This is a genomic window from Staphylococcus sp. McC-251-APC-3A2 (assembly GCF_009695665.1).
In the GTDB taxonomy this organism is placed as follows: Bacteria; Bacillota; Bacilli; order Staphylococcales; family Staphylococcaceae; genus Staphylococcus; species Staphylococcus cohnii.
The window spans coordinates 461,372-519,042 of record NZ_VUNO01000002.1 but is presented as its reverse complement, the minus strand read 5'-3'; the positions used below and the strand labels follow the sequence as shown (position 1 = coordinate 519,042).

The 57,671-nt window shown below is 31.7% G+C and carries 50 protein-coding genes, 1 pseudogene and 1 riboswitch (2 of these 52 running past the window's edge); of the genes and pseudogenes, 35 read left to right on the top strand and 16 right to left on the bottom strand.

Annotated elements, in window-relative coordinates; all coding sequences use genetic code 11:
* The 7 genes and pseudogenes from FYJ81_RS07330 to argB all read left to right on the top strand — a co-directional run.
* A protein-coding gene (locus FYJ81_RS07330; protein ID WP_119517843.1) for an ABC transporter permease crosses the window boundary here: on the top strand, positions 1-440 show its 3' portion. It extends 484 nt beyond the left edge of the window; the window shows 440 of its 924 coding nt (coding positions 485-924); the start codon falls outside the window, past its left edge; it ends in the stop codon at positions 438-440.
* A gap of 10 nt (positions 441-450) precedes the next feature.
* Positions 451-1,116 carry an ABC transporter ATP-binding protein gene (locus FYJ81_RS07325; protein WP_107504469.1) on the top strand — a complete coding sequence of 222 codons (666 nt, stop codon included), beginning with the start codon at positions 451-453 and terminating at the stop codon, positions 1,114-1,116.
* A gap of 201 nt (positions 1,117-1,317) precedes the next feature.
* The gene (locus tag FYJ81_RS07320; protein ID WP_119517842.1) at positions 1,318-2,655 is read left to right on the top strand and encodes a gluconate:H+ symporter; all 1,338 of its coding nucleotides are present in this window, start codon (positions 1,318-1,320) and stop codon (positions 2,653-2,655) included.
* 374 nt (positions 2,656-3,029) lie between these two features.
* The gene (gene rocD, locus FYJ81_RS07315; RefSeq protein WP_119517900.1) at positions 3,030-4,229 is read left to right on the top strand and encodes an ornithine--oxo-acid transaminase; all 1,200 of its coding nucleotides are present in this window, start codon (positions 3,030-3,032) and stop codon (positions 4,227-4,229) included.
* A gap of 32 nt (positions 4,230-4,261) precedes the next feature.
* On the top strand, positions 4,262-5,293 hold the full coding sequence (argC, locus tag FYJ81_RS07310; RefSeq protein ID WP_119517901.1) for an N-acetyl-gamma-glutamyl-phosphate reductase: 1,032 nt from the start codon (positions 4,262-4,264) through the stop codon (positions 5,291-5,293).
* A 23-nt stretch (positions 5,294-5,316) separates the two neighbouring features.
* Positions 5,317-6,555, top strand: a pseudogene (gene argJ / locus FYJ81_RS07305) (bifunctional glutamate N-acetyltransferase/amino-acid acetyltransferase ArgJ).
* A 12-nt stretch (positions 6,556-6,567) separates the two neighbouring features.
* Positions 6,568-7,329, top strand: coding sequence for an acetylglutamate kinase (argB, locus tag FYJ81_RS07300; RefSeq protein WP_119517903.1), 762 nt, complete (start codon positions 6,568-6,570; stop codon positions 7,327-7,329).
* A 186-nt stretch (positions 7,330-7,515) separates the two neighbouring features.
* On the opposite strand, the gene FYJ81_RS07295 is transcribed toward argB, so the two are convergent.
* The gene (locus FYJ81_RS07295) at positions 7,516-8,748 is read right to left on the bottom strand and encodes an ArgE/DapE family deacylase (protein ID WP_107386034.1); all 1,233 of its coding nucleotides are present in this window, start codon (positions 8,746-8,748) and stop codon (positions 7,516-7,518) included.
* A gap of 593 nt (positions 8,749-9,341) precedes the next feature.
* Between FYJ81_RS07295 and ssuE the strand changes: the two genes are divergently transcribed.
* Complete coding sequence (gene ssuE / locus FYJ81_RS07290) at positions 9,342-9,881, top strand: NADPH-dependent FMN reductase (protein ID WP_019469028.1); 540 nt, start codon at positions 9,342-9,344, stop codon at positions 9,879-9,881.
* Between the two features lie 127 nt (positions 9,882-10,008).
* Here the strand turns inward: ssuE and FYJ81_RS07285 are convergent, their stop codons facing one another.
* The gene (locus tag FYJ81_RS07285) at positions 10,009-10,668 is read right to left on the bottom strand and encodes a hypothetical protein (protein WP_154409509.1); all 660 of its coding nucleotides are present in this window, start codon (positions 10,666-10,668) and stop codon (positions 10,009-10,011) included.
* Positions 10,669-11,163: 495 nt separating this feature from the next.
* Entirely contained in the window at positions 11,164-12,753 is a 1,590-nt protein-coding gene (locus tag FYJ81_RS07280; protein WP_119517899.1) for an L-lactate permease, read from the bottom strand.
* 360 nt (positions 12,754-13,113) lie between these two features.
* Between FYJ81_RS07280 and FYJ81_RS07275 the strand changes: the two genes are divergently transcribed.
* From FYJ81_RS07275 to FYJ81_RS07255, 5 genes are all read left to right on the top strand, one after another.
* The gene (locus FYJ81_RS07275) at positions 13,114-14,370 is read left to right on the top strand and encodes an MFS transporter (RefSeq protein WP_119517898.1); all 1,257 of its coding nucleotides are present in this window, start codon (positions 13,114-13,116) and stop codon (positions 14,368-14,370) included.
* 583 nt (positions 14,371-14,953) lie between these two features.
* Entirely contained in the window at positions 14,954-15,985 is a 1,032-nt protein-coding gene (gene argF, locus FYJ81_RS07270; protein WP_182474481.1) for an ornithine carbamoyltransferase, read from the top strand.
* 178 nt (positions 15,986-16,163) lie between these two features.
* Positions 16,164-17,702 carry a PTS transporter subunit EIIC gene (locus FYJ81_RS07265; RefSeq protein ID WP_119517896.1) on the top strand — a complete coding sequence of 513 codons (1,539 nt, stop codon included), beginning with the start codon at positions 16,164-16,166 and terminating at the stop codon, positions 17,700-17,702.
* A gap of 62 nt (positions 17,703-17,764) precedes the next feature.
* Positions 17,765-18,532: a glucosamine-6-phosphate deaminase gene (nagB, locus tag FYJ81_RS07260; RefSeq protein ID WP_107386028.1), complete on the top strand. Its 768-nt coding sequence runs from the start codon at positions 17,765-17,767 to the stop codon at positions 18,530-18,532.
* Between the two features lie 401 nt (positions 18,533-18,933).
* The gene (locus tag FYJ81_RS07255; protein ID WP_019469020.1) at positions 18,934-19,065 is read left to right on the top strand and encodes a beta-class phenol-soluble modulin; all 132 of its coding nucleotides are present in this window, start codon (positions 18,934-18,936) and stop codon (positions 19,063-19,065) included.
* Between the two features lie 121 nt (positions 19,066-19,186).
* Here FYJ81_RS07255 and FYJ81_RS07250 read toward each other — a convergent pair whose 3' ends face one another.
* The 6 genes from FYJ81_RS07250 to FYJ81_RS07225 all read right to left on the bottom strand — a co-directional run bounded on the left by FYJ81_RS07250 (position 19,187) and on the right by FYJ81_RS07225 (position 26,227).
* Positions 19,187-20,401 (bottom strand): NupC/NupG family nucleoside CNT transporter, encoded by a 1,215-nt coding sequence (locus FYJ81_RS07250; RefSeq protein WP_119517768.1) that lies wholly within the window; start codon positions 20,399-20,401, stop codon positions 19,187-19,189.
* 9 nt (positions 20,402-20,410) lie between these two features.
* Positions 20,411-21,322, bottom strand: coding sequence for a pseudouridine-5'-phosphate glycosidase (locus tag FYJ81_RS07245; RefSeq protein WP_119517769.1), 912 nt, complete (start codon positions 21,320-21,322; stop codon positions 20,411-20,413).
* Positions 21,306-22,415, bottom strand: coding sequence for a carbohydrate kinase (locus FYJ81_RS07240; RefSeq protein WP_119517770.1), 1,110 nt, complete (start codon positions 22,413-22,415; stop codon positions 21,306-21,308). Before FYJ81_RS07240 ends, FYJ81_RS07245 begins: the two co-directional genes overlap by 17 nt.
* A gap of 538 nt (positions 22,416-22,953) precedes the next feature.
* Positions 22,954-23,772 carry a hypothetical protein gene (locus FYJ81_RS07235; protein ID WP_154409508.1) on the bottom strand — a complete coding sequence of 273 codons (819 nt, stop codon included), beginning with the start codon at positions 23,770-23,772 and terminating at the stop codon, positions 22,954-22,956.
* Positions 23,773-24,092: 320 nt separating this feature from the next.
* Entirely contained in the window at positions 24,093-25,388 is a 1,296-nt protein-coding gene (locus FYJ81_RS07230) for a TcaA second domain-containing protein (protein WP_119517771.1), read from the bottom strand.
* 14 nt (positions 25,389-25,402) lie between these two features.
* The gene (locus FYJ81_RS07225) at positions 25,403-26,227 is read right to left on the bottom strand and encodes a zinc ribbon domain-containing protein (protein WP_119517772.1); all 825 of its coding nucleotides are present in this window, start codon (positions 26,225-26,227) and stop codon (positions 25,403-25,405) included.
* Positions 26,228-26,510: 283 nt separating this feature from the next.
* On the opposite strand from FYJ81_RS07225, the gene FYJ81_RS07220 reads away from it, so the two are divergent.
* From FYJ81_RS07220 to FYJ81_RS07200, 5 genes are all read left to right on the top strand, one after another.
* On the top strand, positions 26,511-27,407 hold the full coding sequence (locus FYJ81_RS07220) for a DUF7916 family protein (RefSeq protein ID WP_107504513.1): 897 nt from the start codon (positions 26,511-26,513) through the stop codon (positions 27,405-27,407).
* A gap of 373 nt (positions 27,408-27,780) precedes the next feature.
* Positions 27,781-29,721 (top strand): BglG family transcription antiterminator, encoded by a 1,941-nt coding sequence (locus FYJ81_RS07215; RefSeq protein ID WP_119517773.1) that lies wholly within the window; start codon positions 27,781-27,783, stop codon positions 29,719-29,721.
* Positions 29,722-29,732: 11 nt separating this feature from the next.
* Positions 29,733-30,173, top strand: a complete 441-nt coding sequence (locus FYJ81_RS07210; protein ID WP_119517774.1) for a PTS sugar transporter subunit IIA — start codon at positions 29,733-29,735, stop codon at positions 30,171-30,173.
* A gap of 5 nt (positions 30,174-30,178) precedes the next feature.
* Positions 30,179-30,463, top strand: a complete 285-nt coding sequence (locus FYJ81_RS07205) for a PTS sugar transporter subunit IIB (RefSeq protein WP_019469010.1) — start codon at positions 30,179-30,181, stop codon at positions 30,461-30,463.
* A gap of 22 nt (positions 30,464-30,485) precedes the next feature.
* Positions 30,486-31,844, top strand: a complete 1,359-nt coding sequence (locus tag FYJ81_RS07200) for a PTS ascorbate transporter subunit IIC (RefSeq protein ID WP_119517775.1) — start codon at positions 30,486-30,488, stop codon at positions 31,842-31,844.
* Between the two features lie 54 nt (positions 31,845-31,898).
* Here the strand turns inward: FYJ81_RS07200 and FYJ81_RS07195 are convergent, their stop codons facing one another.
* Together FYJ81_RS07195 and panE are read right to left on the bottom strand one after the other, a co-directional pair.
* Positions 31,899-32,717: an acyl-CoA thioesterase gene (locus FYJ81_RS07195; RefSeq protein WP_119517776.1), complete on the bottom strand. Its 819-nt coding sequence runs from the start codon at positions 32,715-32,717 to the stop codon at positions 31,899-31,901.
* 40 nt (positions 32,718-32,757) lie between these two features.
* The gene (panE, locus tag FYJ81_RS07190; protein ID WP_119517777.1) at positions 32,758-33,675 is read right to left on the bottom strand and encodes a 2-dehydropantoate 2-reductase; all 918 of its coding nucleotides are present in this window, start codon (positions 33,673-33,675) and stop codon (positions 32,758-32,760) included.
* A 527-nt stretch (positions 33,676-34,202) separates the two neighbouring features.
* Between panE and FYJ81_RS07185 the strand changes: the two genes are divergently transcribed.
* Positions 34,203-35,054: an NAD-dependent epimerase/dehydratase family protein gene (locus FYJ81_RS07185; protein WP_119517778.1), complete on the top strand. Its 852-nt coding sequence runs from the start codon at positions 34,203-34,205 to the stop codon at positions 35,052-35,054.
* Positions 35,055-35,518: 464 nt separating this feature from the next.
* On the opposite strand, the gene FYJ81_RS07180 is transcribed toward FYJ81_RS07185, so the two are convergent.
* Both FYJ81_RS07180 and FYJ81_RS07175 read right to left on the bottom strand, forming a co-directional pair.
* Positions 35,519-37,975: a glycoside hydrolase family 2 TIM barrel-domain containing protein gene (locus FYJ81_RS07180; protein ID WP_119517787.1), complete on the bottom strand. Its 2,457-nt coding sequence runs from the start codon at positions 37,973-37,975 to the stop codon at positions 35,519-35,521.
* 44 nt (positions 37,976-38,019) lie between these two features.
* Complete coding sequence (locus tag FYJ81_RS07175; protein ID WP_181187325.1) at positions 38,020-38,949, bottom strand: alpha/beta hydrolase; 930 nt, start codon at positions 38,947-38,949, stop codon at positions 38,020-38,022.
* A gap of 254 nt (positions 38,950-39,203) precedes the next feature.
* Between FYJ81_RS07175 and FYJ81_RS07170 the strand changes: the two genes are divergently transcribed.
* The 4 genes from FYJ81_RS07170 (at position 39,204) to msr(A) (ending at position 43,090) form a co-directional block, all read left to right on the top strand.
* Positions 39,204-39,761 carry a TetR/AcrR family transcriptional regulator gene (locus tag FYJ81_RS07170; protein WP_182474475.1) on the top strand — a complete coding sequence of 186 codons (558 nt, stop codon included), beginning with the start codon at positions 39,204-39,206 and terminating at the stop codon, positions 39,759-39,761.
* A 256-nt stretch (positions 39,762-40,017) separates the two neighbouring features.
* Complete coding sequence (locus tag FYJ81_RS07165; RefSeq protein ID WP_154409506.1) at positions 40,018-40,599, top strand: TetR/AcrR family transcriptional regulator; 582 nt, start codon at positions 40,018-40,020, stop codon at positions 40,597-40,599.
* 13 nt (positions 40,600-40,612) lie between these two features.
* Positions 40,613-41,164, top strand: coding sequence for a hypothetical protein (locus FYJ81_RS07160; protein ID WP_107383537.1), 552 nt, complete (start codon positions 40,613-40,615; stop codon positions 41,162-41,164).
* Between the two features lie 459 nt (positions 41,165-41,623).
* Positions 41,624-43,090, top strand: a complete 1,467-nt coding sequence (gene msr(A) / locus FYJ81_RS07155) for an ABC-F type ribosomal protection protein Msr(A) (RefSeq protein ID WP_119517790.1) — start codon at positions 41,624-41,626, stop codon at positions 43,088-43,090.
* Between the two features lie 543 nt (positions 43,091-43,633).
* On the opposite strand, the gene FYJ81_RS13235 is transcribed toward msr(A), so the two are convergent.
* Both FYJ81_RS13235 and FYJ81_RS07150 read right to left on the bottom strand, forming a co-directional pair.
* On the bottom strand, positions 43,634-43,759 hold the full coding sequence (locus tag FYJ81_RS13235; RefSeq protein WP_268233628.1) for a hypothetical protein: 126 nt from the start codon (positions 43,757-43,759) through the stop codon (positions 43,634-43,636).
* Complete coding sequence (locus FYJ81_RS07150) at positions 43,756-44,451, bottom strand: aspartate/glutamate racemase family protein (protein WP_119517791.1); 696 nt, start codon at positions 44,449-44,451, stop codon at positions 43,756-43,758. The genes FYJ81_RS13235 and FYJ81_RS07150 overlap by 4 nt, the downstream gene beginning before the upstream one ends.
* 226 nt (positions 44,452-44,677) lie before the next feature.
* Between FYJ81_RS07150 and folE the strand changes: the two genes are divergently transcribed.
* The 6 genes from folE (at position 44,678) to FYJ81_RS07120 (ending at position 48,693) form a co-directional block, all read left to right on the top strand.
* Positions 44,678-45,310 (top strand): GTP cyclohydrolase I FolE, encoded by a 633-nt coding sequence (folE, locus tag FYJ81_RS07145; RefSeq protein WP_107383540.1) that lies wholly within the window; start codon positions 44,678-44,680, stop codon positions 45,308-45,310.
* A gap of 20 nt (positions 45,311-45,330) precedes the next feature.
* Positions 45,331-46,101, top strand: a complete 771-nt coding sequence (locus FYJ81_RS07140) for an SDR family oxidoreductase (protein ID WP_119517792.1) — start codon at positions 45,331-45,333, stop codon at positions 46,099-46,101.
* Positions 46,102-46,482: 381 nt separating this feature from the next.
* Positions 46,483-46,995, top strand: coding sequence for a GAF domain-containing protein (locus FYJ81_RS07135; RefSeq protein ID WP_107504503.1), 513 nt, complete (start codon positions 46,483-46,485; stop codon positions 46,993-46,995).
* Between the two features lie 12 nt (positions 46,996-47,007).
* Positions 47,008-47,448: a carboxymuconolactone decarboxylase family protein gene (locus tag FYJ81_RS07130; RefSeq protein WP_107504502.1), complete on the top strand. Its 441-nt coding sequence runs from the start codon at positions 47,008-47,010 to the stop codon at positions 47,446-47,448.
* Between the two features lie 77 nt (positions 47,449-47,525).
* Positions 47,526-48,212: an SDR family NAD(P)-dependent oxidoreductase gene (locus tag FYJ81_RS07125; protein ID WP_119517793.1), complete on the top strand. Its 687-nt coding sequence runs from the start codon at positions 47,526-47,528 to the stop codon at positions 48,210-48,212.
* 121 nt (positions 48,213-48,333) lie between these two features.
* Complete coding sequence (locus FYJ81_RS07120) at positions 48,334-48,693, top strand: 4-fold beta flower protein (protein ID WP_107383545.1); 360 nt, start codon at positions 48,334-48,336, stop codon at positions 48,691-48,693.
* Positions 48,694-48,789: 96 nt separating this feature from the next.
* On the opposite strand, the gene FYJ81_RS07115 is transcribed toward FYJ81_RS07120, so the two are convergent.
* Entirely contained in the window at positions 48,790-48,966 is a 177-nt protein-coding gene (locus tag FYJ81_RS07115) for a hypothetical protein (protein ID WP_154409504.1), read from the bottom strand.
* A gap of 175 nt (positions 48,967-49,141) precedes the next feature.
* Here FYJ81_RS07115 and FYJ81_RS07110 point away from each other — a divergent pair, with 175 nt between their 5' ends.
* The 6 genes from FYJ81_RS07110 to manA form a co-directional block, all read left to right on the top strand.
* Positions 49,142-50,287 carry a globin domain-containing protein gene (locus FYJ81_RS07110; RefSeq protein ID WP_107504500.1) on the top strand — a complete coding sequence of 382 codons (1,146 nt, stop codon included), beginning with the start codon at positions 49,142-49,144 and terminating at the stop codon, positions 50,285-50,287.
* Between the two features lie 308 nt (positions 50,288-50,595).
* Positions 50,596-50,705, top strand: a riboswitch (SAM riboswitch).
* 93 nt (positions 50,706-50,798) lie between these two features.
* The gene (locus FYJ81_RS07105; protein WP_119517762.1) at positions 50,799-51,614 is read left to right on the top strand and encodes a MetQ/NlpA family ABC transporter substrate-binding protein; all 816 of its coding nucleotides are present in this window, start codon (positions 50,799-50,801) and stop codon (positions 51,612-51,614) included.
* Positions 51,615-51,667: 53 nt separating this feature from the next.
* Positions 51,668-52,600, top strand: coding sequence for a lactate/malate family dehydrogenase (locus FYJ81_RS07100; protein ID WP_119517761.1), 933 nt, complete (start codon positions 51,668-51,670; stop codon positions 52,598-52,600).
* 434 nt (positions 52,601-53,034) lie between these two features.
* Positions 53,035-54,897 (top strand): BglG family transcription antiterminator, encoded by a 1,863-nt coding sequence (locus FYJ81_RS07095; RefSeq protein ID WP_154409503.1) that lies wholly within the window; start codon positions 53,035-53,037, stop codon positions 54,895-54,897.
* A gap of 77 nt (positions 54,898-54,974) precedes the next feature.
* Complete coding sequence (locus FYJ81_RS07090) at positions 54,975-56,924, top strand: fructose-specific PTS transporter subunit EIIC (RefSeq protein WP_119517833.1); 1,950 nt, start codon at positions 54,975-54,977, stop codon at positions 56,922-56,924.
* A gap of 16 nt (positions 56,925-56,940) precedes the next feature.
* Positions 56,941-57,671, top strand: partial view of a mannose-6-phosphate isomerase, class I gene (gene manA, locus FYJ81_RS07085; protein WP_119517834.1) — the 5' portion only. 205 nt of this gene lie beyond the right edge of the window; the window shows 731 of its 936 coding nt (coding positions 1-731); its start codon is at positions 56,941-56,943; its stop codon lies off the right edge, out of view.

Genomic DNA, 57,671 nt, shown 5'->3' with positions numbered 1-57,671 from the left:
AAATATTGGATGACAAGACACCTCAATCGCAAATTGCACATTATTTTGTGAAGTCACATTCAGAAACTTCTATATCATTGAGTGTTATTTTTGCGATATTGTTGTGTATCAGTAGTGTGCAAATTATTTTGCACCAAAGATTAAAACAGAACGGTCCGTTGATTAGAATTTTTTTAGTACAATTTAGTCAGTTAAGATTGTATGTTACATACATACTTATACATGCAATTTTGTTGCTAATGACATTAATTATAAGCGCATTATTGTTTCATCAGTCACTATCATGGATATTTTATTTAAAATCACTTTTCATCATTGTATTATTTGAAGCAGGTGTTGCGTATCTATTATTTAAAATTAACACACTGAGTCATAGGTTATTTATGACGTTTATATATGCGCTTGTCATGAGTGTGATTTATGTCTTTATACAAATTTAGGAGTGATGGGATGATAGCATTAAAACATGTGCAGAAGAAATATCATAATAAAACAATTTTTCAATCTCTAAATATGAAGTTAGAAAATCAACAATTAACTGTGCTATTAGGTGAAAATGGTGCTGGCAAATCGACATTATTAAGAATGCTTTCGGGGTTAGAAAAACCCGATCAAGGTGAAATTACGTACTTTGGGAAAAAGTTATCTAAAAAACAATTACAAGCAATGATTGGATATGTACCACAAGATATTGCGTTATTTGAGCATATGACTGTCGCAGAAAACATCAATTGTTTTAAAGCTTTATGTAAAAACGCAATATCGGACGCGCTAATTACAAAATATATGGAACAATTAAATATTGATGATTTGGACATTACTGTTTCTCGTCTATCTGGAGGAACGAAACGTAAAGTAAATGTATTAATTGGTTTATTGAACAACCCACAAGTTCTCATATTAGACGAACCTACGGTAGGTATAGATTTGAAATCAAGGTTTGATATTCATAATTTACTCAATCAAATGAAGCGAAATTGTTTGATTATATTAACAACACATCATTTAGATGAGGTAGAGGCACTGGCTGATTGTATTAAAGTCATAGGTGTCGATCCTTTTTATAAAAAAGTATTATCAGATAAACAATGGCAATTTGAAAGTTATCAGAATTAACTTTAGTTTCAAGATAATTTGACCATTCACTCCTAAAAAGCACGCGCAAGGTAAAATTCAACCATTTGCTTTGCAAGTGCTTCTTAATTTTTATGAAGCTTAAACCCTCAAAATAACAACGTTGTTATTTTAAAATAAAAGGTGTATAATATATGTTTATGAATACGTTTTCATAAAATTGGTTTGACTGGGGGACTTAAATTGTCATTTGTGAGTGAGCATTTACCGATAATATCACTTATTATTGGCGTAGCGTTATTATTATTCTTAAATATTAAATTAAAGGTTAACAGTATTTTTTCTTTGATTTTTGCAGCTATTGCTGTTGGCTTATTGAACGGTATGAAGCCGATGGTAATATTAGATACAATTAAAGAAGGATTAGGTTCAACGTTAGGTAGTCTCGCGCTTATTATTGGATTTGGTGCAATTTTAGGTAAGTTAATGGTCGACTCAGGCGCGGCTCAGCGAATAGCTACTACGTTAATTAATAAATTTGGTGCAAAGCATGTACATTGGGCATTGATTATTATTGGCGCTGTCTTTGGTATTTCTGTATTTTATGAAGTAGCCTTTATGATTTTAGCCCCTTTAGTGATCAGTATTGCGGTTGAAGCTAAAATACCATTTATGAAATTAGCTATTACTATGGTTGCCGCAACGACACTTTCTCATAGTTTATTTCCACCTCAAGCAGGTCCAACTGCATTGGTAGATGCTTATCATGCTGATATGGGAATGGTATACATTTTAGGAATGATTGTCTTTATTCCTGGCGTGATAATTGCAGGTATTCTTTTGCCAAAAATGATGAAAAATTTAAATTATCCTGTGCCACCATTGTTACAGAAAAATAAAGAATTTAGTGAAAGTGAAATGCCTAGTTTTGGAATGAGTTTATTAATACCATTAATTCCTGCTATTTTAATTTCACTTTCAACAATATTAAGTATGTTTATAACTAAAGACACTTTATGGCATGAAATTGTATCATTTTTTGGGAGTGCAGAAATTAGTCTTATAATCGCAATTCTTACATCAATTGTTGTCTTTGGATTAAGAAAAGGTAAAAAGATGGATGAATTGATGAAATCTTTTGAAAGTGGGTTGAAAGGTGTAGCAACGATTATATTTATTGTTGGTGCTGGTGGTGCATTTAAAGAAATCATTTTAAAAGCAAATGTAGGTGATTATATTGCGGGAATAATGCAAAATACAAATATTTCACCACTTATCATGGCGTGGTTAATTACAGCACTTATTCGTATTGCTACAGGACAAGGCGTGGTGTCGGCAATAACTGCAGCTGGAATTGTAGGGCCATTAATTCCTACATTTAATGTTAATCCAGTATTGATGGTTTTAGCAACTGCTGCTGGTAGTAACACGATTACGCATGTGAATGATGCATCATTTTGGTTATTTAAAGAATATTTTAATATAACGATTAAAGATACATTTAAAACTTGGGGGCTTTTATTATTTACATCTTCTATTGTTGGTTTGGTCATTGTATTAATCATGGATTTGTTTATGTAAAGTAACAATAGTATGAGCGGAATAAAAAATGGTGATTTTTCCGCTCTATACCCCTTTGTTAGTTATTTAATGTGGCATTTCACTTAAATATATCCTTTACCGCAATTGTTAAAACGACTAAATGTATAATTTGAATGATAGGTACGAATATTATCTTAAATATTAAATGATGATATGCAAATTGTATACAATGATTTATGTGCATCTATTGAATTTTTATAATTTTGATAGATGCTTTTTTGGTTGTTTTAAAGCCTTTAAATATATTTTTATAAAAAATTATTTAAATAAACCTTTGACTTATTATATTTAAAAGTGTAATATTCATGAATATTAATACAAATATTAGAATAATAATAAGGTTGGTGTATTTAATGAATGAGTTATTCGAATTAACAGATCAATATAGTTCAAATAATTATAGTCCTTTGAAATTAGCATTAGCCAAAGGTAAAGGTGCGCAAGTATGGGATGTTGAAGGTAAGCGATATATTGATTGTATAGCAGGATTTTCAGTAGTGAATCAAGGACATTGTCATCCGAAAATTATAGAAGCATTTCAAGCACAAAGCGAGCAAATAACTATGGTATCACGTGCCTTATATAGTAATAACTTAGGACAATGGGAAGAAAAAATTTGTAAGTTAGCAAATAAAGACAAAGTACTACCTATGAATACTGGGACTGAAGCTGTGGAAACAGCAATTAAAATTGCACGAAAATGGGGCTCAGATGTCAAAGGTATTAAAGAAAATGAAAGTGAAATCATTGCTATGAAAGGTAACTTTCATGGTCGTACATTAGGGTCTTTATCTTTATCTGCCCAAGATAATTACAAAGAAGGGTTTGGCCCATTGCTAGATAATATTAATTATATAGAATTTGGAGATATTGAACATTTGAAAGTATTGATTAATGATAATACATCGGCCATTATTTTAGAACCGATTCAAGGTGAAGGCGGCGTGAATATTCCTCCAAACTATTTTATTCAAGAAGTGCGTAATTTATGTAATCAACATAATATTTTATTCATTGCCGATGAAATACAGGTTGGACTAGGTAGGACAGGCAAGATGTTTGCTATGGAATGGGAAGGTGTAGAGCCCGATATTTATTTACTCGGTAAATCATTGGGCGGCGGACTTTACCCTATTTCAGCTATCTTAGCAAATGAAACAATCATGAATGTCTTAACACCCGGCACACATGGTTCTACATTTGGCGGTAATCCACTTGCATGTGCAGTATCGATGGCAGCCATAGATGTTTTGCTAGACGAAAACTTAATTGAACGTTCCGCTGAATTAGGCCAAACATTGCTGAACCATTTACAACTTATTGATAGTCCAATCATTGATGATGTCAGAGGGAGAGGGTTATTTATCGGTATTGAATTAACAGAACAAGCGCAGCCCTATTGCTTGGAAATGATAGAAAAAGGTGTGTTGTGTAAAGAAACACAAGGCAATGTAATTAGAATTGCACCACCGTTAGTTATTAATGAAGATGAGATTAACCAAATTGCTGAAGTGATTAAAGAAGTGCTTGAAAAAAATAAAATAGCACATTAAAAATTCCGAATATTCAGAAAGGTATGAATCAGATGATAACAGTTGGAATAGTAGGCGGAAGCGGTTATGGTGCGGTAGAACTTATACGTTTATTACAACATCATCCTAACGTCGTAATTAAATATGTATTTTCACATTCTAAGATTGATGAACCAATCAGTAAAACATTTCCGCATTTAAACCATATCGCACTTAATTATACTGAATTAAATGAACAAGCGACGTCTTGTGATGTTATATTTTTTGCAACACCTTCCAATGTCAGCAAACATTTAGCACCAAATTTAATTAATAAAGGTATTAAAGTGATTGATTTGTCAGGGGATTTTAGGTTGACGGATAGAAATCTATATCAAACATTTTATGGTGAAGCAGCTGCAGAACAAGCACTTTTAGATAAGGCGCTTTATAGTATTGCAGAGTGGAGTGAAATAGATCCACAACGCACAAATTTGATAGCAAATCCTGGTTGTTTTCCTACTTCTATTTTATTAGCTTTACATCCTCTGATTGCTCAAAATGTAATCGATATTCAATCAATTATTATTGATTCAAAAACGGGTGTTTCAGGAGCAGGCCGTTCATTAGCACAACATGTGCATTACGCTGAAATGAATGAAAATTTTAGTGCTTATGCAATTGGAAACCACAAACATAAACCAGAGATAGAACAGTATATATCTAAAATTGCAGGAACAAAGTGTAATGTGATGTTTACGCCGCATTTAGTACCGATGACAAGAGGTATTTTATCTACAATTTATGTGAAGTTAAACGAATATACGACAGCTGAGCATTTACATGCTATTTATAAAAATGATTATGGACAGAAACCATTTATAAGAATTAGAGACTTAGGAGAATACCCTAAAACAAAAGAAGTGTATGGTAGTAATTTTTGCGATATAGGTCTATATGTAGATGAAAAAAATCAAAGAGCTGTCATCGTATCAGTGATAGATAATTTAGTTAAAGGTGCTAGTGGTCAAGCAATCCAAAATTTAAATTTACTTTATGGTTTAGATGAGGCAACTGGTTTGAATCAGTTACCAATTTATCCTTAATAAGATCCGAAAGGAGAGATGAGATGAAAGATATTGAAACAATAGATACACTCAATCAAATTACTGTAGATATTAATGGTGATGTAGGATCACCATTGGGCTTTATAGCTGGTGGTTTTCATGCTGGTTTAAGAAGAAAGAAAAAAGATTTTGGTTGGATTTATTCTACGACAGAAGCAACTGCAGCAGGTGTATATACCCTTAATCGTTTCAAAGCGGCACCTCTTAAAGTAACTGAAGATAGTATCAGCATCAATCAAACATTGCAGGCAGTTGTAGTTAATTCAGCAAATGCGAATTCATGCACTGGAGATAGAGGTATACAAGATGCGAAAGATACGCAAAGTTGGGTAGCTGAACGATTAAACATAGAACCACATCATGTTGGTATTGCTTCGACAGGGGTTATTGGTTCGTTTTTACCTATGGATAAAATAAAACATGGCGTCGATCATGTTTTACAAGATTCGTTTAATCAGAGTGAATATTTTAATCAATCGATTTTAACGACAGATACGACCACGAAACATTTGTCTGTAAAAGTAGACATAGATAATCAAACAGTGACAATTGGTGGCACTGCAAAAGGATCTGGAATGATACATCCTAACATGGCGACTATGCTAGGTTTTATAACGACAGATGCAAAAGTTGATAGTAAGGCATTGAATCAATGTTTAAGTCAAACTACAGATCACTCTTTTAATATGATAACCGTTGATGGTGATTCTAGTACGAATGACATGGTCTTATGTATGGCAAATGGTCAAGCTAATCATCATTCGTTAGATGAAAATCATCCTGAGTGGCAAAAATTTGTTTATGCTATCAATTATGTTGCACGTTATTTGGCTCAGTCGATTGCAAAAGATGGTGAAGGCGCTACAAAATTGGTGACAGCTAAGGTTAAAGGTGCAATAGATATTCATGAGGCTAGAAAAATGGCGAAAAGCATTGTTTCATCTAACTTAGTTAAAACAGCAATTCATGGTGAAGATGCAAATTTTGGAAGAATTGTAACAGCGATGGGCTAAGCATCAAAATATATAGACCCTAATGCAACCAATGTGAAATTATGCCAAGTTTCTGTGGTTAAACAAGGCATGTCGGTGGCATTTGATGAAGCTTATTTAAAACAACAATTGGAAGCAGATAACATCGTTATAGAGGCTACTGTAGGTGATGGAGAAGGAGAAGCTACCGCTTATGGTTGTGACTTATCATATGAATACGTGCGCATAAATGCGTCGTATAGAACTTAAGAGGTGTTTGATATGGATTACATTGTAATTAAAATAGGTGGAAGCACTTTGACGGATATGCATGATTCTACAATTGAAGATATTGTTGCATTAAAAAATCAAGGTTATAATCCAATAATCGTCCATGGAGGAGGCCCTTTTATAAATCAATCTTTGGAATTACAAAAAGTAGAATCAAAATTTAAAAATGGTTTGAGAGTTACTACTGACGATGTGCTTTCTGTTACGACTCAAACATTAATTGGACAAGTGAATCCTAGTTTAGTCAATAAAATCAATCAATTTGGTGTTCAAAGTATTGGTATGAATGGCATAGATGCTCAATTATTTGATGTTAAACCGTTAGATCTAAAATATGGTTTTGTTGGCGAACCTATTCATATAGATACAAGTGTTATCGCAACTTTAACTCAATCTTTTCTACCAGTCATCGCATCTATAGGTGCTAATCAGACGACGTCTCAAGTATATAATGTTAACGCCGATACATTGGCATACAAACTTGCGCAAGCTTTACAGGCACCAATTTATTTATTGAGCGATATTCCGGGCGTTTTAATCAACGAAAAAGTACAACCGTCACTGAATGCGAAAAACATCGAAACATATATTGAACAAAAATTAATATATGGTGGAATGATACCTAAAGTACAAGACGCTGTAAAAGCAATAGAAATGGGATGCCAAAAAGTGGTTATTGCTGCAGGGAATGAAGCACATATTATTCAAAAACTGCAACATGGCCATAATGTAGGCACTACAATCCGTAAATAATATTTACCATGAGTGGCATATACACAATTTTTTAAAAGTGAAGCTTTTGTCCCACTCAGACAAGGATGAAGTTTTAAAAGTAAGTTTACAGATCTGACATCTCGTGCCCTATATATAAAAAAGCCCAGACATTTACTATGTTCTGAGCTTTTTTATATAGCTAAAGATTATTTAATTAAATCAAAACTAAAGATTTTTAGAATAAGTTGTTAAAAGTTCACTGTAAAAATCAATGAATTTTAAATACATATCTTTTTCTACACATTCATCAATTTGATGTGGTTTAATACCAGGGCCAAATACTAAGAATGGGAAACTTTCATCTTTATTTTTTAATAAGTTTGAAGCATCTGTAACGCCACCGATTGGAGAGGCAATAAAGTCCTTATCAAATAGAGATTTAGCTATAGTCTGAGCGGTATTAATTAAGCTATTATCACCAGTAGTAAGTACTGGATCTAGGTCTAAATATAAGTTGCTTGATAAATTTGCGCCTTTATCATTATGACTTTTAATTGTGTTTGAGAATAATGCTTTTACTTGTGCGTTATCATATTCTGGAATTGTACGAATATTAAAATCTGCATCAGCCTCTTCAGGGACAGAGTTAACTTGTACCCCACCTTTAATTAAAGTATTACTTATAACTAAACCTTGCAGTGCAGATTCTACATCTTCAAGTGCTGTTGTTGCAGGCAATGAAGGTTTAATTCTATCAATAAATTTTGTGAAATCTAACGCTTTTCCTTGTACTTCTTTGGAAATTCTAGCATAAGCGTCATCGATATCTTGTATAAATGAAATCAATGGTTTTATCGCATTTATGCCCATTACCGGCATAGAGCTGTGTGCTGATTTACCATAGGAAGTTATACGATAGTCCATAGAACCTTTATGTGCGTATACCATGATATCTTGGCAAGGTTCTGCTATAAGTAATGCATCAACGTCGTCCATATAGCCATGTTCATATAAAGTTTGGGAACCAAGTTGTTCCATTTCTTCACCACTAGTTGCTAAAAATCTAATACGACCATGTTGCAGTGCTTGAGATTGTTTAATATCAATAAGTGCAATTGCTAACGCAGCAAGTCCAGATTTCATATCTGCTGCACCACGGCCATATAAAAATCCATCATCCTCAGTAAGTGAAAATGGATCGTATGTCCATTGAGATTTATTACCCGCAGAAACCACGTCCATGTGACCTGAGATACCAATTACTGGATTTCCTTCACCTATTTCAGCAATAAGATTAGCACGTCGTTCATCAATTTTTTGGATTTTTGATTCAATCCCATAATTCGAAAATAATTGCTCTAAATAATTACAAACTTCAATCTCGTTATCATTTACTGTTTCAATTGCAACAATATCTGATAGGATTTGTACTTTTTCTTTATTAGAAAATGTACTCATTGTGTATCACTCCTTTGTATGACTAAATTAAGTATACATCTAGAAAAAATGATTTTTAAAGCGAAACGATTTTTAAAAAAAGAATATAACAAAATTATTTATATTGTAAAATCTTTAATAATGAAAACAAAATAAACTGTACTTGTACGATTACACATTTCGACGTGTGATATTGAAAATTAAGTATGTGTTAGGAATATAAGTAATACATCAATTGGAAAGTTAAATGTCATAACAATTTGTGAAGCAATGGTAGAAGCGGTAATTTATAAATGGATTTAGGTAATTCAACATATAGCTTTGAATAAAACATCAGTATTTCCATGGAAATGCATAATCAATGTTATAAATTAAATGTATACATTTATTGTGGCATTAATGAATGTATTATTGAATATAAACCGAAAGGAATGCAAAATAATTATTGTAATATTTCAAATCATTTTCTATGATTTTACCCGTATTTGATGATACGCTAAAGAAGTGGAATTTGGTTCCAAATTATTTTGTTTTTTCATATATTTTTTAAATAGTTAAGAATGAAAATGACAGTTATATATATGAAAATTTTATATAGAAAGGGGATAATCATATTGGCAAAAGTAGCAATTATTGCTGGCGGCAATAAACTTAAATCAAGACTCACAGGTATTATAGATTATGCGGAATCATATTTGAATGCTGAGGGCATCGAAACAAATGTCATTCATGTACATCAATTAGATGCTGAGGCTTTAATTACTGCAGATTTCTCTAATGAATCAATAAATACTACGCATAAAACGATAGAAGATGCAGATGGTATTATTATAGTATCTCCAGTATTTAAAGCAGCTTACTCAGGTATCGTAAAAACATATTTAGACTTATTACCACGTGGAGCATTTACTGGTAAAACAGTACTACCATTAGCTTTAGGTGGCACATTTGCGCATGTATTGGCAATCCAATACAGTCTTGATCCAGTGATCAAAGAACTAGGTGCAGATACAATTCATAAAGGTAGATTTATATTAGATAAGCACATCACACAAAACGAAGATGGTAGCTATGGTTATGATCAAGAAGCGAAAGATGGCTTAAATAAAACTTTAAAGAAATTTGTCAGCGACAAATCACAAGTTAAAGAATAAATGTATTTGGAATACGGATTATATCAAAAGTTACGATAAACGTAGTATCAACCATAATATAACAGTAATAAAAAAATAAGCACACAGTATCAAAACTTGTAAATTGATATTGTGTGCTTATTATTTTTTATAGTTCATTTAAATGCCACTGAGCTTGGTTATCTAAGGTTAACTTAAATTCATTTGTTTGAATGCATATGGGATGGGCTTCAGAAAATTGATCAGAGAATAGCCATTTATTATCTTCCGGCGTCAGTAAAATAAAACTGTCATCATAATGATCGCCGATAAAATTTAAATCATCTGGTACAAATGTTTGATTTTCATATGTATTTAAATGATACTTTGATAATGCTTCAAAGACTTCCGTCGTTTCATTACAAACGAACCCAATCTCACTAATTCTTGAAAATTCAGGGTCATCCGTAATATTAGAAATGCGTGCAATGAGTTCAACGACATTCCCTGATGGATCTTGAAAGTAAAATGAATGTGCAACAAAAGATTCGAAATAAGTCGTATGTTTACCATCTTCCATCAATAAAAATAATATATTTTGATAATGCTGTTTCATGTCATAAAAATGGTTGTATGGAATGTCAATTGCAAAGTGGTAAAATGGTTGGACATCATCGTCTGTTTGTTGAAAACACAAATGAGTCTCTCCAATTTCAACTGTAAAAGCTTCCCGACTAATCATACGAACAGGACATTCTAAAATTTCTTCATAAAATTGGAATGTCTCTTCAAACTCTGAAGTGAATAATTTAATGTTTTCAATTTTCATAAACGAACCCCACCCAATCCTCATTTTTAACATATAAATATAAGAAATAATTTACTTGTACTTTATCAAAATAATAATCAATATGATAATAATAAGAATTTTATATGAAATAATACGCTTTAAGTAACAATAAAGCCTATTTTCAGAAGCCATTTAACGCTATCTACTACAACTTAATTTTTTAGAAATATATACTGCAGTACATATTTCGCTTATGTTTGTTATAGGATTTGTCTACGATTATAAACATTTTCTTATTATTAACACTTTAAGAGCTGCAAACTAAATAAAGTTAAACTAGAAATGGTATTTGATATGTGTATATAGTAATATAGCGATTGATAAAATTTCATAAAAAGAAAAGGCTGAGACAATTCAACTTGTCTCAGCCTTTTTTGTCAGAGTAGGATGACAAAATGGTTTTAAATCAATTAGATTTCAATATTTCACTCTGATTTGTTAGTTCAAGATGTTTGTATATCAGACTTGCTTATACTAAGTGAATAATAATGAGATAATATAAGCACTAATACCAACTAAAATACAATACAGAAGTGCAGGTCCTAATGTTTTTCTTATGACACTACCTTCTTTGCCTGGCATATTAACCACTGCACACACTGCTACTACATTGTGCACACAAATCATATTACCAGCAGCTGCGCCAATGATTTGTGCAGCTAATACAATAAATGGATCTCCACCAATAGAGTTGGCGATATTTAATTGAATAGGCGAGAAGGTCAACGTTGAAACAGTTGCACTACCTGTAATAAATGAGCCTAAAGCACCTAAGAATGGTGCAACAAATAGCCAAATAGGACCTAAAGTGTTGGCCATATTTTTGGCGATGTATTCTGGCATACTAATTAAATCATGTGCATTCATACCAGAGTTAATAAAAACATGCACCATAGCGAGCGTAGCAATAAGTGTAATACCAGTGATTTTTATTGTGGATAGAGACGTTAAACTTGCATTACCAAAATCCTTAATAGATTTTCTTTGAACTATAATTGCGAAAACTGCAGATAATAATAAAATCGTCCCAGGTGAATAAAGAAATTGCCATTCAGATGATATTTCAGAGAAATTCAAAATATTATTCCAAGAAAAATCAAGGACATGTGTTGTGAAGTATTCAATACTTGGCACGGTTCTCGTTAATAGAAGTAAGATAACAACCATTACATAAGGTGCCCAAGCAGTTAGTAAACTCATAGAATGTTCCGTACTATCTGCTTCGTATGTGTCATCTAAGCCATCTCTCCACACTGTTTTAGGTAATAGCCACCCCTTACTTGCAGTTAAGACTGCTACTACAAGTCCAGTTAATGATCCTAATATAGCGACAAATTCTGCACCGAATACATGTGCATATACAAAGGCAGACACGGCATATACAATACCTATTAAAGCTAGCCACGGTAAAATTTCAATAATAGATTTTAGTTTCTTGTTTTTTCCAAAGAAAATCACCATTGTAGCGATTACGATAATAGGTATGAAAATACCACTTAATAAATCTAATACAGTTATTTGTTCAGCTGTAGACTGGAAAAAAGATTGATTTGCTTCTCTTAAAGTACTCAATCCAACAATAACTGGTGTACCTACAGCTCCGAAAGACACGGCAATACTGTCGGCAATTAAAGCTGTAACAACAGCAATCATAGGTCTAAAACCTAAAGCAACCATTAAAGGTGCCGTAACCATTGCTGGTGTACCAAAACCTGAAGCACCTTCAATAAGTGAACCAAATAAGAAAGCGACAATAATTACTTGGACACGCATATCTGGTGAAATTTTTTTGAATCCTGCATTTATACGGTTTACGGCACCTGTCTGACGTAATGTATTAAGTAAAACGAGTGCCCCGAATAAAATGTAAAGTATCGTTAATGTTTTATGTGTACCTTGAAGTATTGAAGCAATAACGACATTACCTTGCATCCCCCATACAAATATCCCTAAGATTGTAACAACGATAGCGCTAATAATCATTCCTTTTAAAGCAGACATACGTAAGAGTACGAGAAATAAAAAAGGTACGATTACTGCACTGAAAGCAACTAATAACATCATTTTATATAAAACTCCCTCATAAAAATTTAATAATCATCTAGTCATATGATGTTTAAATAACTTTCATTGTAAACGTTTACAAATAAATTTTCAATCATGTATAAAAAATATATTTTTAATTTTAAAAAATTAAGTGTTATGCAAATATTCTTTCTTTAACTTTAACAGCCTATATTTATTGATTTTATTCATTTATGTCTTAAAACGAAAATAAACGAAAATAAATTTGCGTTATTAGAAAAAATATAATAATATAATGATAATATTTGAAAGCGTTTACAAAACGATAGTCACAAAAATTGGAAGAAAATATTTAAATCAATTCTAATATTAACGATTGATTTATAAGGGGTGCGTAATATGAGTGATAAATTAACTAAAATGGGCATGCCTCCAACGTTATTTTGGGGATATGTTGGTGTATTAATATTTATGATGGGGGATGGTCTGGAGTTAGCATGGATTAGTCCTTATTTACATGATCATGGTCTGTCCGTACAACAAACAGCGATTTTGACAACGTGCTATGGTGTGACGATAGCCATTGGTTCTTGGTTATCAGGTGTCTTGGTAGAAATTATTGGTCCAAGAAAAGTAATGCTGTTAGGGACTGGGTTATATATCATAGGTCATGCAATATTCGTTGGTTTGGCAATTCCAACGATGAATTACAATATCATGATTCCTTCTTATGCAATAAGAGGTTTTGGCTATCCGTTATTTGCTTATTCTTTTTTGGTTTGGGTTGCTTATCGCTCTCCGCAAAAACGTTTAGGAGCTGCAGTAGGATGGTTTTGGTTTGTGTTTACAGGAGGGCTTAGTGTTCTAGGATCATTTTATTCTTCATTTGCGATTCAGTTATTTGGACATTTCTTTACATTATGGACTGCGATCATTTGGGTGTTAATAGGAACATTTTTAGCAGTGTTTGTAAATAGAGATCAGTTTATTATTGAAGAAAAAGGCCACGGCTTTAAAGAACACTTTAGTGAGGTGCTTGCAGGTTTAACGATACTAAAAAGAGAACCGCGTGTTGCAGTGGCATGTGTTGTTAGAGTCATTAACCAAGCAGCGCAGTATGCTTTTCCATTATTCTTGCCGATTTATTTAGCTTCCAAAGGTATTGCAACTACAACTTGGTTAAATATTTGGGGGACAATTTTTATTGCTAATATTATTTTCAATCTAATTTTTGGTGCGTTGAGTGATAAAATTGGCTGGAAAAATACAATTTCCTATATTGGTGGTGTGGGATGCGCGATATTTACGTTAGGGTTGTATTTTGTCCCTGAATTATTTACAGGTAATGTCTTTATTGTCGGTGCTGTAGGATTTTTATGGGGAATGTGTTTAGCAGGCTTTGTCCCTATTTCTGCGCTTGTTCCTTCATTAGTTCATGATGGAGATAAAGGGCCTGCAATGGCAATTTTAAATTTAGGAGCTGGACTTTGTGTATTTGCAGGACCAGGATTAGTGGCATTGTTTTATGACAGTATTGGTGTGAAAGGCATGATGTACTTAATTTTTGGATTATATGTTGCTAGTGCAATCATGACACGTTTTTTAAAAACCCCAGAAGAAAGAGAACGTAGGAAAACTGAAAATTTTGCATCATAGCGTAAATAATCTATATAGAAGCTATGAAAAAGTAAGTACTTGGTTTAGTGCATGATATACCTAATAGTATGAATTTGAAATTAGTAAATAATAAAAAACGGGCATACAGTTTCAAAATGATGGATTTTGATATTGTATGCCTATTTTTATTCATTTTTAAAGGATGATTATGCAATGATTTTGAGATGATGTGGGATAAAGGGAATTATTTTTCTTGGAAACCACCAGAAACAAAATGAGCAGCAATTTGCTTAATAGTGGCAAATAGTAAATCTAACATATATATTCACCTCCAATGAGCTAGCGATTACATCATTAATTTACTATATATCATTAAAATATAGTGTAAGAAAGCACAACTTAGTTAAATGATTGCCACGTTGTTTATTGTCAGAAATTTTGCTTGCTTAACCGTTGCAAATAAGGTCGTGATTGTATATAAATATGTTTTCAAAGTAGCTTACACGTTGTTGATTTTATAAAATATTTAAAAATATACAAAAAAAGGTATATTTATACTTGAAAATAACTCTATTTAAGTTTAATATGTATATAAATCTTATAAAAATATTGGAGTGATGAAATTGGGGCGTACACAACAGATTTAAAAAAACTAGCATTGTTAAAAGGTAAGAGCTTTTTGAAAACGAGTGACTTTACTGCAGATGAACTAGTAACATTGATTGACTTTACCGGAGAATTAAAAGAAAAGAAAAAGCGTGGTATTCCACACCCTTATCTTAAAGGTAAGAATATTGCTTTATTATTTGAAAAACCATCTACAAGAACACGTTCAGCATTTAGCGTAGCAGCTAATGATTTAGGTGCATTTCCAGATTATTTTGGTCAAGGTGAAATTCACTTAGGTGTCAAAGAATCAACAGAGGATACGGCAAAAGTATTAGGTAGTATGTATGATGGTATTGAATTTAGAGGTTTTTATCAAAAAGATGTAGAAAGTATAGCGCAACATGCCAAAGTTCCAGTATGGAATGGTTTAACAAACGAATGGCATCCTACTCAAATGATTGCAGACTTTTATACATTAAAAGAACACCTAGGTACATTACAAGGTAAGACACTGACTTATGTCGGTGATGCAAGAAATAATGTGGCGCATGATTTATTAGTTACCGGTGCAATATTAGGTATGAATATCCATATTGCAGCCCCTCAATCGCTACAGCCTGAGCAAGATATTCAGCAACTCGCTAAAAATTATGCAACACAATCTCATAGTAATATTTTAATTACTGATAATATTCAACAAGCAGTTTATAAAACAGATGCAATATATACAGATGTTTGGTTTTCAATGGGAGAAGATGAATCAGTTCAAACACAGCGTATTGAAAAATTACTTCCATATCAAATTAATGAAGCTATGCTTGTCAATACAATGAATCCGGATGTTATTGTATTACATTGTTTGCCAGCTTTTCATGATGTGCATACAAAAGTGGGACAACAAATTTATAAGACCCATGGATTAACTGAAATGGAGATAACAGATGATGTATTTAAAGGTGAACATGCTGTTATATTTGAACAAGCGGAAAATAGATTACATTCAATCAAAGCAATTATGGCTGGAACATTAGGAGATATTTTTTAGCGTCATATCATAATTGAATAAATATAGAACTTCACAAAGTAAAGTGACTTTGTGAGGTTTTTTGTATTTAAAATAAAAATAGTTATCTATTTTATGAAAAAGTTTTTCATAATGGTAATTTATATTGATTAATATTTTCTTTGATTGTATATTTATGGTAATTAGGAGGTTGATGACTATGAGTAAGTTGTTTGAAAAGGCGCAACAATTTGGTAAATCATTTATGTTGCCTATCGCTATATTACCAGCAGCTGGATTATTGTTGGGAATCGGTGGCGCATTAAGTAATCCGAATACAATTAAAGCATATCCTGTGTTGGATATTACTTTATTACAGAATATATTTGTCCTTATGTCATCTGCAGGTAATATTGTATTTCAAAATTTACCAGTAATTTTTGCTATAGGTGTTGCTATAGGATTAGCTAGAAGTGATAAAGGTACTGCAGGATTAGCAGCAATGCTAGGATTCCTGATTATGAACGCTTCGATGAATGGGTTGTTGATCATTACAGATACGTTAGCAAAAGGCAATTTGGCAGAAGAAGGACAAAGTATGGTTCTTGGAATTCAAACAGTAGAAACGGGCGTGTTTGGGGGAATTATAACAGGTGTTATGACAGCGCTCTTACATAATAAATATCACAAGATATCACTTCCGTCGTATTTAGGATTCTTTGGAGGATCTCGTTTTGTGCCAATTATTACAGCAATCTCTGCAATCATACTCGGGGTTATCATGTTCTTTGTTTGGCCTACAGTGCAAGGATGGATATTTGGCGTTGGAGGTATCGTAGATAAAACGGGTGTCATTGGTACTTTTTTCTTTGGATTTATATTAAGACTGTTGGGACCATTTGGTTTACATCACATTTTCTATTTACCGTTTTGGCAAACTGCATTAGGTGGCTCATTAGAAGTCAAAGGTCATCTTGTTCAAGGTACTCAAAATATTTTCTTTGCTCAACTAGGTGATCCAGATGTAACGAAATACTATTCAGGTGTTTCGCGTTATATGTCAGGGCGATTTATTACAATGATGTTTGGCCTATGTGGTGCAGCTTTAGCAATTTATCATACTGCTAAACCGCAACATAAAAAAGTCGTTGGCGGTTTAATGTTATCGGCTGCTTTAACTTCATTTTTAACAGGTATTACAGAACCGCTAGAGTTCAGCTTTTTATTTGTTGCACCTGTTTTATATGTGATACATGCATTTTTAGATGGTTTAGCTTTTATGATGGCGGACATTTTTAATATTACGATAGGTCAAACATTCAGTGGTGGATTTATAGACTTTTTATTATTCGGCGTTTTGCAAGGTAATGCTAAGACGAATTTTTTATGGGTGATACCAATTGGCATCCTTTGGTTTATTTTATATTATGTTATTTTTAGATTTTTAATTAACAAATTCAATTTTAAAACACCTGGTAGAGAAGCGGAAGCAACTACAGAAACCGTTGAAACGACAGAACGGGCTAAAACAATCATCAAGGGTTTAGGCGGTAAAGAAAATATAGATATTGTCGATTGTTGTGCTACAAGACTAAGAGTGACGTTAAAGTCGGATGAACCTGTCAATAAACAAGTGCTTAATTCTACCGAAGCTAGAGGTATTATTCAGAAAGGTAATGGTGTACAAATTGTTTATGGGCCACATGTTACAACGATAAAAAATGAAGTAGAAGAATTGCTAGAAAGCGAGCAAGTGTAATTTATAAAATATTCAATTTATCATTAAACAAAAGTAATATGTAGAAAGTGATTGGTGAGTATATGTATATTTTGAATTTGGAGAATCGACAACTTGCAAGTCAATATGTTGCGATTGAACTGTTAAAACAAATGAAATTAAAACCGGATTCAGTATTGGGGCTTGCTACAGGAAATACTATGACAGATGTTTACAAGTATTTAAAAATATTAATCAATAATAATAATTTGCAACTAGATCAAATAGTGACATTTAATTTGGATGAATATGTGGGTTTAAGCGCAGACAATGATCAAAGTTATCATGCATATATGTACCAACAGTTATTTAAACATCATCAAACGTGGCATAAAGAAAATATATTTATACCACAAGGAGATACCGATAATTTAGAACAAGAATGCTTAATGTATGAACAATATTTAAAAGATAAAAGCCCTGCAGATATACAAATTTTAGGTATAGGTGAAAACGGCCATATAGGATTTAATGAGCCTGGTTCGTCGTTTGAAAGTGTCACAAGAGTTGTAGATTTATCTTCTTCAACGATTAATGCAAATAGTCGTTATTTTGATTCAATAGAAGATGTTCCTAAGCAAGCAATTTCTATGGGACTGGCATCCATTATGCGTGCGAAACGTATTATTTTGTTAGCGATGGGCAGAAATAAAAAAGAAGCCATTTCACAATTAATAGAGGGGGATATATCTGAAGCATTACCAGCATCTATATTACATCAACATCCTCATGTTGATGTAATTGTAGATAATGAAGTATTCGAAGCTTTAGATCAAGATCAAGTTCAGCGATTAGAAAGGCATTTGTCATAAAGATATTTGAATACGTTGTGTTTTGGCGAGACGCTTGAGGTAACAGGGCAAGCTGAAGACTATAGACTGAAACTGTCCCTTAAGAAAGAGAGCCAACAATACGAAGTATTGAATAAAAAAAGAAGCACTCAGATGAATTGAATTAAATCATCTGAGTGCTATTTTTCTAGGATTTATGTCTCAGACTCATCATTTCTGTCGTTATAAAAATAATATAAAACTTTATCACTGAATGACAACTAGGAAACATTAATTGTAAAAATTAAGTATTGTAATAACACTTAGGTATAAAAAACTACAAATTAAGAAATATTTACAACAATATTAATATTTTTTATTATAATTTAGTTAAAGGTAATCAACCTTTAACAAATAATATATCGAGGAATGAGGTGTGTTAAATGTCTGATTTCGTAAACGCAATCAGTGAAGCTGTAAAAGCAGGTTTAAGTGCTGACTGGGTGACAATGGGAACTAGCATTGCGGACGCATTAGCTAAAGGCGCTGACTTCATCTTAGGTTTTTTTAACTAATAAATATTGAAAGAGGCTGAGACAAATTGAATTGTCTCAGCCTTTTATTATTTAATTACTGGAATGGACGACGAAATCATTTTAAGTGAATTTGATTTCAGTACATACTCTTTTTAAAATACTATAATACTAAACCAACTATTGATGCTGAAATAATTGAAGCAAGTGTAGAACCTAGCAGCAAGCGTAGGGCAAACGAAGCCACCTTATTACCTTGTGCATCACTAAATCCTTTGATAGCACCAACGATAATGCCTACAGTACCAAAATTAGCAAAACTAACAAGATAGACAGAAATGATACCTTGTGTACGTTGTGTTAAATCTCCAGCTAATTTTTGGAAGTCTAACATAGCAACAAATTCATTAGTGATTAATTTAGTTGCCATCAGTGATCCAGCTTGAACTGCTTCGTTCCAAGGTACACCTATAATAAAAGCAATCGGTGTAAAAATAAAGCCGATTAATTGTTTGAAATCTAAACCAACAAAATTAAATAACACTGTGACTGCTTCCATCAAAGAGATAAATGCAAGTAACATAATGGCGACACTTACGGCAATTTTAAAACCATCCGTAGCACTATCACCAATCATTTGGAAAAATGGAACCTTTTTCGGCTTTGTTTCATCACTATTTGAATTGCTTTTAACTGTGGATGAGTTGGAAATCTCAACATCACTATCATCTGATTGATATGGATTGATGACACTTGCGATAATTAATGCACTGAAAATATTGAGCATAACGGCAGTAACAACATATTTAGGTTCAATCATTTGCATATATGAACCTAACATAGCCATACTGACTGCACTCATACCAGAAGTGGTAATTGTATATAGTTTCTCTTTAGATAATTTAGGAATCATTTCTTTAATAGTTAAATAAACTTCTGGCTGTCCTAACATCGACGTTGAGATTGCAAAGTAACTTTCGAGACGGCCCATACGTGTGATTTTATTGATAATAATACCAACATATTTAATGATAAACGGAAGAATTTTAAAATAGTTTAATACACCGATTAGTACTGAAATAAATACTAAAGGTAGTAACACTGTAATAAAGAAAGTTGAAGCACCTTTGTTTTGTAAACCGCCGAAGACAAACTCGATACCAGCTTTACTAATATTGATTAATTCTTCAAAAAATGAACCTAGTGTTGTTAATATCGTTAAACCAATAGTCGTATTCATCATGAATAATACAATGACGATTTGAACGATTAACATAATTACTGTTTTTTTGAAATCAATCGCCTTTCTGTTATAGCTAAATAAAAAAGCGATGAATAACGCAAAAAGTATACCAGTAATGGCAAATATGATTGACATAAGTATCACCTACAATTTATTGAAAGCAACTGCAATTTTAGCTCCAAGTACCGCATTGTTTTCAACTAGTTTGATATTTGTATTTAAACTCTTGCCTTCAGACTTTTCGACAATTTTACTGAGTAAAAATGGCGTAGAATCTTTACCACTAATACCTTGCGTTTCTGCTTCTTTAACTGCTTCTTCAATAATGCCGTCAATATATGATTTTGGTAGTTCATTTTCTTTCTGAACTGGATTAGCGATGACAATACCGCCTTCAATATTTAAATCATTTTTAATTTTACAAATATGTGCGATGTTGTCTGGGTTTTCAGAAGAACTGTTTAATTTAATACCACTTTGTCTTGTGAAGAACGCTGGTAATTCATCTGTTTGGTAACCAATTACTGGTACACCTTTTGTTTCAAGATATTCCATTGTTTTTGGTAAATCTAGAATAGATTTAGCACCTGCACATATTACTGTTACATTTGTTTTACCTAATTCTTCTAAGTCTGCTGAGATATCCATAGTGTTTTCAACGCCCCTATGTACACCACCAATACCACCAGTTACAAAGAATTGAATTTCTGCTAATTCTGCACTCATCATTGTTGATGCAACAGTAGTTGCGCCAATCTGTTTAGTAGCGAGTACTTCTGCAAAATCACGACGTGAAACTTTTGCGACATTATCACTTTTAGCAAGTAATTCTAGTTCATCATTTTCCAGTCCAATTTTAATCTTTCCATCAATTAATGCAATTGTTGCTGGAATAGCGCCATATTCACGTATGATATTTTCAACAGTCGTAGCCATTTCTACATTTTGCGGGTATGGCATACCATGTGAAATAATTGTTGATTCTAAGGCTACGATGGGCTTCTTGTCTGCTTTAGCTTGTGCTACTTCTGTGGAAAATTCAATATATTGCTTCATTTTTATAGTCCTCCAAATCTCTAAATAATTGTTTTTTATCTAAGTTTTGCCTCACTGTATATTCTGTTTCAATTGTTTTACGAGAATTAATCATGCCTGCTGTCAGTATGCTTTCGGTATCTAGGTCATTTAACCAACTGAAAATGACTGCACTAGAGAAAGCGTCACCAGCACCTGTTACGTCAACGACATGCTCAGAAGGTATGACAGGTTTAATTACTTCTTCGTCATTATTTCTAAAAATAAGTTCTTTTACACCGTTTGTAATAACGACATTTGAAACACCCAACTGATTCCATTTCTGTGCAGCTTTACGCAAATCATCAGTGTCTTGTATGTTCGTATTTAAATAAGTTTCTGTTTCATCTCTATTGATAATGAGCCAATCGATAGCATGTAACGAATCAGGCATGTTTTTCATTTTTGGGGATGAAACTGGAATCACTATTAATTTAATACTATGTTTTTCTGAATAGGCACATAAAAAATCCATTGCACTTTTTGAAATATTGAGGTCTGCGATGATACATTTTGCTTTTATTAATAAGTGTGTACGCTTAATTAAAAATTCTGGAGTGATATAATCATAGACCTCCATATCTGCTAAGCCATATTCCATATTACCGTCGCTATTGATTAATGCAGTATAGGAACCAGTGTTTGCATTTTCAATTTGTTGAACGTGGTCTAAATTCATGAATGGGGTTGATAATTTGTGAATCATATCCCACTCACTATCATTGCCACTCACAGATAAAAATGCGACTGTTTCTCCCATACGGCCTAGATTCTCAGCAATGTTGCGCGCAACACCACCTATAGATCTCGTTGAGGTAACAGGATTAGACGTTTCTAATTGTAAGTCGCTATGAACATAAAATTTTCTGTCTAAGTTCGCAGCGCCAATGCACACAATTGGATAATCTTCATTTAAAACATATGCTTTTCCTAAAACATATTCTTTACGAATAAGTCCGGATATAATATTTGCAACTGCTGGCCTAGATAATCCAATGGACTGTGCTAATTCTTGTTGTGAAATGAATGGATTTTCCTGAATACGATTTAAAACTGCTTGTTCATTTTTATTCATATGGCAACCTCCTTTATGCAAAATTAAACTTAAGTTTACAAATTAAACATTTGTTTAAGTTGATAAGATAATAGCATGAATATTCTGAATTGTATGCGCTTACATATAATAGTTCGTAAAATTGTAATATCTATATAACTGCGAAATATCAATTTGAATATGCTACATATTGCTGGAAATCAGGAGTTTTATGGCTTTTTATAATTCGTGTAATTTATTAAATTAGTTTGAATGAAAATTTTTTTCAATTAATAATCGAACTTCAATAATTTTATGTTTGAATTGTGGAAAGTATATTTTCAAACGTTAATAAAGTTAAATAGAAATGAGGGTGTTTATAAAAAGATATATATTTAATAGTTTTATAACTAATAAAAAGCTAGGGAAACGAGAGATTAAGGTAACAGATAGACATGTCAGACAGTAGGTGAACATAAATAAAAAACTGTCGACAAGGTGAGACCTTAGTCGACAGTTTTTATTTTGAGAATATCATCTATATTTTATAATTTTTGAAAACATATATTAATTTTACATGCTAACTTTCAGCGTTATCATTATTTGCTTCTTCATCTTTATTAAACAAAGAAGAAAATTTAGATTTTATATCATCTAGCTTACTATTTACTTTTTCCAATTCTTCTTGCATTTTATCAGTATTACCATTATCTTTTTCGGTTTTTGCCTGTTTTAAATCATCTATCGTAGTTTGATATTTATCAGCTAAATGATTTGTTTTATTAGAATCAGCTTCTTGTTTTAAACTATCAATCTTATCTTGTAATGCTTGTAATTTAGAATCTGTTGCTTCATTAGAGTTTGAAATATCTGTTTTTAATGATTGTATATCATCTTTAACTTGATTGTTCTGACGTTCGAAATTGACATTATCGCCTTGAGTATCATTCGATTGATTTTGATTGGCGGTGGATTGTTCACTTGATTCATTTGCAGTTTGTTGATCATCATTGCCACCATTCATAAAAGTACTAACTGCAAAGATGACAATGATAACTAATAAAACCACCATACCTAAACCTAGCCAAAATTGTTTGCGTTTTGATTTTTTATTTTCTTCTAATAACTGCAACTCACGTTCGCGATCTCGCTGATTGTAGCTTGTTTCTGACTTGTAATCATTGTAATTATTGTCATTATAAGATTCGCTATTTTTTTCAGTACGACGATAGGGATTGTATAAGATCGTTCCGAAGGTATCTTGTTGTTGCTGGTCATTCACAGTATGAATATTTAAATCCGTATTAACGTTCCCATATTTGTCTAACGCAATAATTTTTCCATCATCTTCAATTTTTAAAATTTTAGGATAATCATTGAAAGAGTTATTATTAGCCATTTTTTCACCTTCAAATATATTTAGATATTAATTGCTTACTTTTAAATTACCCAACTCTAGTAGTATAAACATTGCTTGTTTTAATAGTCTTTCATATATATTACTTAATTTTTTAAAATATAACATCATCATTTAGACTGAGGTGATGCATTTGGTGATATTTTGTTTTACTTTAACAAAGATATAAATTAAGGAGTGGGACAGAAATCTTTTTAATAAAATTAGATTTCAATCCCACTCCTTTAAATAGTGTGTTTAAGTAATTATGCAATGTAATGGCCACGTTTCAAGTAACAAGTTGGATTACTATTTGTGGTTTGTTAATATCCTGAATCGACTTCTTCACCGTCTTCGTCATATTCAGTAACGTAACCATCCTCATCAATTTTATAAGAACCTGCTAACTCTCCGTCTTTATCTGTGAAGGAGAATCCCCAACCGTCTCCAGTTTTTTCGGGTTCTTTATAAGTATAATTATCTGTATCCAAAGTACTCCCTTCATAAGATTCAACTTTATCAATAACATTATCACGTGTTACTTTTTCATCAGAATTGGAAGTACTATCATCGTCGTCATCAGAATCTGCTTCTTTTTCAATCATTTTATCTTCATAATCGCTTATTGCATCATCGTCAAATGTTAAAGCTACGTCAATTTCATCTTCATCATCATTTGGACTTGAAACATTTTCTACACTAGATTTGAATTGTTTACCCTCAACTTCAGTGGTAGCATAAACTTCGACTTTTTCATCAGGTGCATAAGGGCCGTAAGTGACAGATTCATATTCATCAAAATCTGATTGTTCATTACCATTTATATAAAGTTTAAGTGAATCGGAATCTGCAAAAGATGAATCAATACTAACTGTAAAACGTTTTTGTTTGAATTGCAGATCTGCACTATTACTTTCTGACATATCGATATGAATGACACCATCGAATTTTTTGTTATCAACCTTTTGCGTTGCTTTTAAGTCATATATGCCGATTGGAAAATCATCAAGTGTTTTCGTCTTACCTTGTTTTAATTTAACTTGTGTTGTTTTGTCATTAAGTTTGTAAGATAGTGTCGTGTCTTCTTCTGAAGTAATAGAAACAGGTTCCTCATTAACATTAAAAATGTAATTTTTAAATATGCCCCATTTTTTTCCATCTTCGGTAATATTGATTAGAGAAGTATCGCCAACAGTGACAGTTTGTTCGTTTAATTTGTCTTCTTTGATATTTTTTGCACTACTTTGTAGTTCATCAGCAACACGATCTACGCTATCGGTTTCGTCAATATATTTATAAATAGCCTTAGCTTCATCTTTAGAAATAGCTTCACCATTTGATTTTAAATGGCTAGCTAGACGATCTGTATCTTTGTTTTTTAAATCTTTAGCAATGGTTTCTGCTTGTTTTGTAGGTGATAGTTGCGCGTCTATTATTTTATAAGCCACAAACAAAGCGATAATAATGACTAATATCACTGCAATAATAATAAATAGAGGCCATTTTGATTTATGGTTAGGTGATTGATTAGTTGCTCTTTGTTGAATAGGCGTCCCACATTGGGTACAAACGCGTTGACCAGGTTTAATTTCAGCACCACAATTACTACAATACTTCATTTGAAACATCCTCCTTAATAACCTGTATTAAAAAATGAACTTAAATCACTTAATGTATTAGAAACAGTACTTTCCACTATAATACGTAAAATGATTCCCAAAATGATGATATAGATGAATATAGAATAAATGACTGGCATACGTATAAGTTGGTTGTGACTATATTTCGTAATTAAATATATTGGTGCAATTAAAGTGAATAATATAGCAATAATGATAAGGAATATTGCAAAACTTGGAACATGAATTGCTAAAAATAGTAAACCAAGTAAAAGTGTAATGACAGATAGGGTGTTAACTAAAACGAAATCTGAAAATACTTTATGTAACGTCGAATTAATATTTAATATTTTGATTAGTGCATAAGTGATTCCAAATAGTACTGCAATTGCAATTAATAAGAAAAGTGAAATGTTAAACACAACACTTGCTTTACTTGACATGAAATATGCTACTTCTGCAGGTATCAGTATTGTTAGTAATATGATGGATAAAAGTAATCCCGCTACAATTATACTGAAAAGTGTTTTGTAAGAAAAAAAGTGGGGACTCACAAGTTCTTTATCCGGATGTCTAAAAGCAGTTGAAAAGAACGTTTTAGCTTCATTGAAAATGTCTGAAGAATGCTTTGAAAACTGCTCGGTTTTAGGATTAGACTGTGTTGAATATTGTGTTGATGTTTGTGTTGCATTAGATTGCGTTGAATCTAGTTCAGATGTGTAGTTCGGTTTGTTTTTAGTTTCGTTCGTTGTATTCGTTTGATGAGATAATTTTGTACCACACTCTCCACAAAATAAATCTGATGCTTCAATAGGATTTCCACATTTTGGACACTGCATAAAGCTTCCCCCTTGTAATATGTATATTAAAATATAATATCACATTTATATTTACTACTCACTACTGTTTTGAAAATTAACTAAATTAAAATTCAAAAGATTGTAAATGTATATAGAAGTAGTTTTTTATTTAAAAAAGAATAATAATAAGTAGAGGGTGTGTATAATGAAATGTAGAGTAATCCTGTGTAGTTATTACGAAGGAAAAGAACATCATTATTATATAATGTAGTTATAATAAATAAAATGGCAACTAAAGTATATATTAAGGAGTGGAATCCAAATGGTTAAGCGATTATTAAGTAACAATGCTTCAGAACTACTAGCAATGACAGGTGAAGAATTGAAACAGAGTATTAAAGCTAGTGCTGGACGGGTGGTTTTATCTGAAAATATAGTAACAGAAACGCCTGTCGTGCCAGATATTACCAATGCTGAAATAGCGCGTGCGTTTGGTGCCGATTTGATTTTACTAAATGGCTTTGATGCGTTTCATCCAAAAGTGAAAAATATAGAAGAACATGAACAGGTTATAGAAACATTAAAACAATTCGTTGGTAGACCCATTGGCGTGAACTTAGAACCTGTTGATGACGGAACAAATATGTATGATCAACACTTAGAAATTGCAGAAGGACGTCAAGCAAGTCCTGAAACGGTTCAAGTACTTGAAGCATTAGGGGTGAACTTTATATGTATGACAGGAAACCCTGCAACTGGCGTATCTAATAAGAAAATAGTTGAAGCAATACAAAATACAAGAAATCATTTTTCTGGTTTGATTATCGCTGGAAAAATGCATAGTTCAGGTGTAGATGAACCTGTGATTACAAGAGAATATGTAAGGGAATTTCTTGAAGCGGGTGCTGATATTATACTAGTACCTGCAGTGGGTACAGTGCCAGGTTTCGATGAAGCGCAACTTAAAGACATTGTCAAAGAAGTTCATCGTGAAGGGGGACTTGTCATGTCAGCAATTGGTACGAGTCAAGAAAGCGCTGATCCAAGTACTATTAGAGATTTTGCCATTCGAAATAAAATATGTGGTGTGGATATTCAACATATTGGTGATGGTAGTTTCTGTGGTTTAGCACCTGTGGAAAATATATTTGAATTAAGTAAAGCATTGCGTGGAGAAAGACACACGTTGTCAATGATTGCGCGTTCTATTAATCGCTAATAAAATTACAATATATAAATTCTAGTTTTCAAATATTAATTGGTTTATTTTAGATTGTTAAATATACCCAAAAGTATTTTATTTGTGGTTAGAACGGTTAAACAGTAATAACTCATTTGAAGTAACTACTTATAAGTTATTGGACATCAAAAAATGAAGATATAGAGGAGAGAATGCAACACATTAACGTTGGATTCTCTTTTTTTATATTTAATCGATATTTTTTATATAAAATGTTTATTCAATAAATTATAATTTGAAAAAGTGATCGTTTATATTAGATGTGCAACTTTTCGGATTATGAGACGAAAGAGATTACACATCTAAAAGTACGAGTAAGCGGTTACAATAAATATGTAAGGAGGTTGCTCATGTGTTAAGCAAGAGACAGCATCATATATTAACATTCTTACTTGAACGTGAAACGTTCATAACCATTCATCATTTAGCTATCCAATTCAATGTTTCAGAAAGGACGATACAGTACGATTTAGAATATATAGAAAGTATGGCACAACGCTTGGATTTAACTATTTCTAGAAATAAAAATGCAGGTATAATGATTAAATCTAAAATGCCCTTGAATGATATTGTTCCAAAATATATGGCGACTTCAATACATTATTCTAAAGAAGAAAGAATACGTTATATCATATTAAAGTTGTTTGAATCTAATACGCCAACATCTTCTAAAACGTTGGCCGATATGGTATCCGTTACACGTAGAACAATCGTTGAAGATCTAAAAAATGTACAAACTTGGTTATCTTCTTATGATTTAAAGTTAGAATATATTAAAAATAAAGGATTTATCATACAAGGTGAGGAAACAAATTACCGCAAAGCATATGCGACACGTGTCCATGAATATTTTCAAAATCATACACATCAAATAGGGCACAAGCTATTTTCGAACAAAGCTTTAGAAACGATTCGATTGACGGTAGTGTCGGTATTATTTGAAGCGGATTATCAGTTAGTACAAAGTGCGATTGATGGATTAATTTATCATATTTTAATTGCAATACATCGAACTAAAGAAAAATTTGTTTTTGAAATACCTGAAATGGAATATAACAAATTGGCAGAAACGGACCATTTTCGTGTGGCATTACTCATAAAAGCATCTTTGGAAGAAAAGCTAGATATACAATTCCCTAAAAGTGAAGCAGGTTTTATTACCTTACATTTGTTAGGTGCTAAAACTTCAGAGATGAATCAAAAGCACGAAACAATCGATGACTTAGAAATTCTAACCGAACAATTGATAGAACGTATGAGTGGTGACTTAGGTATAGATTTAATTAACGATACTAAATTATTAAATGGTTTAATTGTTCATCTGAGACCAGCTATTCACCGATTAAAATTTGATATGACACATAACAATCCTCTAGCAGAAGAAATCTTACAACAATATCATCACATCGTAGAAAGATTACGCAATCATATTTGGGGCGTTGAAGAGAATTATCATATTTGCTTTAACAAAGATGAGCTTGCATACATTACGTTACACTTTGCTTCAGCGATTGAACGTATTTCTGCAATTACTACAAATGCTATAAAAGTAGTGCTACTTTGCGGTTCTGGTATTGGTACTTCACAATTATTGAGAAGTAGAATGCGCCATATTTATCCTGAACTTGAAATTGTAGATGCTTATTCAATCTACGAAATTGACGAAACATTATTAAAACATGAAGGCGTTGACTATATCATATCAACAGTACCATTTGAACATGCGTCGATACCTATACTTAATGTTTCGCCATTTTTAGATAAAAATGATCGACAACAAATTAACACAATCATCAATAATTCAAGAGAACAATATGTGCATGATATCAAAGGTTTAGGGCCTACTTTGAAAGAAGTCTTACCAGAAAATAGAATTTTAACACAACAACCTTCACTTTATAGAAATGATGCCATTAAGCAAAGTATTGAAACTTTGGTTGATGCTCAAATTGTTGATTGTATTTATGCCGATGAAATTATTGAACAATTAGATGCATTTGGACCTTATATGGTTATAAGTCCACATATTGCTTTAATTCATGCGCAACCAACGCACGTTAAAGGGACAGTAGGTTTTAGTATTACACACTATCAAAAAGGTATTTATTTTGGGCATGAACAATATGATCCTGTTTATATCATTGTTACATTAGCAACCGCTCAACCACAAATTCATTTAAATGCCCTGAGACAACTTAGTGAGCTGATTATGGATGACAAAACTAGAAAGATATTACTTTCAGGAAATATTGAAGCAATTATGCACTGTATAAATGAAGTGAGTCAACGATAAGGAGGGAAAAAATGACTTTAGAAATTTTATCATCAGATAAAGTGCAAGTACTTGAACAAGTTGAAAGTTGGCGTGAGGCAATTAATATAGCTGCAAGTCCTTTACAAGAACAAGGTTATTTTCAACAAGCGTATATTGATGACATGATTCATAGTGTAGAAAAATTAGGACCATATATAGTTATTGCTCCAGAAATAGCAATTGCACATGCTCGACCGAATAATAATGTGAAAAAGATAGGTTTGAGTTTGTTAAAGCTAAATCAACATATTAACTTTTCAGAAGAGGGGCACTATGCTTCATTGGTTTTTGTATTAAGTGCTATTGACAATGAAGGACACTTAGAAGTATTGAGAAATTTAGCTAGGACATTAGGCAATCAACAGACAGTGAATAATTTATTGAATGCACAAACATCAAGTGAAATTATAAATATATTTAAAGGAGAATGATGACAATGAAAATTTTAGTAGTATGTGGGCACGGATTAGGAAGCAGTTTTATGGTTGAAATGAATGCACAAGAAGCACTGAAAAATTTAAATGCACCATCAGATATAAAAGTTGAACATAGTGATGTTATGAGTGCGAGTCCTGATATGGCAGACTTATTTATTTGTGGGAGAGATTTAGAAGAAAACACAAAAAAATTAGGTGATGTCATTGTATTAGATAATATATTAGATAAAGAAGAATTACAGCAAAAACTAGATGAAAAATTAAAAGATTTAAATATACTTTAATCATTAATAAGGAGGTAAGATTATGAAGCCAATTCTTGATTTTATCGTCGATATTTTAAGTCAACCTGCGATATTAGTTGCTTTAATTGCATTTATTGGATTAATTGTCCAGAAAAAGTCGGCAACTGATATCACATCAGGTACGATAAAGACGATTCTAGGATTTTTAGTTTTAAGTGCGGGTGCTAATGTAGTAACACAATCATTAGAACCATTTGGCAAGATTTTCCAACATGCATTTGGTGTGCAGGGTGTTGTGCCTAATAATGAAGCGATTATATCAATCGCTTTGGAACAATATGGTACGACTGCAGCATTAATCATGGTGTTTGGGATGATTGTGAATATCATTATTGCGCGCATTACTAACTTGAAATATATTTTCTTAACTGGTCATCATACATTTTATATGGCCGCATTTTTAGCAATATTATTGTCAGTTGGTCATGTGACAGGTACATTAACGGTGATTATTGGAGCGGTTATTTTAGGTTTAATTATGGCAATACTACCTGCACTAGCACAGCCTACAATGAAAAAAATAACTGGAAATGACCAAGTTGCTTTGGGTCATTTTGGTACATTGAGTTATTGGGCTGCTGGAGAAATAGGTAAATTATTTAAAAGTAAATCAAAATCGACTGAAGATATCAATTTTCCTAAGGGGTTAAGCTTTTTAAGAGAAAGTACGATTAGTATTTCTTTAACAATGACATTGCTTTACTTTGTAGCATCATTGTTTGCTACACCTACTTTCGTGCACTCAGAAATCAGCGATGGACAAAACTTCATTGTGTTTTCACTTATTCAAGGTGTTACGTTTGCAGCTGGTGTGTTCATTATCTTAACGGGTGTTCGCTTAATTCTTGCAGAAATCGTACCTGCATTTAAAGGTATATCTGAAAAGTTAGTTCCAAATACGAAACCTGCGTTAGACTGTCCGATAGTCTTCCCTTATGCACAAAACGCTGTGTTAATTGGCTTCTTTGTCAGCTTTATTGTAGGTGTGATTGGGATGTTCATCTTATTCTTATTTGGTGGTGTCGTGATACTTCCAGGTGTGGTGGCACACTTCTTCTTAGGTGCTACAGCAGGCGTCTTTGGTAACGCACGCGGAGGTATTAGAGGTGCGATTGCTGGATCTGCATTAAATGGATTATTAATCACGTTCTTACCATTATTATTCTTGCCATTCTTAGGTGAATTAGGCGGTGCTGCTACTACGTTCTCAGACACAGATTTCTTAGTAGTGGGTGTCGTGCTTGGTAATGTAGCGAAATATATGGGCATCATTGGCATTGTTGGTTTAATTGTTGTTGTCGGTGTGGTGTCAATTTTACTACAAAAACGTGCGAATCAAAAAGCGATGAAAGAACAGTAATCATAAAAAAACCTAGGCTATGCAAAATCATAGACCTAGGTTTTTTGTATTGTCTTATTCTTTATAATAAACAAGTTGAGTTGTCGTAGCTAATAATTCTCCATCAGAACTCCAAATTTCGCCAGTTTGGTCATAGAAACCATCATTAAAATTAAGTGCGCGCGTATGTCCTAATACGTGATTCTTGCTGTGCTGTGCTAATGTTGCCGTGTCTGAATGAAAGTACACAGTAAGAGAAACGGTACCTATTGGGACAACTTTTTCACGACGGACATATATTCTTGGGAAAAAAGCATCACACATTGAGGCAAGAGATAAATAATCTAACGGTCTATTTGGTTTGTCTTTCATCCATTGTAATGTAACTGAATCTGCATGATTTGATTTAGTGTAAGCTCTAGGTGCACCTTTTATTATTTTAATATCATATTGATTTACCCAGGGTGGAACTTCTGTTAATGATAAACTGTCCACATTCTCTGCGTTTGGTACTTCTGGCATGTTTAATTCGGTTGAAGACCATGTATCTCTTTTCTTTGCGGTAACTGCAGTCGCTGTAATGACTATATTATGATGTTGGCGCAGTTCGACATACCAATGTTGTGTAGAGCGATTGCTTCTTACTGGATTTGCATTTATGGTAAATGATCCATCTTTGACAGGTGCTGCGTAATTAACAGTAAATGAAACTGGGTTACCAAGACAATCGGAATGTTCTATAATTGCTCGTAATAATATTGATGCAATCACACCACCAAAAGGGCCAACCATATTGGCATAATCAGAAGAAGTATGTCCATGATAAACGCCAGTTTCTTGTGACTTTAAGTTTGTTGCGATATCAAAAGGGTGTGCGTACGTATTTAATGTCATTTGTATGCCTCCATATAATTTTTAGCTTACATTTAAGATTTTATTGAAGCATTTCTTTATAAACTTTATGATTTTGATATGAAGCATAAAGCAGTGGTGCATCTAATTGATGTTCTTCGGCTAAATTCAGCAAATAACCTTGTAAGTGATCGGCTTCAATATTTAATCCTTTTTCCATATCACGCTGCATAGATGTTTTGAAATGGTAAGATAGCTTAGAGAGTCCTTTCATATATTTATCAACAATTATTTTATCAATCGGGACTTGGTGACTTCTCATAATGGACGAGACTTCTTCATATAGTGATTTGATAAAATCAGTGCCACCTTCACTGTCACGTATTGGTCCGATTGGTGCATGCATCATTGTAGTTACACTTGATAATACTGTAATCATTAGATATTTTTGCCACATACCACGCTCAATATCTGAAGTTAAAATAAATTCAGATTTTGTATTAGCGAAAGTATCCTCTATTAATTTAGCTCTTTCACTATTTGTGCCATCTAATTCTCCAAAGAAAAGTTTATCGAAATCACTTGTTTGTATGACTTCACCAGTGGCATTTAATGAAGTTTCAATGATGCAATAACCACCCATAATTTTATTTTTACCAAAAACAGCTTGTAATTTTGGAATATGTGCAACGCCGTTTAACAGCGGAATAATCACTGTATGATCCCCAACAAATGGTTTTAAGTCATCGATTGCTTGCTCAAGATGATATGATTTTGAAGATAGTAAAATCACATCAAATGGTTCAGCATGATCTTCTCTAGTAATCAATTGTGGGGTGAAACTATAATCACCATTGTGGCTATGGATGACTAAGCCATTCCTTTCCAAATAAGATTTTCTTTTCGGCCTTACTAAAAAAGTAACATTTTTATGGTTCTCTGCTAAACGACCACCAAAGTAGCCACCAATTCCACCTGCTCCTAAGACTAAAATACGCATCTTAAACACTCCTTAATCTATGTAATGATTCATATTGTTATTTATATACCACTAAAAGTTCAAAGTTACGCATCGGAAATGAATGGAAAAATTAAGGGCAGGTTAATCGTATAATGTAATATACAATAAATTTATAATACCTAAGAACATCCATTCATATTTGAAAAGAGGGGTAACAATCTATATCAAATTGTAAGAACATTAAATTTTTGATGATCATGTAATGGATTGTCTGGAAAATTGCAAAAATAAGAGGAATTTATCTTAGTCCATTGTTTATTGTTACGCACTCTGTGGGTATATTTAATAAATGAATCATTGAGTGAAAGTGATGATTGTTATATACCAAATTTTTGAAATATAGAACAATGCACATATCATCAATTTGATATTTATAATGAACATGACTTTTAGATGTTTCATAATCTTTTCAAGGTCACGTGTATCGTCATCTTTGAAAGATATAAATCATTCAGTCAAGTAACATAAAAATAACTATAAAATGTGATTAACAAAGGTGGATTATGATGACAAAAGTATTTGTAACTGGTGCTACAGGTCTTATCGGTACAAAATTAACCAAACGTTTATTAGAAGAAGGCTATGAAGTAGCTGGATTAACAACGTCTAAAAAAGGTGAAGAAAAACTAGTTCATGCAGGTATTAAAGCATATATTGGTAATGTTTTAGAATATGAAACGATAGAAAGTAGTATTGGTGATTTCAAACCAGACATTATTATGAATGAAATTACTGATTTAAAACAAGTTGATATGTCAGCCAACACAAAAGTTAGAATAGAAGGTACAAAAAATCTTGTTGATGCAGCAATTCTGCATGGTGTTGAACATATCCAATCACAAAGCATTGCCTTCGCATATGAAAGTGGTCATGGGTTAGCAACTGAGGATACACCTTTAGATTACGAGTCTAAAGGTGATCGTAAAATCACAGTAGACGGTGTTGATGGACTAGAAAAAGAAACCGCTCGAATAAAAAATTACGTCATTTTACGTTATGGATTATTATATGGTCCAGGTACTTGGTATGGCAAAGATGGCATGATTTATAAGCAATTTATGAATAATGAAGTTTCAATCACAGAAGGGATTCAATCATTTATTCATATAGATGATGCGATTGAAACCGCGATACAGGCCTTAAACTTTGATTCGGGTATTTATAATGTAGCAGATGATGATCCTGTAAAAGGTAATGTTTGGGCTGACTGGTATGCTAACTTATTAAACGTAACACCTAATATTAATATAGAACCTGCAGCACCTTTTGAACGCGGTGTAAGCAATGAAAAGTTTAAAATGCAAGGTGGGAAATTAATATATAAAACATGGAAAGATGGAATGAATCCAATAACCTAGATTTAGATATTTTTAGAAAATGGCATAAACTAAACATTGGTATGAGATACTATTAATGTATATTTTTATTGTAAAAAGCCTTAACACTGATATGGTTAAGGCTTTTTCTATTTCTTAATTAATTACACAACATTGAATAAAACAAAGGATTAAGGTGTCAATTAGGGGGGAGCTAAAAGGTTTCATTAAAATCAAAATAATAATGTTATTTATTATCTATAAATCTGATTAATAAAACGAAAACGCCTATAATAAAAACTAGGAAAACATGTTTTGAAAAAGAAATAATTATTTCTAGCTTATATTCATTTGGAACTATAGCTTGGAAATTACTTATAACTTTTTTTATTTATAGAGATTTTTAGCGTTAATAAAGTATATTTAGAAAATAATAACGAATATTAAGGAAAGTTAATGGTTTTCATGTATTTAAATGACATCATAAAAATAAAATATTGTTTTTATTACTTAACTGGAATAGATATCGTTTTTTTCGCACAATCTTTGGCTGATACGGAAATTTTGATTTCACCTTCCTTATTTTTTGAACGAATAACTGCCAGCGCTTTGCCTTCAAATGTAGTGGTTTCGTAATCAAAAAAGTTTTCAGTACTTGTAGGATTAGCACTACCAAATCCTTGAAGTACGCCCTCTCCTTCAACATCTATAGTGACTCTTCTATCTTTTAAAGGATGGCATATTCCATTTTCATCAGTAATTGATATCATGATATATGCTAAGTCTTGAGCAGTTGGTTGTAACGTTTCACAATCAATATCTAAATTTAACATTAGGTTAACATCTGCCGATTGTAAGGTAGTGCGGCCGGTTTCTTTCCCACTTGTATATGCAATAGCTGTAATTTCACCTGGATGAAAGTGAGTGTCAAATATAGCAGTATAGTTATTTGATTCGCCAACTTGTTTTTTGCCAAGACATTGATTATTTATAAATACTTCTACTTCATCAGCATCAGAATAAATTTCAATTTTTATTGGTTGTGCTTCATAACCTGGCCAGGACCAACTTGATATGCTATCGCTCCATGACCAAGGTGTTGTATTTGCTTTTTTGCCATAATAATTAGGTTTTTGAACAGCGATGTATGGATTATTTCTTAACCCCCATACAATCTCTCTATAAAAAGATTGTGGACGACGATTTCCAATGATATCTATATCCCCACAATATGCAATGTACCATGGATATGAACCATACATATTAGAGTTGCTATTTGAAGTGTAATCTATTTTACCAATACCAGCTTCTCCAATGTAATCCCAACCAGTCCAAGTAAAATCGCCTAAAAGATAATTATGTTTTTTGACCGATTTCCAATTTGTGGCAATATCTTTAGGCATTGTTTCGGAACCAACAATTAAACGATTGGGATAGAGATCTCCATCCAACTCGTATCTACCATTCATATAATTATACCCAGCAATGTCTACACTATCGAAAGTTGCTTCAGTTGCTTGACCTACTTTTTCATGAGCAACAATTTGATTCATCATACCCATAAGACTTCCCATCACATTATTAATGTCTGCTTTATCACTAAACATAATTTCTTGCTCATTGTTGGTACTTTTTATAATTTCTTCTAAGTCATCCATAACTGTGAGCAAACCGTTAACCGAATTTATAATAAACCTACTGTCATCCAAGGAACGTGTTTTATTAGCTATTTTTTGATTCCAATAGGCGCCTATATCCGTACCGACCTCTTGGATTTCGTTTCCGATGCTATATATAATTACGGAAGGATGATTATAATCTTTATCAACCATTGATTTGATTTCAGATTCCCACCATTCATGGAAATATAATGCGTAATCATAGTCAACTTTTGCATTGTTCCATACTTCAAATGCTTCGTCTATGACAAGCATGCCGATTCGATCACAAGCATCTAACATTGCTTTAGATATAGGATTGTGTGTACTTCTTATCGCATTAAATCTTGCATTTTTTAAAATTTTGATACGGCGTTGTTCTGCTTTATCAAATGTCGCTGCACCTAGTACACCATTATCATGGTGAATACAAGCACCACGTAAATTAATCATTTTGCCATTCAATCTTAAACCGGACTTTCTGTCTAATTGAATTTTTCGAATGCCAAATTGTGAAGTTGCTTCATCGATTAATTCGTCTTCGACAAGTATTTCTCCTTTACAATGGTATAAATTTGGGGAATCTATTGACCAAAGTTTGGGTTCAGGTATATATAAGCGCTGTCTAATTGAGATGCTATCACCAGCAAAAATTGAAAAAGCTACTTTATTTGAAGTCACAATACCTCCTTTTTTGTCCTTGATTTTCGTAAGAAAGTCTCCATACTGTGTAACCAAACTTTCATTTTTGATTACTGTGTTTACTTCAATAACTGCTTGATCATCTTCAATGTCAATTGTATTGATTTTCATTCCGTCTAATTGGATATGCAAAGGGTTGCCAACTATTATTTTTACATTTCTATAAATACCGCTACCTGTATACCATCTTCCATTAGGTTCAGCACTTGTATCTACAATAACTTGAACTTCATTTTCAGTGTTAAAATTTAAATATGGTTTAATATCAATATAAAAATTGGTATACCCATATGGATGTTTACCAGCATAATCACCATTTACGTAAACTTTTGCATTCATATAAGCGCCTTCAAATTCTAATGAAACAACCTTATCTCGATATGAACTTGGAACGAAAAATGATTTACTATATTCATATTTCCCTCCTGGAAAGTAGCCTGTGTTATTTTGGTTTTTAGTATTTGGGTCTCTTTCCTCTAAAATCATTGCATCATGAGGTAATGTCACCTCACTTATAGTACGTTCATTATCATTTGTCATTTCATTAAGTAAGCTTTGTACTTTACTAAAGTACCATGTATTATTAAAATTTTGTCGTAACATTGTATCCTTCTTCCTGAATTTTGAATTTGTAAATAAAAAACTTTTTAATGAATGAGTGACGCAATATCTTCTACTGCTAAATCCATTTCATCAATAGGCATAATAAAGAAACCATGTATTAATCCGAGCATTCTTCGCATAGTCACAGTATTACCATTCTCAATGAGCAATTGTCCGTATGCTTCTCCTTCATCACGTAGCGGATCGTATTCAGCTGTATAAATCATTGTATCTGATATATCATTTAGATATTTTGCTTGAATCGGTGATACATATGGGTTCAATATTTCAGAAGTATTATTTAAATATAGTTGGTAACATTGTTGCATTGTAGACTTTGTAAGTAATGGTCCGTCTTGAAATTGAAGCATACTTTCATAATTGTTATTTTCATCGTTCGTTAACACACGTGCATCAACTGCTGGATAAAATAAAATTTGCTTCCAGAATTGAATACCATACTCATTTTTTAATTTTAAATTCAGTGCCGTAGCTAAGTTTGCACCTGCGCTTTCACCCATAATCACCAATTTATTTTTATCAATATCTAAATTTTCAGCGTTTTCTTGTAACCATTGCGTTACAGCTAAACAATCCTCTAATCCTTTCGGGAATTTGCTGTTTGGTGCTAATCTATAATCAATAGAAAAAACCTTACATCCCACTTTATTAGCAATTTTTCTTAATGATATTTCGGCCATATCTAATGTGCCACTACACCAACCACCACCGTGAATGAACAAAATGGCTTTTTTTGATTTTATATTTTCGGGTTCGTAAATTCTTATCGGAATTTTTACATCTTCTGTATTAACAATACGATCTTCTACATATGCAATGTGAGGTGCTTGTTGTTTTAAGTAATTCATAATTAGTTTAATATCATCATCTGATATAGCGTCACTAGTAAGATTTAAATTTGTTTCTATTTGTAGTTTTTCAACGAATTTAGTAATGCTGTTACTTATTTTCATAATTTTTATCATCCTTATTTTTTAAATGTTATTGAACTTTATGTTGTAAAATGAAAATTTTGCTTGATATACTTATTCTCATAATTTCACTTATTTTAAAAATTCATTTATTAAATTTTCACTCCTTTGCTGTTTAACATATGATTAAACTTAAATAACTTGTGTTGATAATTGAGAGTATAAGGAACGAAAACTTATAAATTCAACTAACGAACGATGTAAATAGCTATAAAGCAACATTAAGGAGGGATTTGTTGCAACATAATCGCGCTAATTTAGAAAAAAATGGTACAAAAGAATGGATATTTCAAGCTTTACTCATTTTACTGAGAGAAAAAAATTTAGAAGTTATAACTATTACTGAGATTTGTGAAAAAGCAGGCGTTAATCGATCCAGTTTTTATAGAAATTTTGTTAGTAAGGAGGATGTCATTGCAAAACAATTAGATTATGATTTTAAAAAAATAGTAAAGTTGCTCAATGATAATCATAGTGCAACTTACATTTATAGCTATATATTTATAAATTGTAAATACGTTATTGAACTGGCGAATTATAATTTAGACTACATTATGTTCGAATTTTTAAATCAATTACAACAACGTATTTTAAAAACAAAATACATCACTGATGAAAAAGATAAATTAATATCTGTATATCACATTGCAGGCGTATTAAATATCTTATTACATTGGTTGAATTCTAAAAAAGCTATATCTACAAAAGAATTAACGCAAATCATTAAAGATCAAACCGGAGAAGTTTCGAAGCATGATCTTATAAAAGTGCTTTCTTTGATCGTTGATAAATAGCACTTATAACTTAAACAAAGGCTTATATAAAATCTAAACGTGTTCTCACTCTAATATTGAAAATCTTCACATTTTGATGATTGTTACAAGTAATCATCAAAAAACAATATGATATCAGTTTTTTTAACTTGTAAAAGACGGCAATTTCTATTAGAATTGCCGTCTTTTTATAAGCTTTTTTAGACTATTATTTATCTGTTTTGATGGTGTTGATTTTATTTAACACACTTGTATTAAAATATGTTAGACTGAGAACATGCCAAAAATAATAAATCACGAAAAGAAGAAAGTACAAATTATTCAATACGCTTTCGACTCAATTGTAGAAAATGGGGTTAAGGGTTCTACTGTAAGACAAATTGCGAAATTAGCTGAAATGACACCTGGACAGATTAGATATTATTTTCCAAATCATTCAGAGTTATTAAATGCTGTAATGTCTACAGTGGAATTAAAAGTGAGGAGGAGAATTGAAATAATATTTACGTCCGAAAACCTTAATACAATAGACAAAGCAAAAGCAAGTTTATTATCGGTATTACCATTAGATCAAGAGAGATTAGCTGATATGGAAGTATGGATGGCATTTCGATATGACATACATGAATATGGCCAAAGTACATTTGATGATGGGATAGATCAATTATGTAATAGTGTTCTGACATTATTAAAAAACGAACATTTGTTGAAGGATAATTTGAATATTCATCTTAACTCTATGAAATTACACGCATTAATTGACGGTTTGGCGTTGCATAAATTACTTAACCCAAACGGAATTTCAAACGATGATATTCAAACAATTGTAGATGAAGAAATAGTTAGATTAACGCAATGAAGGAGGACAGCCCATGAATTTTATCGTGTGGCTTATAATTTTTTGTGAAATTGCCTTTTGGGTTGTAATATTACTTGGTTTGGTAACAAGATATATCTTAAAACAACAAAAACTAGGTTTTTTCTTCCTAGCACTTACACCTGTTATAGATTTAATATTGCTTATAACAACAGTAGTAGATCTCATGAATGGTGCAACAGCTGAAATGCCGCATGCTATAGCTGCAGTTTATATTTCAGTATCTCTTGTATTTGGGAAGAGTATGATAAATTGGGCTGATGATAGATTTAGATATTATGTAATGAAACAAGGTCCCAAACCTTATAAACTCGATGGTTTAGCATATTCTAAAAAATATTTTAAAAGTTGGTTGAAACATTTACTTTCTTATATTATAGGTACAGGAATTTTACATTTACTTGTTTATTTAATTAATGATAAAAGTCGTACAGAAGCCATGGATGGTGTTATTCATATTTGGACAATTGTCATTATTATAGACTTAATTATTAGTATTTCATATTTTGTGTGGCCGCCTAGAAAAGAAAAAAATCATAATGAATAAGAAAAGAGAAAACGGCATCACAGCAATGTCCTTATAATATATAATATTTATCACCTTAATAGCATGCCAGTTTCTGTAATCGACTGGACAGTATGTTTAATCGTATTGATGATTGTTCATGAGCCTTATTCTTAGTTAGATATTGTAAAAAGAGTAATGAAATGTTATCTTGATAGTACTTTATTAAGCGAGGAGGATTAAAATGACTGCTTCTATGAGACTGAGATAACCCTTTTTGAATACAAAATTAAATTAATTCAAAAAGGCTTGTCCGCAATACACACTCATAGGGTGACGTATGTCATTTTTTATCCTTTGATAGGAATAATAAGCACTTTTAAATACTAAAACTTCAGTAATAAACTTTAGATATTTGAAAGTGTGATGTGAATGAGACGGGAGTAGCCTGTCTCATTTTTTTGCGTACACGTCCTTTAAATATACAAGGAGTGTATAAAAATGGAAAAATACACAATTAAATTTAACCAAATTAAACATAAGCTGACAGATTTTCGATCCCTTAATATTGAAAATCTTTATGCTTATCAATTTGAAAAAATAGCACTTATTGGAGGTAATGGTACTGGCAAAACCACATTACTAAATATGATTGCTCAAAAAACAAAACCAGAATCTGGAACGGTTGAAACGGATGGCGAAATTCAATATTTTGAACAGCTTAACATGGATGTGGAAAATGATTTTAACACATTAGACGGTAGTTTAATGAGTGAACTCCATATCCCTATGCATACAACCGACAGTATGAGTGGTGGTGAAAAAGCAAAATATAAATTGGCTAATGTCATATCAAATTATAGTCCGATATTACTTTTAGATGAACCTACAAATCACTTGGATAAAATTGGTAAAGATTATCTGAATAATATTTTAAAATATTATTATGGTACTTTAATTATAGTAAGTCATGATAGAGCACTTATAGACCAATTTGCTGACACAATTTGGGATATACAAGAAGATGGCACAATAAGAGTGTTTAAAGGTAATTACACACAGTATCAAAATCAATATGAACAAGAACAGTTAGAACACCAACGTCAATATGAACAGTATATAAGTGAAAAACAAAGATTGTCCCAAGCCAGTAAAGCTAAACGAAATCAAGCGCAACAAATGGGACAAGCATCATCAAAACAAAAAAATAAAAGTATAGCACCAGATCGTTTAAGTGCATCAAAACAAAAAGGCACGGTTGAGAAGGCTACTCAAAAACAAGCTAAGCATATTGAAAAAAGAATGGAACATTTGGAAGAAGTTGAAAAACCACAAAGTTATCATGAATTCAATTTTCCACAAAAAAAAATTTATGATATCTATAATAATTATCCAATCATTGCACAAAATCTAACATTGATTAAAGGAAGTCAAAAACTGCTAACACAAGTACGTTTCCAAATACCATATGGCAAAAATATAGCACTCGTAGGTGCAAATGGTGTAGGTAAGACAACTTTGCTTGAAGCTATTTACCACCAAAAAGAGGGGATCGATTGTTCTCCTAAAGTGCAAATGGCATACTATCGTCAACTTGCTTATGAAGACATGCGTGACGTTTCATTGTTGCAATATTTAATGGATGAAACGGATTCATCAGAATCATTCAGTAGAGCTATTTTAAATAACTTGGGTTTAAATGAAGCACTTGAGCGTTCTTGTATTGTTTTGAGTGGTGGGGAAAGAACAAAATTATCGTTAGCAGTATTATTTTCAACGAAAGCGAATATGTTAATTTTAGATGAACCAACTAATTTTTTAGACATTAAAACTTTAGAAGCATTAGAAGTGTTTATGAATAAATACCCAGGAATTATCTTATTTACCTCACATGATACAAGATTTGTTGAACATGTGGCAGATAAAAAATGGGAGCTAACAGAACAATTTATTTATGATATAACTTAAAAACTAAAGCCAAGAAAAATGATATAGATTTAATTTTTGGAATTTATAAAATTATTTGAGCATCACCTAGAAGTAATGTTTGAGTAATAAATTAAGTTGAACAGGAAGTTGATTTTGTCTTAACAGCAATGAATATAAAATCAGTAACTCAACTAACTAAAAAATGCATAACAGTAAAGTAAACATTATTATCACAATAGAAATTATGGTTCTATACAAATTCATAAAGTTATCATGTGACATGTTAAAAGCGACTTCTTATTATTCAGAAGTCGCTTAATAATTTTAAAGTCTAATATTATGCTAATTGTAAAGATTTAATGCTATTTCTTAATTATTGAGATTTCAACTTATTATTGATAATAAGACTGAAATATTAACGCTAAGAATCATTAGGAATAATACTTTTAAGAATTCTGGAGAAATTAGCCATTTTTCGTTTTAATTTATCAAATTGATGCGATGAATATACTTTGTTATTAATCATATTTAATCATGTTTTATTGACATCACAAGTATTTGAAAAAGTGTTTAATTAAATAATTATTTGACAGTATCAATACATTCAAAACAATACAAATGATTATTTTTATGCACGCCATTTAAAAAACCATTTAAACAAAAAACATCTTTATGGCAATTTTCACATTTACCAATTAATTCTCTCATTTAAAAACCTCCTCAACCATTTTATTTACATGAATATCCATTGTTTCTAAAATTGGAATATTAAAATCATTTTTATCAAAAAGCATTTGTAATTCTGTACATCCTAAAATTAAACCATCAATATTGTCTTCTTTTGTCATTCGACTGATGATTTTTAGAAAGTCTTCTTTAGTTTCTTGATTTACAATACCATTTTCCAATTCATCAACAATTTTTTGGTGTATTAGTTGTTGTTCATTCTCATTAGGTACGACAACATGCTTATTATTTTTGGTGAATTGTTTTTTGAAAAAATCATGTTCCATTGTAAATTTAGTTCCTAAAAGACCTAATGATTGTAAGTTTTCTTCATCTGCGCATTCATATGTTGCATCTACGATACTGATCATTGGTACATTTACCATTTTTTCAATTTCATTAAATACTATATGTGGCGTGTTTGCAGCTATAATTATAAAATCTGCACCAATATCTTCTAATTTTTTTGCTGCATTTCCTACATAGTTTGCTAATTCTTCAAATTGATTGTTATTAATATATTCAAAAATATTATACATATTAATGCTATTAATAAATAACTCAGGAAGTGTTTTTTTACTGTTTTTTCTGTCTTGGTACTTATGAATGAAAGATTGGTAATAGTCCACTGTTGATTCAGGTCCGAGGCCCCCAATAATGCCTACATTTTTCATCTTAATTCCTCCAATAACCGTCAAAAAATAAATTTAAACGATGTTATATATTAATCAGTTATTAAATTATTACCCGAATAATTTAATTTCAATGTTAATCAATTATTTGAAAATCTATATTTTATTAAGCAGAACGTTTGTTTTTGCTATTATTTAGATAAATAATAAAGGCAAGCTTAAGCAAGCAATTTGTGATCATAAATAATAATTAAAAAGTGGTGTAGATATGGAAGATATAGATTTGGAAGAAAAAGTAAATGATCTTATCTCAAGTAATTTTGTCAATAATGTTGAAGAGAAAAAAAGACAGATGAATCTTGCAATGGAAAGTGTGAGAAACATCATAGAATTATGTGGAGATGATCCTGATAGAGATGGTCTCATCGATACCCCTTATCGTTTTATTAAAGCTTTTTTAGAATATACAGAAGGGTATAATGAAGATCCTAAAACGCATTTAGCAAAAACGTTTGATGTTAAACAAGACGACATGGTTTTGGTCAAGGATATAGAATTCTATTCAATGTGTGAACATCACTTTGCTCCATTTTATGGTGTTGTTCATGTTGGTTATATACCTAATGAAAAGGTAACTGGATTATCAAAAATTGCTAGAGTAGTCGAAGGATATGCGAGAAGATTTCAAGTACAAGAAAGATTAACAACTCAAATTGCACAAGCAATCAATGAGGTGTTAGAACCTAGAGGTGTCATGGTAGTGATTGAAGCTAAACATATGTGTATGTGTAGCCGAGGTATCAAGAAAGAACAATCTTCTACAATCACTTCAGCTGTACATGGGTTATTTCATAAAAATTATAATACAAGAAATGAATTTTTAACTTTAATCAATAAATAATTAGAATAAGGTGTGTAATTATGTGTAGAAGAGTAGCCTTAATTACTGGTAGTGCAAAAGGTTTGGGTAAGAAAACAGCGCTTGATTTAGCTGCTAATGAAATTGATATAGTTATTAATTATCGAAAAAGTAAGGAAGAAGCACAAAAATTAGTTGATGAAATCAAGCATAAATTTGGTGTGAATGTTATAGCAATCCAAGCAGACGTATCAAAAATAAATGATGTAAAAAATATGATTCAAACAATTATGTCTACTATGGGGCGCTTAGATATTTTAATTCATAATGCAGGACCATTTATTAAGGGGAAGAAAACCATTGTCGATACTACTTATGAAGAATGGAATGCTATGGTTGACGGTAATTTAAAAAGTTTTTTCATTTTAGTTAAAGAAGTTATTCCTATTATGAGGAAGAATAAATGGGGGAGAGTTATAACATTTGGTTTTGATCAAAGCCAAAATATACCAGGTTGGATATATCGAGGCGCATATGCCGCTGCAAAAACAGGTGTCATATCATTAACACAAACTTTATCAAAAGAAGAAGCGCGTTTTGGAATAACATTTAATACAGTTTGTCCAGGTGATATTTTAGGTGATGATAAGGAAAAAAATATAGCTGAGTATAAAAGAAATGAATTATCTCATTTTGAGATTCAAAGAAAAGAATATGGTGAAGATATTTCTCGTGTCATTAATTTTCTTTGTGAAGAAAAATCAAGTTATATAACTGGTGCAACAATCTCTGTGACAGGTAATCATGATGTTATCAACAAATATAATTTATAAAGAAGTACTTTAATATGGATGATAATGTTGTAATTGTAGGTGGGTCTATAGTAAGTATATTTGCAGTAAAGAAATTAAGTAAAAAGGGTATCAAGGTGGCATTAAAATTGTTCAAAGTGAGGAACGATTGCCATATGATAATCCCCCTTTGACGAAAGTGTGGATGCAAGATAATGAAAATACTTCTATACCTTTATTAGAAAAAGAGAATTTTTTGCTGATAATCATATAGAAATTGTCTTAAATACCAACATTTTCAATCACATATTATGATCAATTAGATAAACCACAGGCTGTGTTTTTCACTAATGATTATAAGAATAAAAAAGAAGTACAAGATTATCTTATAAAAAATAAAGAATAAAATTAGGAGTAGTCATAATGACTAATAATTCCACAAACTATGGCAGTTTAGCTAAGCAATTAGTAGCTTTAATAGAAGATGAAGTAGAACCTATTACCATTTTTTCTAATATCTCATCTTTACTTTATTCAAATTTACCAAATGTAAATTGGCTAGGCTTTTATTTTATAAAAAATGAAGAATTATTATTAGGTCCTTTTCAAGGACAACCAGCTTGTTCACATTTAAAATTGGAATCTGGTGTATGCGGAGATGCTGTAACACAGCGTAATTTAATAAATGTAGAAGACGTTTACGAATATCCAAATCATATATTTTGTGATTCAAACAGTAAATCAGAAATTGTATTACCTATATTTGTAGATAATATGATAATTGGCGTGTTAGATATAGATGCACCAACGATTCATCGTTTTAATAAAAATGATGAAGCAAATTTACAAAATATAGTAGAGCTTATAGAGCAAAAATTAACAGAAATAGATTTAAGTATCATGACAGACGTATCTATCAATTACATTAAAAAATAAGGAGTGTATAAGATGAGTTTACGAATGAATTATGAAGAAATTGCCTCAGATAATATTGAATTAATGTATGAAATGGAAAAATTATTGAAAAAAAATACAATCGACAACAAATTGCAAGAATTAATAAAAATAAGAGTTTCTCAATTGAATGGTTGTGCATTTTGTTTAAACATGCACACTACAGATGCTAGAAAACGAGGTATAGACGAAAAGAAAATTTATTTATTAAATGCTTGGGAAGATACTAATATATACAGCGACGCTGAAAAATTGGCACTAGAATTAGCTGAACATGTTACGTTAATTTCTAATCATAAAGTTCCGGATGCGCTCTATAATCGCGTTCGTGAAAATTATAACGAAGAGGAATATGCCGATTTAATATTTACAATTGCACAAATTAATACATGGAATAGAATATCTATATCTATGGGAAATGAATACAATATTTAAATCAAAGGAGTACAAAATATGTCTATAAATAATCAAGTTGCGATTGTTACAGGATCCGGTAGAGGTCTAGGGCTGCTATTGCTATAAATTTAGCAGAAAAAGGTGTCAATATTGTATTGAATTACTTAAATGATGAAAAAAGTATTGAAGGTGTCCAAGAAAAAATTAAAGATTTAGGTTCCAACGCCATTATTGTGCAAGCTGACGTCACAACCATTGATGGCTCGCAGAGAGTAGTTAATGAAGCATTAAAATCATTCGGTACTGTTGATATTTTGGTAAACAATGCTGGTCCATTATTTAGACCAATGTCAATTGAAGACATGACTTGGGAAGACATGTCTAAAAATTTAAATGAAGATATGGGCGCAGCCTTTAATATGACAAAAGCTGTTTTAGGCACTATGAAACAAAATCATTATGGTCGTATTATTTATATAGGATCATTATCTAGTGAAAAACCGTCAAATAATGTAGCTCATCATGGTAGTTCTAGAGCTGCAATAAGTACTTTTTCAAAATATGTAGCACTTGAAATGAGTGAATATGGTATCACTTCGAATGTTGTTGGTCCAGGTATGATAGAAACAGACCGAACTAAATCACAAACTAAGATTATTAAAAGTATTGCCGAAATAACACCCGCTAAAAGAATAGCTAAACCAGAAGATGTTGTTCGTGCAGTTAACTTTTTTGTGAATGACGATGATGGTTTTTACACAGGACATTACTTCCCCGTAAGTGGTGGATTACACTTAAAATAAAAAATGTTTTTAAATTTAACTTTCAAATACTCACAGTATTATTATAGCTTTAACTGTAATGAATTTTTTAATTGTAAAATATATTTTTAACTATAAAAATAAGCATTAAAGAAGGTTTAAAATGAACTTTTACGACAAAAATGGTGATGCTACAGCCTATACCGAAGATAATATCCATATTTATCTTTTTAATGGTAGAGCAGTCGTTTATTTTCAATGTAATAAAGTATATGGTTTTAATGGGAGTCATTTAGGTTGGTTTGAAAATGGATGGATAAGAGATTTAAAGGGTAAATGTGTAATGTTTAGCTCGAAAGCATCTGGTGGCCCAATAAAACCTATAAAAAACAAGGCTCCTAGAAAAAATATAAAAGAAGATATGCCAATTAAAAAGAATAGAAAACAAGTTAAAATTAAAAATATCTATCACTTAGCTTGGTCACACTTAAGTGGCATAGATTTTTTATTACAAGGTGTTTGAAAAATGACTGTTTTAAGCCATCCTTTTAAAACAACTGCTTGCATAGTTATTCATTTTTAGCACAAAATAACTAGGTCATAGTACTGTTATTTTGTGCTATTTTTTATTTTTAAAGTGTTTTTTTAGAGCTTTTTTATCATTATTTTTTTGAAGGGCAATATCATATATCCAACAATCTAAATTAGTTTCTTCTTTAGAAATACCATTAGGCCCAATGCTATCTGTTAATATACAAATACTAGAACCACAAATACGCTCTAATTTTATAGTCATAACATTCTTTTCCAAACACTTGATTTTACAAAAATGATATAAATAGTATGCTAAAGATAGCTTTCATTAATATCTTAAAATGATAATAAATATGTTAGTAATTTATTTGAATAAGGTGATTTAATATAATTATTTTGTCTTAAACTATCTTAAATTACTATTAAGGAGAGATTTTATGTTAACGAATGAAGAAATCAAAATAATTAAAGAAACAGTGCCACTTCTAAAAGACGAGGGACAAAATATTACTTCTATTTTTTATAAAAGGTTATTTGAAGAGCATCCAGAATTGAAAAATGTATTTAACCAAACGAACCAGAAAAAAGGTTTACAATCTTCAGCACTAGCTATGGCTGTCTTAGCTGCAGCTGATAATATTGATGATTTATCTCCAATTGTTCCGGTTATCATGCCAGTGGTCTACAAACATTGTGCGTTACAAGTTCAACCTGAGCATTATCCGATTGTAGGTGAAAATTTAATTTGGGCGATTCAAGAAGTAACTGGATTGACTGATGATAGTGAAATTATTCAAACATGGATTAAAGCTTATCAAGCAATCGCAGACGCATTTATTGGCTTAGAAAAAGAAGTTTATAGCCAAATGGCTTGGGAAGGATTTAAACCGTTTGAAGTCACTGATATTCAAAAAGAAACAGAAATCATTAAATCATTTACGATTCAATCAGAGGATATTGATTTAAGTCAATTCACACCAGGTCAGTATATTACTGTAAATATTTCAAATAAGAAATTACCTTATCAGGCTAAAAGACATTATTCCATTGTAGATGGAAATCGTGATTATTTAACATTTGGTGTAAGAAAAGATTTTACAGAAGAACATGAAGGTGAAGTTTCAACGATTTTACATGACGAAGTTAAAATTGGAGATACATTAGAGTTATCTGCACCAGTAGGTGGTTTTGGTTTAGTAAATAAAGATAAAAAACAATTATTCTTAGGTTCTGGCGTAGGTGTAACACCACTTGTTTCAATGTATAGAGAAGCTGTTGAAGCTAATTTATCTGCTACATTTATTCAGGTAACTTCAGATAGCGATAATATTGCTTTTGAAGATACAATTAAATCAATTAACGCAAAATCAGAGAAAAGTATATTTCATGCTCATTTACGTGATGAGGATGGTTATATAGAAAAAAAAGATTTAGAGGCATATCTTGATGATGAAACAGAAATTTATATTTGTGGTGGAAGTTCATTCTTAAATTCAATGATGTTAAATTTACAAGCACTTGAAATTCCAGAAGAACGTATTCATTTTGAAACATTTGTTCCAAGATTAAGTTTTTCTGTATAAAAATATAATATTTTTTGAAAATCATATTTGATGATGATTAGAAAAGATTATAAAAAATGTATGCAAAAAACGTCAATTTCTAATGGAATTGACGTTTTTTTATTATGTTTAGTAATTTTAAAAGTCTACTTAGTTTAAGTAGCTGAGTTACTAAATGTTCACTACTTTTAGTGTAAATGTATTCGTTTCACATGGAACAATTTTATTAATATTAGATTAATCATTAATAAATTAGAATTTTCTAAAATTTCATTGACTAAACATGAGTGGAATGCTAGGATTAATACAACTCAAATACATATGATTGACTCTTATTTAGAGAGGCGGAGGGACGTGCCCGATGAAGCCCAGCAACCATCGTTTAACGAAATGGTGCTAATTCACAGAAAGTAACAATGATTACTTTCGAAGATAAGAGAAGGTGCATACTTTCTCTTTATTTTATTAAGAGAAAGTATTTTTTTACATAATGAGTGAATTTTATTTTTAGATAAAGTTAAGGAGAGATGTTATGAAAAAGGTCATTAGTTTAACTGTTTTAGTATGTTTTGCTTTAATACTTGCAGCTTGTGGTTCGTCCAAAGATAAAGAGAATAAAAAGATCACAATTGCTACATCACCAGCACCTCATGGTGAAGTTCTGAAACATGCGAAAGAGGAAATGAAGAAAAAAGGTTATGATTTAGAAATTAAAGTTGTTAATGATTATAAAGTACCCAATAAACTCTTAGATAAAGGTGACGTGGACGCAAACTTCTTTCAACATGTGCCTTATTTAAAGGCTGAAAGAGAAGACCATAATTATAATATTGAAGAAGTAGGGAAAGTATTTACGACACCAATGGGTGTATACAGTAAAAAATATAAAGATATCAAAGACATCCCGAATGGTTCTACAATTTATGTTTCTAATAATCCAGCTGAAGAAGGACGTTTCTTATCATTTTTCGTAGATAAAGGGTTAATAAAAATTAAAAAAGGTGTCAAAATTGAAGATGCCAAATTTGAAGATATTGTAGAAAACAAAAAGAATCTCAAGTTTAACAATAAACAAGGGGCAGAATTTTTACCTAAAACTTATAAAAGTAAAGAAGGCGCAGCTGTAATCATGAATTCTAATTACGCGATTGATAATGGTTTAACGCCACACAAAGACGCTATTGCAATAGAAGGTAAATCATCACCATTTGCCAATATTGTTGCAGTTCAAAAAGGTCATAAAGATGACAAAAAATATCAAACATTACTAAAAGTTTTACAATCTGAAGATATGAAAAAGTTTATTAAAAAAGAATATAATGAAGATGTTATACCTTATGAAAAATAAAAATATTGATTTATGAATATAAGTTTTAACAAACAGAGGAGGTATGGTTAGACATGTCTAAGTTAGGAATTGTTGGACTTGGTAGAGTAGGCAGTCAAGTATTGACAGACGTTCAGTATTTGAATTTATTTTCAGAAATTGTATTGATTGATAGCAAAGAAGAAATTGCTAGTGGTGAAGCGCTTGATCATAATCATTCACAAGGACTGTTTAATACCAGTCATGTGAGAATTAAAGCAGGCGCGTACCAAGATTTAGCTGACGCAGATTTTATAGTTATTGCCGCAAGTATACAAACAGATAAAAACGATGGCGACCGAACATTATTGGCACAAGATAACCATGACATTATAAAAAATGTGATGAAGCAAATTGCTGAAGTTACGCAAGAAGCAATTATTATTTTAATTTCTAATCCAGTAGATTCGATGGTATATTTTGCCAATCAAGTCAATTATCCATCGCATAAAATAATTGGGACGGGTACAGCATTAGAAAGTTCAAGATTCAAAACTATTGTCGCTCAGCATTACCAAATTGATCCTAAAAATGTTGAAGCTTTTGTTATTGGTGAACATGGTCAGTATGCAGTGCCTGTATGGAGCAAAGTACGTATTCACGGTATGGAATTATCAGAGTATGAAGCTTTAAGTCAAGCGCCAGCGATTGATAAGGCACATATAACGTCTATTATAAATGAAGTTTCAATGGATGTTTTTTATCAAAAAGGGTGGACCAATGCAGCTATTTCCAAGGTGACGATTGCTTTGATACAAGCGATTGCTTTAAACCAGCGTACAATTATGCCATTAACATCAATCAGTCAGGAATATGGGCTAGATGATGGGGCGTATAGTTTACCGACATTAGTTGACCAATATGGCATTGTCCAAAGGTATCCTATAGCATTGGATGAGCAGGAAGAACAACAGCTAATTGAAGCATATCAATATATCAGACAAACAATTAATATAGCACAAAAATAATTTCCTTTAGTATAGAGATAGAAACATAAGTATCTCGTAGCAATTAAAAAATGGCAATTTCTAGATTTTATGTAGAAATTGCCATTTTTTATTTGGTATTCATATTTTTGTTTTATTGGGTTAGTATTATTTTAATATTTAATAACATTCAGACGCTATCCAATTTTCAAACTTATGAGCGTTCAAAACCAATAATTAGTAATTGTGCAAACAAGCTTTAAACACAGATTTTAGGTGTTCATATACAAAGCATATTAAATATTGATTTTTGTGAAATATGATCATTAAATGTAATCGAAATGATTTATACATCATTTTATCAAAGGTATCTTAGTGTGACTTCTTGCTTTAATGTGAGGGTATGGCTACAATGTATTTAAATATTAATATTGAATTTAATAAAAATTCAAACGATTAGAAAGCGCGGTGCAATCATGTTGGTAAGACATGCTAAACTCATTAGGTTATTGCTAAATAACAGTAATCATTATCTAAGCGCAGATGAAATAGCAAGTTATTTAAATGTTTCAAATAGAACAGTGAGAAATGATATTAAATACATTAATAACGAAATTATAAATCATTTGATTACAAGTGTTAAAGGTAAAGGGTATAAACTCAATGGTGACCATTACGATGAGGCTGAATTAGAGACATTGGTACATTCGTTTTTAACGAAAGAAAATGAAAAATTAATGAAACTCGGTTACGAATTATTAATGTATCAAAAACCAAATACAATTGATCAAATAGAATCAGAATTTGTGATAACAAAAACGGAAGCTTATGATTATATAAATAGAATAAAAGCTTGGTGTGCGTCTTTTGATATTGATGTTGATGTCATTAAGAAAAAAGGTATTACCATAATAGGTAATGAAATGAATATCAGAAATGCGATATTACATTTAAATCAATTATCTAATAAGGAAAAGACAGTAGAAGCTTTTATACTTAATGAAATACCTCAAGCGCACATTAAATCTATCTGTTTTATTATTAAAAACAGATTAGAACAACATCATCTGTTTACTTCTGATATGCGTATTCAACAATTACTTATTCATTTGATTATTATTATAAAAAGGAAAAAAACAAGCGAAGATTCATGGGTGGTAAATAAAGAGGCAGAAGAAATAGCAATGCAATGTATAGAGGATATCAATCATAAATTAGCTTATGGTTTATCTAAAGATACTGCTAAGTTATTTTCTTTTTTTATTAGCTATTATTTTAATAAATATGATTTGGGAATAGAAACACTCTTTGTCGAAAGCTATGTAGCACGCATGATTAAGCACATGGAAAAAATAGTTGGTATCAATTTTACCCAAGACAATATTTTACGCGAAAATATTCAAGCACACTTTAGTAGAGCGTATTTGCGTATTGCTAAAAATGTATATATCAATAATCCATTAACTGATGAGATTAAAAAATATTATCCTTTTGTTTTTAATGCATTGTATGAAACTGTAAAATACCTGGAGAAAGATTCAAATCTAAACTTAGTAGAAGATGAGATTGCCTTTTTAGCATTACATTTTCAATCGTCCATTGACCGTAATAAAAAAGATGAAATTAATATTGTGATAACTTGTTATTATGGTTTAGGAATATCTAATTTGTTGGAAGTTAAAATTGCGAATTTAGATGATCATATAAATATTGTTGATACTTTAAAATTAGAGCGGGTGTCTCGTTACAACTTTTCAAATATTGATATGCTGATTACTACGCATCCCATTAATACCAAGGGTTTACCAGATACATTACACGTGATAGAGGTATCCCCTTTGCTTTCAGATAATGACATAAAACAAATTAAATCATTTATTAATAGTAAAAGAAATCCTGTGTTAAAACAGGATGAAATATCTGCAATTCAATTTGATGTTCAAAAGATGACAGATGACGTAACTGTAACCCATATTTTTGAAAAAGCACAATCGCTTTTAATGAAACAACATGCCATTACGGAAAGTTATATGAAGAGTGCATTGGAACGTGAAAAATATGCTTCAACATATATAGGGAATGGCATTAGTATGCCACATGGTGACCCTGAAAAGGTGTTGCGTTCACAGGTCATTATATTTAAATGCCCTCATGGGTTACTATGGAAACAAAATAAAGTTAAATTAGTATTCTTTTTAGCAATTGCTAATTCTGAAATTTCAGCAATGAAGAAAATAATACATGTGATCGCTGATTTAAATGAGTATGATGTCGATTATCTTATGACTATGGAAACGCAGCATCTAAAACAATACATTATAAATTTAATCAAAGAATAATTGCCACTAGCAACGGCAATTATTCTTTTTATCTATTTTAGAAAGCGTTTACAATTGAATATGAGGAGGATGAAATGATGAAAATATTAGCGATTACATCGTGCCCAAATGGTATAGCGCATACTTATATGGCACAAGAAAAGTTAGAACAAGCAGCTCAAGAAATGGCCGTAGATATAAAAGTAGAAACTCAAGGTGGCGTTGGAGCAGAAAATGTTTTAACATCAAAAGAAATTAGGGAAGCGGATGGCATTATCATTGCAGCAGATAGACAAGTAGATTTGTCACGTTTTGATGGGAAATTAATCATAAATGAAAGCGTTCGTGAAGGTATTCATAAACCGAAAGAATTAATTCAACGTATTATTGATAAAGATGGACATATTCATCATGATCGTAACGGGGATACGAATCAAAAAGATGATGAACAAGAGCAAAAAAGCGGGATGCAAATGGTCTATCAACATTTAATGAATGGTGTATCATTTATGGTACCTTTCATTGTAGTTGGTGGTTTATTGATGGCCATTGCCTTAACTTTAGGTGGTGAAGCTTCATCAAAAGGTTTAGTTATACCAGATGATTCTTTTTGGAAATCTATTGAAAATATTGGTTCTCTAGCATTTAGTTTTATGGTTCCAATATTAGCTGGCTATATCGCAGTTAGCATTGCAGACAAACCTGGTTTAGTACCTGGTATGATCGGTGGTGCAATCGCAGCAGACGGTAGCTTTTATGGCAGTGATGCAGGCGCTGGCTTTTTAGGTGGTATTGTTGCAGGATTTATTGCAGGCTATATTGCAAAATGGATAAAGAATGTTAAGGTACCTAAAGCGATGGCACCTATTATGCCAATTATTATTATTCCAATCATCTCTTCATTGATTGTAGGATTAATTTTTATATTCTTGATTGGCGCACCAATTGCGAGCATTTTCGAAGGTTTAACAACTTGGTTAAAGAGTATGCAAGGGACAAATATTGTTATTTTAGCATTAATTGTTGGTGCAATGATTGCTTTTGATATGGGTGGCCCAGTAAATAAAGTAGCATTTTTATTTGGTTCAGCATTAATCGCAGAAGGTAACTATGCTGTTATGGGAATGGTTGCAGTTGCGGTATGTACACCCCCTATTGGTTTAGGATTGGCTACATTTATTAATAAGCGTAAGTTTAATAAAGGTGAAATTGAAATGGGTAAAGCATCATTTACCATGGGATTGTTCGGTATTACGGAAGGTGCTATACCATTTGCCGCACAAGATCCGTTAAGAATTATACCATCTAATATGATTGGTGCGATGGTAGCTGCTGTAATTGCTGCAATTGGCGGTGTAGGTGACAGAGTTGCGCACGGTGGTCCAATTGTTGCAGTGCTGGGCGGTATTGATCAAATATTGTGGTTCTTTATAGCAGTAATCATTGGTAGTATCGTTACAATGAGTGTTGTTTTAATCTTAAGAAGACAAACACCATCACTTGCAGTTGATACGAACAATATTGAAATTGGCATGGATCAATCAGAAAATGAAGATGAAACAGCAAAAAATAGTGCATCTAAGACGGATAATCAAGCATTAGAAGAACAAAGTGTATTTAGTGAAAAAGTCATTCATATTTCAGAACAAACTTTATCCAGGGATGAAGCGATAGATCAATTAATAGAAAATTTAAATGAACAAGGTTATATTACAGACCAATCACAATTAAAATCTGATGTCTTAAAAAGAGAGATGGAATCAACAACAGCTATTGGAATGAACGTAGCCATCCCTCATGCAAAATCAGATGCGGTTAAAACACCAATTGTTGCAGTTATGAATAATAAGCAAGGCGTGAAATGGGATAGTTTAGATGGAACATTACCTCAATTGATATTTTTAATTACTGTACCAAGTGATAGCAGTGACACACATCTTAAATTATTACAAAGATTATCAAGAACTTTGATGGATGATGAGACCAGACAAAATTTAATAAATGCAACAAATAGTAAACAGATTTATAATATATTAAAAGATATTTAAGTGGAGGTATCATACAATGCCATTATTTTTAAAACCTGTATTTCAAGAACGTATATGGGGTGGGACAGCTCTAAAAAGATTTAATTATCATATTCCAAGTGCGTATACAGGAGAATGTTGGGCAATTTCGGCGCATCCAAATGGTACAAATATAATAGAAAATGGAAGGCATCAAGGTAAGACGTTAGAAGAAGTGTGGAATGAGGATAAAGCACTTTTTGGTGTCACAGGGAATGCTAAATTTCCATTGTTAACTAAAATTTTAGATGCAAATGATAAATTATCAGTACAAGTTCATCCAGATAATACCTATGCCCAAAAATATGAAGGTGAATACGGTAAAACAGAGTGTTGGTATATATTAGACGCACAAGAAGATGCTGAAATTATTTACGGTGTTAACGCTAAAAATCAAACTGAACTAAATGATATGATAGACCAACAACAATTTGATGAGTTATTTCATAAAGTTAAAGTGAAAGCCGGAGATTTTTTCTATGTGCCTGCAGGTACAGTACATGCTATCGGTGAAGGTATTTTAATACTAGAAACACAACAATCTTCTGATACAACATACAGAATTTATGATTATGAGCGTACAGACAACAATGGGAACCAACGTGAGTTACACTTAGAACAAAGTAAAGCAGTGATCAACCTTGCTGCTACTTCACCTAATACAACACCCAAACAAGAAATAGTACAAGGTCAAACATATACGCAATTTGTTTCAAATGATTTCTTTAC

Excerpts from the sequence above, each read along its gene's own strand:
- FYJ81_RS07325 (WP_107504469.1), top strand. The coding sequence starts at position 451 with ATGATAGCATTAAAACATGTGCAGAAGAAATATCATAATAAAACAATT.
- rocD (WP_119517900.1), top strand. The coding sequence starts at position 3,030 with ATGAATGAGTTATTCGAATTAACAGATCAATATAGTTCAAATAATTAT.
- argC (WP_119517901.1), top strand. The coding sequence starts at position 4,262 with ATGATAACAGTTGGAATAGTAGGCGGAAGCGGTTATGGTGCGGTAGAA.
- argB (WP_119517903.1), top strand. The coding sequence starts at position 6,568 with ATGGATTACATTGTAATTAAAATAGGTGGAAGCACTTTGACGGATATG.
- FYJ81_RS07295 (WP_107386034.1), bottom strand. The coding sequence starts at position 8,748 with ATGAGTACATTTTCTAATAAAGAAAAAGTACAAATCCTATCAGATATT.
- FYJ81_RS07285 (WP_154409509.1), bottom strand. The coding sequence starts at position 10,668 with ATGAAAATTGAAAACATTAAATTATTCACTTCAGAGTTTGAAGAGACA.
- FYJ81_RS07280 (WP_119517899.1), bottom strand. The coding sequence starts at position 12,753 with ATGATGTTATTAGTTGCTTTCAGTGCAGTAATCGTACCTTTTTTATTT.
- FYJ81_RS07275 (WP_119517898.1), top strand. The coding sequence starts at position 13,114 with ATGAGTGATAAATTAACTAAAATGGGCATGCCTCCAACGTTATTTTGG.
- FYJ81_RS07265 (WP_119517896.1), top strand. The coding sequence starts at position 16,164 with ATGAGTAAGTTGTTTGAAAAGGCGCAACAATTTGGTAAATCATTTATG.
- nagB (WP_107386028.1), top strand. The coding sequence starts at position 17,765 with ATGTATATTTTGAATTTGGAGAATCGACAACTTGCAAGTCAATATGTT.
- FYJ81_RS07255 (WP_019469020.1), top strand. The coding sequence starts at position 18,934 with ATGTCTGATTTCGTAAACGCAATCAGTGAAGCTGTAAAAGCAGGTTTA.
- FYJ81_RS07250 (WP_119517768.1), bottom strand. The coding sequence starts at position 20,401 with ATGTCAATCATATTTGCCATTACTGGTATACTTTTTGCGTTATTCATC.
- FYJ81_RS07245 (WP_119517769.1), bottom strand. The coding sequence starts at position 21,322 with ATGAAGCAATATATTGAATTTTCCACAGAAGTAGCACAAGCTAAAGCA.
- FYJ81_RS07240 (WP_119517770.1), bottom strand. The coding sequence starts at position 22,415 with ATGAATAAAAATGAACAAGCAGTTTTAAATCGTATTCAGGAAAATCCA.
- FYJ81_RS07235 (WP_154409508.1), bottom strand. The coding sequence starts at position 23,772 with ATGGCTAATAATAACTCTTTCAATGATTATCCTAAAATTTTAAAAATT.
- FYJ81_RS07230 (WP_119517771.1), bottom strand. The coding sequence starts at position 25,388 with ATGAAGTATTGTAGTAATTGTGGTGCTGAAATTAAACCTGGTCAACGC.
- FYJ81_RS07225 (WP_119517772.1), bottom strand. The coding sequence starts at position 26,227 with ATGCAGTGTCCAAAATGTGGAAATCCTATTGAAGCATCAGATTTATTT.
- FYJ81_RS07220 (WP_107504513.1), top strand. The coding sequence starts at position 26,511 with ATGGTTAAGCGATTATTAAGTAACAATGCTTCAGAACTACTAGCAATG.
- FYJ81_RS07210 (WP_119517774.1), top strand. The coding sequence starts at position 29,733 with ATGACTTTAGAAATTTTATCATCAGATAAAGTGCAAGTACTTGAACAA.
- FYJ81_RS07205 (WP_019469010.1), top strand. The coding sequence starts at position 30,179 with ATGAAAATTTTAGTAGTATGTGGGCACGGATTAGGAAGCAGTTTTATG.
- FYJ81_RS07200 (WP_119517775.1), top strand. The coding sequence starts at position 30,486 with ATGAAGCCAATTCTTGATTTTATCGTCGATATTTTAAGTCAACCTGCG.
- FYJ81_RS07195 (WP_119517776.1), bottom strand. The coding sequence starts at position 32,717 with ATGACATTAAATACGTACGCACACCCTTTTGATATCGCAACAAACTTA.
- panE (WP_119517777.1), bottom strand. The coding sequence starts at position 33,675 with ATGCGTATTTTAGTCTTAGGAGCAGGTGGAATTGGTGGCTACTTTGGT.
- FYJ81_RS07185 (WP_119517778.1), top strand. The coding sequence starts at position 34,203 with ATGACAAAAGTATTTGTAACTGGTGCTACAGGTCTTATCGGTACAAAA.
- FYJ81_RS07180 (WP_119517787.1), bottom strand. The coding sequence starts at position 37,975 with ATGTTACGACAAAATTTTAATAATACATGGTACTTTAGTAAAGTACAA.
- FYJ81_RS07175 (WP_181187325.1), bottom strand. The coding sequence starts at position 38,949 with ATGAAAATAAGTAACAGCATTACTAAATTCGTTGAAAAACTACAAATA.
- FYJ81_RS07165 (WP_154409506.1), top strand. The coding sequence starts at position 40,018 with ATGCCAAAAATAATAAATCACGAAAAGAAGAAAGTACAAATTATTCAA.
- FYJ81_RS07160 (WP_107383537.1), top strand. The coding sequence starts at position 40,613 with ATGAATTTTATCGTGTGGCTTATAATTTTTTGTGAAATTGCCTTTTGG.
- FYJ81_RS13235 (WP_268233628.1), bottom strand. The coding sequence starts at position 43,759 with ATGAGAGAATTAATTGGTAAATGTGAAAATTGCCATAAAGATGTTTTT.
- FYJ81_RS07150 (WP_119517791.1), bottom strand. The coding sequence starts at position 44,451 with ATGAAAAATGTAGGCATTATTGGGGGCCTCGGACCTGAATCAACAGTG.
- folE (WP_107383540.1), top strand. The coding sequence starts at position 44,678 with ATGGAAGATATAGATTTGGAAGAAAAAGTAAATGATCTTATCTCAAGT.
- FYJ81_RS07140 (WP_119517792.1), top strand. The coding sequence starts at position 45,331 with ATGTGTAGAAGAGTAGCCTTAATTACTGGTAGTGCAAAAGGTTTGGGT.
- FYJ81_RS07135 (WP_107504503.1), top strand. The coding sequence starts at position 46,483 with ATGACTAATAATTCCACAAACTATGGCAGTTTAGCTAAGCAATTAGTA.
- FYJ81_RS07130 (WP_107504502.1), top strand. The coding sequence starts at position 47,008 with ATGAGTTTACGAATGAATTATGAAGAAATTGCCTCAGATAATATTGAA.
- FYJ81_RS07120 (WP_107383545.1), top strand. The coding sequence starts at position 48,334 with ATGAACTTTTACGACAAAAATGGTGATGCTACAGCCTATACCGAAGAT.
- FYJ81_RS07115 (WP_154409504.1), bottom strand. The coding sequence starts at position 48,966 with ATGACTATAAAATTAGAGCGTATTTGTGGTTCTAGTATTTGTATATTA.
- FYJ81_RS07110 (WP_107504500.1), top strand. The coding sequence starts at position 49,142 with ATGTTAACGAATGAAGAAATCAAAATAATTAAAGAAACAGTGCCACTT.
- FYJ81_RS07105 (WP_119517762.1), top strand. The coding sequence starts at position 50,799 with ATGAAAAAGGTCATTAGTTTAACTGTTTTAGTATGTTTTGCTTTAATA.
- FYJ81_RS07100 (WP_119517761.1), top strand. The coding sequence starts at position 51,668 with ATGTCTAAGTTAGGAATTGTTGGACTTGGTAGAGTAGGCAGTCAAGTA.
- FYJ81_RS07095 (WP_154409503.1), top strand. The coding sequence starts at position 53,035 with ATGTTGGTAAGACATGCTAAACTCATTAGGTTATTGCTAAATAACAGT.
- FYJ81_RS07090 (WP_119517833.1), top strand. The coding sequence starts at position 54,975 with ATGAAAATATTAGCGATTACATCGTGCCCAAATGGTATAGCGCATACT.